The sequence below is a fragment of the Thauera aminoaromatica genome (assembly GCF_000021765.1).
GTDB classification, from domain to species: domain Bacteria; phylum Pseudomonadota; class Gammaproteobacteria; order Burkholderiales; family Rhodocyclaceae; genus Thauera; species Thauera aminoaromatica.
Map to the genome: position 1 here is coordinate 2,306,959 of NC_011662.2, position 57,671 is coordinate 2,364,629.

The following is a 57,671-nucleotide window of genomic DNA, read 5'->3' on the forward strand; positions in this document are numbered from 1 at the left end:
CGGCGATCCCGCTTTCCTGCCCGCTGCCGTCGCGCAAGGCACGGCAGTCGATCGCCACCCAGCGGATCTCGCCGGAGAGCGTGCGCAGCCGCAACTCGTCGGTCCATTCCTGGCCGTCTCCGCACAGCAGGGCGCGGATTGCGTCGCGTGCGCGCAAGCGGTCGTCTGGATGGAGGAAATCGGTCAGCGCATGCTGGCGCGTGGCGTCCAGATCGAAACCGGAGAGATCCTTCCAGGCGTCGTTGAGAAAAACCAGGCGGCCAAGCTCGTCGGTGCGGAAGAGCACCTCGCTGAGCGAATCGACCACCTCGCGATAGGATTCGGTCGCGATCACCCCGATCGCCGCGCCTGCGCCCGCGGGCGGAGCGGCGTGCGCGGCGGGGAGGAGGGCATGGGGGAGCGCGCTCGCCGGCGCGCAATCGTCGGCGTCTGCAGGCGTGCCTGCCCACTCCCGCCTCGAAACCGCGCCGCCGCTCGCCGGGGCGTCGTCGTGAAGCGGGCCGTCCGCAGCGCAGCCCTCTGCCGCACCGGCGAGGGTGCGTCGGCGCAGGCTGCGGCGGCCGAGCAGATAACCCAGCCCGCCGCCGAGCAGAACCAGACCGCCATTCCAGGCCAGCCCGCCGGCATCGATCCCCGCGGCCTGCGCCGAGCCCGCGCCGAGGGCGAGCGCCACCACGAGCACATGCCCGGCACGAGGCGGTGGGTGCGGTCTGGACGCGTCGATGGGGCTCACCTGGTCAGTGGCGGCGGTCCCGCATGCCGCATGGTTTCCGTGGCGGTCGGACTCGTCCTGTATAGCACAGAAGCTGCCCGCGGCGGGCCGTGCGCGAAGCGGGTGCGGCGACGGGCGCCGGCGCGACCTCATGCAGGCGTGAGACCACGATAAAGGGCGAGATATTCCCGCGCGGCACGCGCCCAGCCGAAGTCCTTCGCCATGCCGCGGGCGCGCACGCGTCTCCATTCGGTGGGACGGCGGTGGACGGCATTCACCCGCAGCAGCGTGCGTTCGAGCGCAGCGGCGGAGAACTCCTCGAAGACGAAGCCGGTGGCGTCGGTGTCGAGCGTCTCCAGGCGGGTGTCGGCTACCGTGTCGGCGAGGCCGCCGACGCGCCGCACCAGAGGCAGGGTGCCGTACTTGAGGCCGTAGAGCTGGGTCAGGCCACAGGGTTCGTAGTGCGAGGGCACCAGGATCACGTCGCTGCCGGCGATCAGGCGGTGGGCGAAGGCTTCGTCGTAGCCGATGCGCACCGCCACCGATTCAGGCGCGGCTGCCGCCGCGTCACGGAAGGCGGCCTCCAGCCCGGCGTCGCCGCTGCCGAGCAGGGCGAGCTGGCCGCCGCCCGCCAGCAGCGCGGGCAGGGCCTGCAGCACCAGGTGCAGGCCCTTCTGCTCGGTGAGCCGGCTCACCACGCAGTACAACGGGCCCTCGGCCTTGCCCGCCAGCCCGAGTTCGCGGCGCAGCGCGCTGCGGCAGCGCGCCTTGCCGGCCATGTAGTCCGCGGTGTAGCGCGCGGGCAGCAGGGTATCCGTGGCCGGATCCCACACCGCCGCATCGACCCCGTTGAGGATGCCCGAGAGCTCGTGCGCGCGGGCGCGCAGGAGGCCGTCCAGCCCGCAGCCCTGTTCCGGCCCCTGGATCTCGCGCGCATAGCTCGGGCTCACCGTGGTGACGCGCCCGGCGTAGTACAGCCCGGCCTTCATGAAGTTGAGGTGCCCGTGGAACTCCACGCCGTGGATCGAGAAGAAATGCGCGGGCAGCCCGAGCGCGTCGAAGCAGGCGCGCGGGAACATGCCCTGATAGGCGAGGTTATGTACCGTGAACACGCAGCCCGGCACGCTCCGCCCGCGCGCTGCCGCAACCTGCAACCATGCCGGCACGAGGCCGGCGTGCCAGTCGTGCGCGTGCACCACGCCGGGTTGCCAGGACGTGTCGAGCCCTTGGGCGAGCTCTGCTGCGGTCCACCCGAGCAGGGCGAAGCGCAGGTGGTTGTCGGCGTAGGGCTGCTGTGCGGCGTCGGCGTAGGGACCACCCGTGCGCAAGTACCAGCCCGGGGCGTCGATCACGTAGGCCTCCCCGCCGATCGCGGGCAGGTGTCCGCGCAGGAGCCGCGCCGGGTTGTTCCCCATCCCGCCCGGCGCTTGCAGGCGGGCGATCTCGACCGGCGACTCCAGCCCGGCGAGGATGGCGTCGAAGCCGGGCAGCAGCACCCGGACGTCCGCGCCGAGCGCGCCCAGGGCGGGCGGCAGCGCCCCGGCGACGTCGGCCAGCCCGCCGGTTTTCAGCAGTGGGAAGATCTCGGCACACACCTGAAGGATCCGCATCGTCTGGTCTCCGCGCTCACAGTCGGTCGAGCATTTCGCGCGTCACCAGCACCACGCCGCCCTCGGTGCGGTGGAAGCGGCGCGCATCCGCCTCGGCGTCCTCGCCGATCACCGTGCGCTCGGGGATCACGCAGTGGCGATCGATGACGACCTTCTTCAGGCGGCAGTGGCGGTTGATCTGCACGTCGGGCAGCACCACCGCCTGCTCGATCGTGCTGTAGGAGCGCACCAGCACGTTGGAGAACAGCACCGACTCGCGCACGACCGATCCGGAGACGATGCAGCCGCCCGAGACCAGCGCGTTGAGCGCCTCGCCGCGGCGACCGTCGAGATCGTGCACGAACTTGGCCGGCGGTAGTTGCTCCTGGTAGGTCCAGATCGGCCAGTCCTTGTCGTACATGTTGAGCGCCGGCGTGGTCGAGGCGAGGTCGAGGTTGGCCGCCCAGTAGGCGTCCACCGTGCCGACGTCGCGCCAGTAGGGGCCGGAGAAGGGCGGGGTGGCGATCGCCGACAGCGTGAAGGGGTGGGCGAGCGCCTGGTTTTCCGCCACCGCGCGCGGAATCAGGTCCTTGCCGAAGTCGTGGCTGGAGTCCGGATTCTTCGCGTCGTCCTCGAGCAGGCGGTAGAGGTAGTTGGCCGAGAATATGTAGATGCCCATGCTGGCGAGCGACAGCCCGGGATTGCCCGGCAGCGCTGGCGGGTCGGCGGGCTTCTCGACGAAGGCGGTGATGTGGCGCCGTGCATCGATCGCCATCACGCCGAAGGCCTTGGCCTCCTCGCGCGGTACCTCGATGCAGCCCACGGTGACACCGCGCCCGCTCGCGGCGTGGTCCTCGAGCATGATCGAGTAGTCCATCTTGTACACATGGTCGCCGGCGAGCACGACGATGTAGTCGGGCGGCGTGGAGTTGCGGATGATGTCGAGGTTCTGGAACACCGCGTCGGCGGTGCCCTGGTACCACTGTTCCTCGTCGATGCGCTGCTGCGCCGGCAGCAGGTCGACGAATTCGCCCATCTCGTTGCGCAGGAAGCTCCAGCCGCGCTGCAGGTGGCGCAGCAGCGAGTGCGACTTGTACTGTGTGATCACGCCGATGCGGCGCAGACCCGAGTTCATGCAGTTCGACAGCGCGAAGTCGATGATGCGGAACTTGCCGCCGAAGTGCACCGCCGGCTTGGCGCGCACGTTGGTGAGATCGCGCAGGCGCGAGCCGCGCCCGCCGGCGAGCACGAGGGCGAGGGTGCGGCGCGTGAGGATCCGTCGTCGGTTGGCGGCTTCGGCAGGCATGATCAGGACTCCTGGTGGTGTTGTGCGGATTCTAGGAGGACGAGCACGGTGCGCGCGGACAGCACCGGCTCGACAGGATGGCTTTCGTGGCCGGGGGCGGGCGGCGCCGGGCCCCCGTCGGCCCGGGCACTGTCGAAGACCGGCGACCATCCGCCCGCGGGCAGGCGGAAGCGGCACGCGGCCGCGGCGGGATTGACGAGCAGCAGCACGCTGCGCGCGGGTGCGGCGGCCGCGGGTTTGGCGATGTGCTCGACCGTGTGCGGCCGCAGGCCGGGCGGATGCAGCAGGATCGCCAGTGCGCGCTCGCGGGGATCGTTCCAGTCGGCGGCCTGCAGCTCGGCGCCATCGGGGCGCAGCCAGCGCACGCTCGCCGCCTCGCCGTGCTCCGGGCCGCGCAGCCAGGCGACCTGGCGCAGCGCGGGGTGGGCTGCGCGCAGGGCGAGCAGCCTTCGAGCGCAGGCGAGGAGTTCGCGGTCGGCGGCGGCCCAGTCGAGCCAGGTCGTCTCGTTGTCCTGGCAGTAGGCGTTGTTGTTGCCGCGCTGGCTGTGGCCGATCTCGTCGCCGGCGAGCAGCATCGGCGTGCCCTGGGCGAGCAGCAGGCTGGCGAGCAGGGCGCGCTGCAGGCGGGCGCGCAGGGCGAGCACGTCGGGGTCCGCGCTCGGGCCTTCCACGCCGCAGTTCCACGAGTGGTTGTGCGGATGGCCGTCGCGGTTGTGCTCGCCGTTGGCCTCGTTATGGCGGTGGTCGTGGCTCACCACGTCGCGCAGGCCGAAGCCGTCGTGCGCGCACAGGAAGTTGATGCTGGCCGTGGGGGCGCGGCGGTCGTGGTCGAACTCCGCCGCAGAACCGGCGAAGCGGTGGGCGAATGCGCCGCGGTCTCCCCCTCCGCATAGCCACCAGGCGCGCATCGTGTCGCGGAAGCGGTCGTTCCATTCCATCCAGCCGGGCGCGAACCCGCCCAGCCGGTAGCCGTCCGGGCCGAGGTCCCACGGTTCGGCGATCCACTTCAGGCGGGCGAGCAGCGGGTCGGCGGCGATCGCCGCGAACAGCGGCGCACCGGTATCGAAATGGCCGTGGCGGTCGCGCCCGGTCGTGACCGCGAGGTCGAGGCGGAAGCCGTCGATGCGGTAGCGCGCGGCCCAGTGGCGCAGCGCGCCGACGACCAGCTCGACCATGCGCGGCTCGCCGAGGTTCACCGCGTTGCCGCAGCCGCTCCAGTCGCGGTAGCACGCCGGGTCTTGCGGGTCGAGATGGTAGGCGCGCGCGTTGGCCAGCCCGCGCAGCGACAGCATCGGGCCGTCCGCGTCGAGCTCGGCCGTGTGGTTGAAGACCACGTCGAGCACCACCTCGAGCCCGGCGGCGTGCAGCGCGTCGATCGCCCCCGCGAGTTCCCCGGTCGGGGTGGTGCCCGCGCGCCCGCTCCAGTAGCGCGGCTCGGGGGCGAGCCAGGCTGCGGGCGCATAGCCCCAGTGGTTGGCGAGGCCACGGCGCTGCAGCGCCGCTTCGTCGGCGCGGAAGTGCAGGGGCAGCAGGCTCAGCGTGGTGAGGCCGAGCGCCCGGTAGTGATCGAGCATCACCGGGTGGGCGAGGGCGGCGTAGCTGCCGCGCAGCGCCGGCGGGATGTCCGGGTGGCGCATCGTCAGCGCACGCACGTGGGCCTCGTAGAGTACCGTGCGCTCGCGCGGGATGTGCGGGCGGGGAGGGCGGTCATACGCCGGAGCAGGGGCGGGGGCGGGCACCCTCGCCTTGGGGGCGAAGGCAGCGTTGTCGCGCGGGTCGGGCAGGCGCGGATCGTCGCTGCGGGCGGCGCGGAACGCGGCGAGCCTTACCGCGAGCTCCACATCGTCGGCTGCTCCGGGCTGCTGGCGGCCGTAGCTGCCGACCACCTCCTGCGCCCAGGGGTCGAGCAGCAGCTTCGCCGGGTTGAACCAGTGGCCGCGCCCTGGCGCCCACGGGCCATGAGCACGCAGGCCATACACCAGGCCGACCCCGCCGGCAGGCAAAAAGCCATGCCAGACGCCTTCGCTGCACGCCGGCAGCGCCAGGCGGCGAAGCGCCTCGCGGCCTGCGGCATCGAAAAGACAGACCTCGATCGCTTCGGCGTCCGGCGACCACACCGCGAAGTTCACCCCGGTCTCGCCGCTGTCTGCGGTGAGGGTGGCACCGAGCGGCCACGGCTGCCCCGGGCGCAAGTCCGGATCAGGCAGCGCATGCGCCATGGCGAGCGGATCCGCTGCGGCGCCGGGCCCGTCCTCGCAAGGAGCGCACCCGTGCTGCAGGATGGGAAGGGAGTCGGGGTGCGGGGCGCTCATCGCTGCGTTCTCTTGCCGGGGCATGCGTCCAGGCGTGTCAGTCCACGCGTACGAACATCGCCACGCCCAGCGGCGGCAGGCGCAGCACGATCGACTGTGCCTCGCCCTGCCAGGGCAGTGCCTCGCTTCGCAGCGCGCCATTGGTGACGCCCGAGCCCCCATACACCGGATCGTCGGTGTTGAGAAGCTCGCGCCAAGTGCCCGCCGCGGGTATGCCGGTGCGCCAGCCCTCGCGCGCCACCGGGGTGAAGTTGCACGCGACCACCACGCTGCGGCCGTCGCGCGCGCGGCGCTCGAAGACCAGCACCGAGTGCGCCGCATCGTCGTGGGAGATCCAGCGGAAGCCTTCGCTCGCCGTGTCCTGCTCGTACAGTGCCGGATGGCTGCGCAGCACGCGGTTGAGATCGCGCACCAGGCGCTGCATGCCCGCGTGCGGGGCGTGCCCGAGCAGCTCCCAGGGCAGGCTGGCGTCGGCGTTCCATTCGGACCACGGGGCGAACTCGCAACCCATGAAGAGCAGCTTCTTGCCCGGGTGCGCCCACATGTAGCCGTAGAGCAGGCGCAGGTTGGCGAACTTCTGCCAGACGTCGCCGGGCATCTTGGCGAGCAGCGAGCCCTTGCCGTGCACCACCTCGTCGTGCGACAGCGGCAGCACGAAGTTCTCGCTGAAGGCATACGCCAGCGAGAAGCGCAGCTGGTCGTGGTGGTGCTTGCGATGCACCGGGTCGCGCGCGAGGTAGGCGAGGAGGTCGTTCATCCAGCCCATGTTCCACTTGTAGTGGAAGCCCAGGCCGCCGCCCTGCAGGTCGGGTGAGGGCGGGCGGCTGACGGCGGGGAAGGCGGTGGATTCCTCGGCGAGCGTGATCGCCTCGGGGCGCTGCGTGCCGACGAGGTGGTTCATGCGACGCAGGAAGTCGATCGCCTCCAGGTTCTCGCGCCCGCCGAAGCGGTTCGGCACCCACTCGCCCTCGCGCCGGCTGTAGTCGCGATACAGCATCGAGGCCACCGCATCCACCCGCAGCCCGTCGGCGCCGAAGCGCTCGATCCAGTACAGCGCGTTGCTGGCGAGGTAGTTGCGCACCTCGGCGCGGCCGTAGTTGTAGATCAGCGTGTTCCAGTCCTGGTGGAAGCCCTCGCGCGGGTCGGCGTGCTCGTACAGATGGGTACCGTCGAACTCGGCCAGGCCATGGGCATCGCTCGGAAAGTGTGCCGGCACCCAGTCGAGGATCACCCCCAGCCCGGCGGCGCGCGCGGCATCGGTGAAGGCGCGGAAATCCTCCGGTGTGCCGAAGCGCGCGCTCGGCGCGTACAGCCCGGTGGGCTGGTAGCCCCAGGAGCCGTCGAAGGGGTGCTCGTGCACCGGCAGCAGCTCGAGGTGGGTGAAGCCGAGCCCGACCGCGTAGGGCACCAGGCGCTCGGCGAGCTCGCGGTAGGACAGCCAGCCGCCGTCTTCCTTGCGCTGCCAGGAGCCGAGGTGGACCTCGTAGATGCTGATCGGCGCGTCGAGCGCGTTGGCGCGCCGGCGCGCTTCGTCGATCGCCAGCCCGGGCAGCAGGCGCTGCACCACCGAGGCGGTGTGCGGGCGCAGCTCGGCGCGGAAGGCGAAGGGGTCGGCCTTGAGGCGCACGACGCCGTCGGCGCCGAGGATCTCGTACTTGTAGAGCTCGCCCTCGCCGATGCCGGGCAGGAAGATCTCCCACACGCCGCACTCGCGGCGATGCCGCATCATGTGGCGGCGCCCGTCCCAGGCGTTGAAGCCGCCCACCACAGAAACCCGGCGCGCGTTGGGCGCCCACACCGCGAAGCGCGTGCCGGCGACGCCGTCGACGGTCACAGGGTGCGCGCCGAGCCACTCGTAGGGGCGGTGATGGCTGCCTTCGGCGAGCAGCCAGACGTCGAGATCCTCGATCAGCGCGCCGAAGCGGTAGGCGTCGTCGAAGCGCGTCTCGCCGCCACCGGACCAGCGTACGTGCAGTCGGTAGCGCAGCGGATGCGAGCCTCCCGGGAGCGCGCCGATGAAGAGCGGCGATCCGTCCTGAGGCTGGAGCTCGAGCAGCGGACGGCCGTCGATGTCGAGCACCACGACCGCCTGCGCACCGGGCAGCAGCGTGCGCAGCACCATTCCGCCCGCGACCGGATGTGCGCCGAGCAGCGCGAAGGGATCGGCATGGCTCGCCTGCAGCAAGGACTGCAGCGACTCGGGAGCCACCCTGGCCAAGTCCGGGTCCATCGCTTGCAAGGGGGGTGCCGCAACGCTCGTTCGCGTCCTGGCCTTGCCGGCCTGCTTTTCGCCGCGCATCTGCGCCTCTCCGGTTCGAGTGCCGGGCGTTTTTTTCGTTGCGTCGCAGCGAAACGGGCCCGACAGCCCCAAGGATAAAACTTTCGCGCGTTTTGCGCTGCAACGGATCCGCATTTCCCGCCCGCCGCGCGTCGCAGCGGAAGACTCCGTTCCATAAGCCGCGGTGTCCGTAGGCGCGACGCAAGTCGCGACCGCACGATTGCGCATGCGGCGACCGCGGCGAGCGCGGCGGCGCCCCGATCGCGACTCGCGTCGCTCCCACCGCCCGACCCGGACGCCGGCAACAGAGCACGCGCGCCGGTTTTCGTGGGAGCGACGCAAGCCGCGACCGCACGATTGCGCATGCGGCGACCGCCGGTGAGCGCTGCGGCGCCCCGATCGCGACTCGCGTCGCTCCCACCGCCCGACCCGGACGCCGGCAACAGAGTGCGCGCGCCGGTTTTCGTGGGAGCGACGCAAGTCGCGATCGCACGATTGCGCATGCGAAAACCGCCGGTGAACGCGGCGGCGTCCCGATCGCGACTCGCGTCGCTCCCACCGCCCGACCCGGACGCCGGCAACAGAGCACGCGCGCCGGTTTTCGTAGGAGCGACGCGAGTCGCGACCGCACGATTGCGCATGCGAAAACCGCCGGCGAGCGCGGCGGCGCCCCGATCGCGACTCGCGTCGCTCCCACCGCCCGGCCCGGATGCCGGCAACAGAGCACGCGCGCCGGTTTTCGTGGGAGCGACGCAAGTCGCGACCGCACGATTGCGCATGCGAAAACCGTCGGTGAGCGCGGCGGCGCCCCGATCGCGACTCGCGTCGCGCCTACGGGGAGACGTGCCCGCGCGGCTCGGCGAGCGTGGTGAAGCCGAGCTCGATGGCGCTGTCGAGTGCCGCCGAGGCGCCGGTGAGGGCGGCGTGGGGGGCGACGACCACCCAGATCGGGATGCGTTCGAGCCAGGGGCGAAAGCGGCCCTTGGCGACGAAACGTTCGCGGAACGCGGAGCGCAGGAAGAAATCCCCCAGCCGCGGCACGATGCCACCGCCGATATACAGCCCGCCGCGCGCGCCCAGGGTGAGCGCGACGTCGCCCGCCACCGTGCCGAGCAGCGCGCAGAAGAGCTCGAGTGCCTCGACGCAGTGGCGGCAGCCGCCGGCCAGCGCCCGTTCGCTGATCTCCGCCGGCGTGCGCTCGACACGCGCTTCGCCGTCGAGCGCGCGCAAGGTGTCGTGGAGCACGACCAGACCGGGACCCGAGAGCACGCGCTCGGCCGAGACATGGCCATGGCGGGCGGCGAGCCAGGCGACCACCGCGGCCTCGCGTGTGCAAGAGGCCGGCAGCGTCACGTGCCCGCCCTCGCCTTGCAGCGGGACCCAGCCGCCCGGCACGGGCAGCAGGCCCGAAACGCCGAGCCCGGTGCCGGCGCCGATCAACGCCCGCGCGGCGCCCGCACGCGGCTCGCCGCCGCCGACGCGGACCAGGTCGCCGTCGCCGAGCGCGGGCAGCGCGAGCGCGAGCGCGGTGAAATCGTTCACCACGGTCAGCCGGCGCAGGCCGAGCGCGCCGCACAGCGCGCCGATCGAAAAGCGCCAGGGATGATTGGTCATCGCGACGCCGTCGCCGTCGATCGGCGTGGCGATGCCGAAGGCGGCGTAAGCGGGCAGGCGGGCGCCGGTGTCCGCCAACCAGGCGCGCAACGCGGCCTCCGGGCCGCTGTGTTCCGCGCAGCGCAGCGCTCGCAGATGCGTCGGTGCCGCTCCGGGCGCCTCGACGAGGGCGAAGCGCGCGTTGGTGCCGCCGATGTCGGCGACCAGGCGGGGATAGGGAGCAGGGGTGGCGTTCATGTCCCCCGATTCTGCCACGTGCAAAGGCGCTTGCCCGGCCCGGGTGTCCGTAGCTGCCACAAGGCACCTGCCTGTAATCGCCGTCCCCCGATTCCGTTCCCCCGCGCCGTGGTGGGGCCGAATCACCCTGATCAGGACCCCCGTCGCGCCCACGGGGGCTACCCGCCGCCAGCCGGCCTTGTCCGCAGGAGCGACGCAAGTCGCGATTCTCCGCCTGCGTCGCCCGGTGCTCCAGCCGGGGGGGCGGGGGCGCAGCAATTCAAGGTTCCGTCGCGCCTGCGATGGCAACAGGCGCACGGGTTCGTCCGGCCTGCGTTCGTCATCCCGCGGGCGCGGGCCTACAATCGAACGCGGCCTCCCGAACAACCCGCCTGCTCGGTGCAATCATGCCCCCCTCTGCAGCCCCCTCCGTCGGCCCGCAGCCGGTTTCGAGCCCCGCTGCCCCCTGGTGGAAATCCGCCGTCGCCTACCAGCTCTACCCGCGCAGCTTCATGGACAGCGACGGCGACGGCATCGGCGACCTGCGCGGGATCCTCGCGCGGCTCGACTACCTGCAATGGCTGGGCGTCGATGTGATCTGGATTTGCCCGATCTTCGACTCCCCGAACGACGACAACGGCTACGATATCCGCGACTACCGCAAGATCCTGTCGACCTTCGGCACCATGGAGGATTTCGACCGCCTGCTCGCCGAAGTCCACCGCCGCGGCATGAGGCTGATCCTCGACCTGGTGCTCAACCACACCAGCGACGAGCACCCCTGGTTCCTCGAGTCGCGCGCCTCGCCCGACAACCCCAAGCGCGACTGGTACATCTGGCGCGAGGGCCGCGACGGGCATCCGCCCAACAACTGGGAGAGCATCTTCCGCGGCCCCGCGTGGGCCCGGGACCCGGCCACCGGGCAGTACTACCTGCACCTGTTCACCCGCCGCCAGCCCGACCTCGACTGGACCAATCCGGAGATGCGCGCGGCCTTCCACGACATCGTGCGCTGGTGGCTGGACAAGGGCATCGACGGCTTCCGCCTCGATGCGGTGAGCCACATCCGCAAGATGCCGGGCCTGCCCGACCTGCCCAATCCGCGCGGCCTGCCCTGGGTGCCGTCCTTCGCCATGCACATGAACGTCGACGGCGTGCTCGACACCATCGGCGAGCTCTGCCGCGAGACCTTCCGCCGCTACGACGTGATGACCGTGGGCGAGGCCAACGGCGTCGGCCCGCGCGAGGCGGTGGAGTGGGTGGGCAGCGACCGCGGCCGGCTCGACATGATCTTCCAGTTCGAGCACCTGGCGCTGTGGTCGCGCGCGCCCGGCGCGCCGCTCGACGTGGTCGCGCTCAAGAAGGTGCTGTCGCGCTGGCAGCATGCGCTGCACGGCAAGGGCTGGAACGCGCTCTTCCTGGAGAACCACGACATCCCCCGCGTCGTCTCCAAGTGGGGCGACACCGGCGCGCTGTGGCGCGAGAGCGCGACCGCGCTGGCGACGATGTACTTCCTGATGGAGGGCACGCCCTTCATCTACCAGGGCCAGGAGATCGGCATGACCAACGGCGTCTTCGAGCGCATCGAGGACTTCGACGACGTGCTGGCGAAGAACGACTACGCGCAGCGCCGCCTGGCCGGCGAGGAGGAGGGCGCGATCGTCGCCGACCTCGTGCTCACCGGCCGCGACCCGGCGCGCACGCCGATGCAGTGGGACGACGGCCCTCAGGCGGGCTTCACGCGCGGACGGCCGTGGCTGGCGGTCAATCCCAACCATCGCCGCATCAACGTCGCCCAGCAGCGCCACGACCCGGCTTCGGTGCTCAACCACTACCGCCGCCTGATCGCGCTGCGCAAGGCCGAGCCGGCGCTGGTGCTCGGCGACTATCGCCTGCTGATGAAGGACGACGCGCAGATCTACGCCTACCAGCGCCGGCTGGACGGCGAGCGCATTGCGGTGATCGTCAACCTGAGCCCTCGCCCGGCGCGCTTCGATCATCCCGGCGTGGTGCTCCGCCACGAACGCCTGCTGCTCGCCAACCGCGCCGTCGAAGCGCACCCTGCCGCCCACGCGCTCGAGCTCGCACCCTACGAGGCCCGCGTATACCGCGTGGGAAAAATGTAGGCGCGCCGCAAGGCGCGAAACGGGCGCTCCGGAGATCGACGCACGTCGACAGCTGATCGCCGGTTACGCCCGCAGCCGTGCCGGTTAATGTAGAAGGAGCGCCGCAAGGCGCGAATCGGGCGTCGGGTCAGCGGTGCCGGACCAGGGCCGCATGGACGGTGGCAATGCCTTCGAGTGCACCGCAGCGCAGGTGGATCGCGCCCGCCGGGAGCATCGGCTCCGCCTGCGGGTTGATGCGCACCAGCCGTCCGCCGATCGACTCGGCGAAGCGGCGCACCGTGGGCACGTTCTCGCCCGCGCCGAGCTCGATCACCACGGGCCTGCGCACGTGCTCCAGCCAGGCGACCAGCCCCGCCTCCTGCGCCTCGGTGCGGCGTGGAATCCAGGCCCAGTCGCCGAACATCAGGATGTTGGGCCGCGCGACGCCGCCGCAATGCGGGCAGCGCGGCGGCTCGCCGAGCAGTCTGCAGGCTTCCTCGTCCACCTGCGGCTCGAAGCCCTCCGCGCACCACACCGCGCCCCGGCAGCCGCGCTGGCACTGCAGGTGATGAATCGAGCCGTGCACCTCCATGATCCGCGCATCGGCAAAGCCGGCCTTCTGAAACTGCCCATCCACATTCGAGGTAAAGACGAAGGCGCCGCCGCGCAATCCCGCGGCGATCTCCTGCAGCAGCGCGAAGCCCCGGTGCGGCACGGTGCGCCGGTAGAGCGCCAGGCGGTGCCCGTAGAACCCCCAGGCGAGCGCCGGATCGCGCTCGAACGCGGCCGGATTGGCGATCTCCTCGAAGCGCACGTGGGCGCGGCCGAGCGCCGGATAGGCCCGCCAGAAGCCCTCGGGGCCGCGGAAATCCGGCAGCCCGGAATCCACCCCCATGCCCGCGCCCGCGGCGACGATCAGCCCGTCGGTCTCGCGCAGCCATCGGGCGATGCGGGCAAGGGGATCGGCAGGTGGATTCATCGGCTTTCGGAGGCGGAGAAGGGATTTCTCAGGGCAGTGCCGGTGCGATCTGATACACCGGTACGAAACCCGCCGGCGGCAACATCCACTGCACCGGGAAACGTCCCAGCGAGCTCTTGTCCACGAGTTCGACCGCCGGGCCGAGGTAGGGCTCGATCGGCCGCCCCTCCAGCGCCCGCAAGGCCTGACGCACCGCCAGCCGCCCCTGCAGCACCGGGAAATCCGTCACCGCCGCGAGGATGCGGCCGCGCAGGATGCCACCATGGACGGCCGGAGTCAGGTAGGACGACACGATCGCCGTCGCCCCCTCGCGTCCGCGCCGGCGCAGCGCGGCGATCGCGGCCTCGGCCATGGGCGCGTTGCCGACCAGGTAATCGAGCTGCGGCTGCTCGTCGAGCACAGCCTCCACCAGCCGGCGCTGGATCGCGCGCCCCGTGTCACCGTGGCGCTCGGCGACGACGTTCACCGCGCTGCCTGCGATGCCCGTGCGGAAACCGCGGTCGATGAAGCCCACCCAGTCCGCGTCCGCCGGTCCGGGAATCCACGCGATCCGCGCGGGGGGACCGCCCGCGGGATGGCGTGCGGCCAGCCAGCGGCCGATCGTCCAGCCGAGCTGGTACCAGGGCACGGCGATGCGCGCGCGCACCACCTGCGGGTCGATGTCGTTCACCACCCCGAGCACGAGCCGATGGTCGAGTTGCGGCGCGAGCAGGTCGTTGAGCCCGCCGCGGCTGACGGTGCCGATCAGCAGCGCATCGACCGCCTCATCCTCCAGGCACTCCGCCACGCGTTCACGCTGGCGGGCGAGCTGCCCGTAGCCGCCGGCCTCGCGTACGCCCAGGCCGAGGCCGAGCGCGCGCGCCTCCTCGGTCATGCCGAAATTCACCGCCAGCCAGTAGCTGTCCTTCAGGTGCGGGTAGATCGCGCACAGGCGCCAGCCACGCGTGGGGGAGGGCGGAACGATGTCCGGCCCGGTCTCGGCCGCGCCGTTTGCCGCGCGATGATCGCCTGCCCAGCGTTGCAGCGGCCACTCGGCTGCCGGCTGCGCACCGGCCAGCGCCGCGGCGCAGCTCGGCAGCGCGCCCAGCGCAAGCCCGAGCAACCCGTGGCGGACGCTGCGCCGGTAAGATGAAACCCATCGACTCGTCGCCTTCGACCACTGCGCAAGCACACCCGCTCCCCACCGACCGTGACCGCCCCATCTTACGTGAAACCCCGCCACGAACGCCGCTTCGGCCTGCGCGAACGCCTGCTGCTGGGGCTGCTCGTCGCCGCGCTCGGCACCGTACTGGTGGCGGTGGTGGGCTGGGTCAGCTTCCAGCGCGTGGTGAGCAGCCAGCAGGCGATCGTGCGCGACACCCTGCCGGCCGCCGACGCGCTGCACGAGGCGGTGCGCGCCAACGCCCGCCTCGCGGCGCTTGCGCCGCGGCTGCTGCGGGCGGATTCGGCGGCCGAGCTCGATCAGTTGCGCGCCGCGCTCGGTGTCGACGTGCCGTTGGTGCGCGACCGCCTGGCGGCGCTGCGCTCGCCGCACGTCGAGACGGAGCTGCGCGAGCGCCTGCTGGCGACCGGCGACCGCCTCGCCGCCGGCCTCGAAGGCATGAGCGCGGCGATCGACCAACGCCTGCGCCTGCGTGCAGCCCGCCTCGAGCGCATCGACACGCTGCGCGCGGCGATCGACGGACTCGACGAGCTTGCCCGCATCCACGCGGATAACGCCACCGCTCAGCTCGTGTCCACCCTCACGACCCTGCTGCAGCCCGACCCCGGGCAGGGCGCGCCGAGCTTGGCCGAGCGCGAGGCTGCGCGCGAGCGTGTGCTCGATCTCGACATCGATAGCCTCGAACGCATGCACGAACTCAACCTCACCGTGCATGCGCTCGGCTTTCTCATCGGCCGCCTCGACGAGCTCGACTCGGGCGCACGGCTGCAGGCGGCACGCGTCGAGTTCGCCGCGCACCTCGCACTGCTGGCGCGCCGGCTCGCGGATATCGCCGACCCGGGTGGGCGGGAGCAGGGCGAGCGGGTGCTCCGATTGCTCGCCTCGGCGCTGGACGAGGAGGGTACCTTCGCACTGCGCGCACGCGAGATCGCCCTGCGCGCGCAGGTGGAGACCTTGCAGGGCGTGGTCGGCGAACTCACCACCGAGCTCGACGCCCTCGCCGGCGAGCTGATCCACCGCGGCGGCCGCATCCTCGCCGCCGCCGGATCGGCCGCCGAACGCAGCGCGACCTCGGGTCTGATCGCCTTCGGCGTGATCGCCGCGGCGCTGCTGCTGGTGACCCTGGGCGTCACCGTCCATGCGCTGCGGCGTCACACGCTCGGGCGCCTGCGCGCGCTGGAAGAGGCCACCCTCGCACTCGCGTCCGGCCGACGCGAGGTGGCGATCGACACCGCGGGCGACGACGAGCTGGCCTCGCTCGCGGTCGCGCTCGAACGCTTCCGCGCCAACGCGATCGAGCGCGACCGCTTCGCAGAAGAGCTTCGGCAGCAGCAGCAGGAGCTCGAGAATCAGGTGCTGGCGCGCACCGCGCAGCTGCGCGAGGCCAACGCCGCGCTCGCGCGCGAGACCGCCGACCACGCTCGCGCCCGTCACGCCGCCGAGCAGGCCGACCGCGCCAAGACCGCCTTCCTCGGCACCGTCAGCCACGAGCTGCGCACCCCGCTCGCGGGTATCCTCGGTCTGCTCGAACTCGTCGAGGACGCCAGCTCGACCACCGAGCGCAAGCAGTACCAGGCGCAGATGCGCGCCGCGGCCGTGCTGCTGCTCGAGTTGCTCGAGGACATGCTCGACTTCGCCCGCATCGAAGCGGGCGGCGTGCAGGTCGACAAGGCGAGCTTCAGCCTGCGCGACACGGTGAACGATGTCTTCGCGGTGCAGGGCACGCGCGCCGCGGTACGCGGGCTCGCGCTGATCGCCGAGGTCGATCCCGCGCTGCCCGACGCGGTGCAGGGCGACCGCCGCAAGCTCAGCCAGATCCTGCTCAACCTGGTCGGCAACGCGATCAAATTCAGCGACACGGGCGCGGTGACGGTGCGCGTGCGCGCCGGTACGCAACCCGACCACCTGCACTTCGCCGTCGAGGACCACGGCATCGGCATCGAGCCCGCGCGCCAGCAGGAGGTCTTCGAGCCCTTCGTGCAGGTGCGCGACAGCGGCCGCCACCACGCCGGCACCGGCCTCGGGCTGGCGGTGTGCCGCCGCCTGGTCGAGGCCATGGGCGGCGCGATCGAGCTGAAGAGCGCGCCGGGGCAGGGCACCACGGTGAGTTTCGAGATCCCCCTCCCGGCGACCGCAGCGGCGGCCGTCGAGGCCTTGCCTGCCGCGACGGAGCCGAAGCGGACCGCGCTGCCCCCCGGCCACCGCGTGCTGGTGGTCGAGGACGACGAGGTCAATCGCATGGTGGTCGAGCGCTTCCTCGACGCCCTCGGTCAGCAGGCGGTGTGTGCGCCCGACATCCAGAACGCACTGCGCCTGCTGCAGGCGCGCCCGATCGACCTCGCCCTGATCGACATGAACCTGCCCGACGGCGACGGCCGCGAGCTGCTCGCCCGCCTGCGCGCGCTGCCGGCGCACGCGCACACTCCGGCCGTGCTGATGTCGGCCCACATCCCGCGCCGAGAGGTCGATGCGCTGCTCGAAGCGGGCTTCGCCGCCTTCCTGTCCAAGCCCTTCGCGCGCGAGCGCCTGCGCGCGCTGCTCGCCGATCTCCTTGCCGAGCCAGCGGCCGCAGTGCCCACGCGAGGCACGGCGGGTGTCGCGGAGGTACTGCAGGCGACAGACTGGATCGACGCCGATTTCCTGCGTGCGGAGCGGGAGGCGCTGGGCGAGGAGACCGTGGCCGACATCGTCGGCGTCTTTCGCACGCAGGGCCAGCCGCTGATCGACGCGCTGCTCGCCGCCGCCCGCGCCGGCGAGCACGAAGCCTGCGCACGCCTCGCGCACAAGCTGCGCGGCGCCGCGGGCAACGTGGGGGCAGGGCGGCTGGCGGAATGCGCGGGCGCGCTGGAGGAGGCGCTGAAACCGGACCCGACGGGGGACGCGCCGCGCGTGGGCGCGATCGGCGACCTGGCCGTGCGCGCGGGCGAGCTGGGCGAGGCCTGGTCGTACACGCTGCAGGCGCTCGACGCCTTGCGTTCTGCGGCGGACGACGCCGAAGCGCAAAGGCCGGATCAGACCCCGCCAGGCTCGACGTCGGCAGCCAGCCGATAGCCCTCGCCGCGGATCGTTGCGATCAGCGAGTCCGTACGTGCCGGATCGTCGAGCTTCGCGCGCAGGCGGCGCACCAGCACATCCACCGAACGGTCCTGCGGCGACCAGTCGTGCCCGCTCACCGCGCGGCTGAGGCGATCGCGGTCGAGGATCTCGCCGGGGTGGCGCACCAGCAGCGCGAGCACTTCGAATTCGCCGCGCGTCAGCGCCACGTCCTGCCCCGCGCGGTCGCGCAGCCTGCGCCGCGAAAGTTCCAGCACCCAGCCCGCGAAGCGCAGGCTGTCCGCCGTCTCCGCCGGACGCGTCGCGCTGCGCCGCAGCAGGCTCTTGACGCGGGCGAGCAGCTCGCGCGGGTTGAAGGGCTTGGTCACGTAGTCGTCGGCGCCCACCTCGAGCCCGACGATCTTGTCGACGTCGTCGTTGCGGCTGGTGACGAGGATGATGCCGATCGAGGCGTCGCGCGCGCGCAGCTCGCGCGCCAACGACAAGCCGTCCTGACCGGGCAGGTTGATGTCGAGGAGCACGAGGTCGACCTCTCCCTGGGCGAGCTGTCGCCAGAAGGACTCGCCGTCGCCGGCCAGCAGCACGCGGTAGCCTTCCTTTGAAAAGTAGGCATTCATGCGCGCCTGCGCGACGAGATCGTCGTCGACGACCAAGAGGGTGACGTGGGATTCGAGGGGCGCTTGCATGGGATCGCGAGGAACGCGAGGGGTGGGAGGCAGGAAGGAGCAAGGAGGACAGGCGGGATTCTAAGGCTGGAAGGCGAACGTTCATTCCACTAATGCTGTAACTGGACGCATCTTTTCTAGTCAAGCCCTTAGCGACAGTTGGTAACAGCTTTAGTGGAGGCCATTTATCGTAATCATGTAACTCTCGCGACGTTTCACGTAAAAATGTAGATCTGATCCCCAGAACGGTTTTAAGTGGGTGTTGGCTCCGACCTCCAGCTTGGCCGTCGCTGACGATCAGCACCTCGGACTGAGCCCCCACCTTTGTGCCCACAATGAATTACATGGGCACAAAGGTGGACCAGCGCCCGCGTCGCGGTACCCGTGGGCCGTGCCGTCGCCACACCACAGAGTTCAAGCGCGCCGTCGTCAAGCAGTCGCGGCAGCCAGGTGCCTCAGTGTCGCGGCTTGCGCACCCCCACGACATCAACGCCAAGCAGATATTCGCGTGGCGCAAGGGCCAGCACGAAGGTCGCTTGGGCGTCGCTGCGTTCGTGCCGATCATCCGCACCGACACCGACGCGTTGGACGCGCCCGAGATGCTCGATGCCCCAGCAGTCGCGCTCGGTCGGCTGACGATCGAGGCAAGGGCGCACGGCTGACCGTCGAAGGAGGTCTCGACGGCACTTTCCCGCGCGGCTTCATGCTCTGCTACTGCTGCGACGAGCGTCCCGCGTTACGGCAAGCGAATCTGTACCGCGGCCGGCATTATCGACATGCGGCGCGGCTTCGATGGGCTCGCTGCGCTCGCTCAGACACCATTCGAGACCGATCCCTTTAGCGGCCAGATCGTCGCGTTCAATCGTGTTTCGGGGCCTAGCGCGGAAACCGGATCAGGGCGCTACGGTGGAATGGCGACGGATTCACGCAGGAAGCGAGCGTCCACCGGCGATCTGTAACTTGATCGGCGGGGCCAACCTCAACGAGGCTGACTCCGAGGCCTGCCTCCGGCATGTGATCGGCTACAAGCCGATCGGGCTCCAGGGCGCAAACCTGATATTCCAGGTGATATCAGCCGCCGGTATGAGCGCGGACCGATCGAGGACATCTTGTGGTTGAAGCGCTTTTTCGCCTCGGTCAGCGGATGCTGCTTGCTGGCCTTGAGCGAGACGTCCCAGAACAAGCCTGCCTTGCGGACCAGACCCTTGAGCTTTTTGTTCACGTAGCCCTTGTCGCCGAACACCGCCCGGTCATCTTCACGCACCCGGTGCGGCAACTGGTTGATGTCCGAGCCGTTGGCTGGCGTCACGGATACGGTATGCATGAGCCCGGAATTGACGTCGGCACCCACGTGAACCTTCATGCCAAGTTACAACTCGTTGCCCTTCTTGTCTCTAGGTCGCGCTGCTTGTCCCAATTCTTCGTCGAGGGCGGCGCATGGATGATCGTGGCGTCAACCATCGTGCCGCCCCTTGAGCCGTAGTCCGCGCTACTCGAGCGTGTCGTTGATGATGTTCACCATCTGCGAGGTCAGTGCGTGCTTCTCGAGCAGGTGGAAGACCTTGAGGATCGTCGTCTCGTCGGGCATCGCTTCGTCGGTCAAGCCCAGCCCCGCAAAGCGGCGCATCGACTCGACCTCGTAAAGCGCATCCTCCATCGCCGTATCGGACAGCGCGTACCAATGCCGCATGAACTAGATCCGCAGCATCGCCGCAAGCGGCATCGGCGGACGCCCGCGTCGGCCCGTCGTCGGGTAGTGCGGCTCGATTTCTGCCAGCAGCGCAGCCCAAGGCACGACCTTCTCCATCCCGGCCGGGAGGCGCTCCCTGCGCGTCTGCTTCTTTTTCCGTTCGAAAGCCAGCGAGGCGAAAGTCGTTTGCTTCATGGTGGCAGTGCTGCTCATGACCTCAGTATTTTGCCGGCTCCGAGTAGATCAGAGCCTCCCTAGACGCACCCCTCCCTCGAAAGACAAGGGTGAATCCCCCACCGCAGGCCATAAATGGGCTCAGGAGGTTCAGGTTGTCGAGTTGCCCCAGTGCCACAGCGGCTTCGTCCTACCGAACCATGAGTAGATGTGCGCGCCTGAGTAGATCCAGTTGTGTCACAGCAGAACTACCACGATAGCGAGACTACACGTGCCCACAGCGCGAGCATTGCCGTAGCCGTCTTATCTCGCAACCAAGTGCAAAAAGCTTTTTAAAACAGAACGTTAGTAATTAAGACCTTAGCAAGATTGCCGCAAGGTGAAAAAAAACTCCTTGTGTGTATCACCTTCAGCCGAGAGCAGCAAAGTGAAAAATAATCCGGAAGATTTTCACTTTGCAATCAATCTTTTGAACGCGCGAGATTTTGTAGTAAGTTCCTTCGTATCGAAGATACGAAAACTGTAGCTACAAAAGTGAGTCGTCAGCGTCTCCGGAAGTCACCTTTGCGAAAAAGTGAAGAGGGGCATGAAAGCGCCTTAATTTACACGCGCCAATTAAAGTGCATTGAAAACTTTTTAAAACAATGTCTTAATTCTTGAGTTCGCTTTTATCTTTCTATGTAAATAATAAAACTATTTAAAAAAATGCATGAAATAAATTAAACCGCTCTGGCAGGCGTGCAAACATGAAGACGCGTGAAAATCCACTAGGCAGACAATTGCCCTGTCTGCTGAGAACTGGGAATGAAGATCTAGATGTTTGGCCCACTCCAGATGATGGAGTCCTCACAGAGTCCGATCGAAAAAAATATCTGATGAGAAAAGAAGCCGTAAGACTATACCTCGCAGGCTACGGCGATAGCTTAATTCGAGAAAAATGCGAGATCGGACTTAAACAGACTTACCGATTGATCACTGAGCGATGCCTTAAGACCCATCCCGATGGTCGCATATATGGATTCCGTGGGTTAATACCGAAACTAAGAATCAAACCTTACAAGCGAAAGCGAAAAGTAAAAGTCAACGAATTTGGTGGAGGTGCTGTCGGTGCGATGGGCCTGGTTCTTGATTTGAATCCAGATCTACGTAGATCCTTCGATAAGAAAATATTGGAGTCCGCCAGTTCAAGCACCCTATCTCTGATAAGAAAGCCGCGCCAAGCTCTATGGAAGTGGTTCTTAGATCGCCTGCGAGACTTAGGCTATGAGGTTAGGGGCGAGTGGCCGTTCAATACAATCACTAATGGATATAATTCCGTATGCCGATACATCGATCTTGTTTACAAATTAAATCCAAAAATGGCCGCGCGAGCCATTGGTGGCAAAACCCTTGAAAGAAAGTTGATTACCGGGGATGGCGTGGACCGTCCCGTAAAGAGGGTGCTGCAGCGGGTTGAGATGGACGCCCATAAACTAGATGGGCGATTCTGTGTATTGATGCCCAATGGTGATGGCGATCATGTGCCGCGAATCGTCCACAGGTTATGGGTGATCGTAATTTTGGATGTTGAATCACGAGCCGTTCTGGGATACCACTTTGCATTAGGAAAAGAGGTTTCTAAGACTGACGTCCTTCGAGCGATTAAATCTGCTCTGACTCGATGGCGACGACGAATATTATCTCCCGGCCTCCAACATATCTATTGGGATAATGCTAATTTTCCTTCAGGGATGTCGGACAGATATGTTGGCATGTGCTGGGACGAAACGAGCGTTGACGGCGCTCTCGCCGAGACGTGCAAAAGGGTAGAACAGTTTCTAAGGGACGTCGTAAGTTCGAGATTAATTTCGCCAAAGGAGGGATTTGCATCCCGGCGAGGCCTTGATGAGCGCCCATTTATTGAAACATTCTTTCGAGTTCTTGCAGGCGGGGGGTTGCACAAAATGTCAAATACCACAGGCTCAAAACCCAAGGATCGTAAGGGGCGGGAGCCGGAGGAGGTTGCATTGAATAGTCAGTTTCAACTTGAATATGCGGAGGACTTAATTGATGTCTTGATTGCGAATTATAATGCAACGCCCCATACCAGTCTTGGGTATCGCACTCCATTGCAGTTTCTCGAGTATGCAACTAATCGCCCTGACTTCTCTTTTCGATACGCAGACCCCGAGCAGGTTAGCCTCCTGCTAAGCTTAAGAAAAAAATGCAAAGTGCATGGCGGCGTCCAAGAAGGAAGAGCGCCTTATGTGAATTTCGAGAACGCCAGGTATACAAACGAGATACTTTCGCAGCGTTTTGACCTAGCGGGGAAATATATAGACGTGATCAATCATGAAGAGAATGACGCAAGAATCGCACTAGCCTCCACGTCGGACGGACAAAGCCTCGGCGTTCTTCGTGCTGGTCCGCCATGGCATAGATTCCCCCATAGCTTGCGAATTAGGGCCGCCATTAAAGGCATGATAAGGAAGAAAATGTTCTACGTGGCATCAGGCACCGATGCGACCGAGGCGTTTGTGGAATATTGCGAGTCTCAGTCCAATAAAAAACTTCCGCCACATCCATCTTACCTCGAATTTCGCAGAATAATCGCGAACTCGGAGCGGAACGAATCCGAAGAACTCCTCAGGGTTGCGCTAGATACCATTAGCTCGAGCGATGAGGCGGAAATTGCTCGAAGAGATCAAGCCATCGGTGGAAAGGATTCTGATAGTGAGGTGAATGAGTGCTCTCAAGGAAGTTCCCCTCGACGCCGAAAAGCAGCATCGAGTTAAGGAACCTCTGATCAATCCATGTTCTGAGCGCACTCACCCAGGCCAGCCGTTTCCACTGATCCCGATGATCGATATCTCCGCTTCCACTGCTTCTTTTCGAGGCCTTAATGGCTCCGAGCGTCCGTTTTCGGGCGCAGCGGGCAGATTTCGGCTATCAACTCGCTAAGGCGCGCCTCGCAAGATAGAGATCGGTCAAACCGAACGGCGAGAACCCACGCGCGACGTTTTCGCGATCTCCTTGTAGCCCCCCTTCGTGTAGGCGAACTGGCGCTTGATGACGCGAAACATGTGCTCGACGTGTGCGCGGATCGGAGACATGTTGTGGTTGAAGCGCTTGTTCGCCTCGGTCAGAGGGCGCTGCTTGCTGGCCGTGAACGACGCGGCCCAGAACAGGCCCGCGTCGCGCACCAAGTGCGACAACTGGTTGATGTCCGAGACGTTGGCGGGCATCACCGAAACGGTATGCACGCGTCCGGAATCAGGTCGGCGCCTACGCGGACCTTCATGCTGAAGTACCACTGGTTGCCCTTCTTGGTTTGATGCATCTCGGGGTCGGCGTGAGATCACGGCGGAGTGACACCCCGTGGCTCAAATACGCTCATAAGGGCATTGCACGCATACGTGAGAGGTCCTCTCCCCGTATGTGGTAGCCAGAACCAGATCTGTTCGTCGTTGAACAGACAGCACGAGAAGCGGTAGTTGTCTGTCTCGCAGAATAATTTTCGTCGGCACCTATTGGGTATTGCTGCCTTCGAATTGACAAGGAGCTTTATCGATGGATAGCCAAGAAGGAATCGACGTCGACGATCGCCATCCTGTCCTACGTGGCGAGTACGCTATATTCACAGCTCCGATAGACGAAATGATTCAAACGATTGGAAATTGGATCGACCTTAGAGTAACCGGTGGATATATTTATGGCCCATCCCGTTACGGAAAATCTAAAACCATAAAGTGGTTCCTTTTCTCTCTCCTAGAAGAAAGATTTGGAACAAGAGTACCTCTCGTTGTTTGGATTCGCCGGGATTCGTCGATCACTGAAAGAGAGTTTTGGAATGATCTTCTTCAGGCTGCTAATTATGAATTCTATGATCCGCTAAAACCGAAGAGTCGAACAGTTGGCCGCTATCTCTTTACAGAAAGACTTTATACTATGGCTTTGTCATCTAGGAGGAGTTTCGTTACTGTTCTAATAGACGAAGCGCATGAGGTGACGCTAAAGGAATGGAAGTGGCTTCTCGGACTACAGAATGCGCTTGATGCCAGAGGCGTTCGCCTTTGCGTTATATCAATAGGCTCACATGGCATTTTATTTCAACCTAACTACCTAGCCAGAACGGGCAATGCACACATTACTGCTAGATTTTTCTCTCAAGACATGCGTTTTAGAGGATTGAGATCGAGTAAAGAACTCGAGTTCGTTCTCAATGGCTATGACCTTGATTCTGAGTGGCCTGCAGAGAGTGGAATAACTTACCTCCAATATTTCGCGCCTGATTATTTTAAAAAAGGGAAAAGGCTTGCCGCTTATTCGACTGATATCTGGGACGCGTTTGTTAAACTAACCCCCGACGACGTAAAGAAACAGAAGAACTACAAGCCAGAAATAGGCATGAAACATGTAGCCGAAACGGTCGAGACTATCCTTAGACGCCTAAAAAATGGGGAAGATTGGGATGCATTAACGGATAAGGGTGAGTTATTGAGAGTGGTTGCCAGTACTAAATTCACAGACTACATGCGAACCGTTATGGCAAAACAGTAGTTGTCATGTCCATAATGAAAACTATATCAAAGGACAATAAAATAAATAACAAAAAAACCCCGCTATGCTTAAATTGGGGGAGGGGAAGGCTTATATATTATCAATCATTTACTAGTTTCGCGGCAATCTTCTGCAATTTGAATTGCATCGGACCGAGAGAGTTTAGAGAGTATTGGTTCGAAACCATCGGCGTAAATATTTTAGAATGGAACAAAGCCGGATATAGCAAGGAGCAAATCGAACTCATAGCAAATACCATCGATGAACCTATTTCGATTGTTAAAACTGTTTTCTATGAGACACTCTCGAACAGAAAATTTAGGCTTATAGAAGAAAAATTAAGAATAATTGATTCTGTTCGATACTGTGAAAAGTGCTTGCAATTAGGTTATCACGGCCGGATTCATGAAGATGCACTTATGGCGAAGTGTCCGGTGCATGGCGAAGACTTGAAAGTTACGTATAGTCGAAAGATCACTGGGGCGAAGTGGGACTGTGCGGTGCGAGCTTTAAGTGATGTATTCATGGAGTACTACGTTGATTGGCCTGGTTGCGTCTCAGGTGATTCTCTTCGAATTCAAAGAATGTTTTTTGCATCTCAGAGAAGATATTTCGAGTGGAAGCATTCAGTTGCATCTGAGATCGGGAGTTGGACTCCTTTGGACACAGAGGACTCTTATGAAAGCAGGGATTGCGTCGTTAACGAAATTGATTCACTCCTCGGTAGGCTGCAATGGATCAAGAGGCTTGATGCAAAATTTATAAAATTCATGATCGCCGCACCACGTTCATTAAAACCTAAGAGCTACAATTTAAGCAAATCTTTATCACGAGAGCTAACGAGCCTGCTTCAGAGAATTGATTTAAACATCTTGCTGGGCATTCTCAATACCTCATACCTTATCGAAGAAATGAAATTCCTTGGCGTCAAGAACGACAATCCCGATGGGTATGAGGACATAATCACTCATAGATCGGTTAGGTGTGAGTGCGTTTGGAGAAGAGGGCGATATTCGCGCTGGACCAAGGTCCCAAAAGAGGAGGTCCGGTATAGTATTAACTATATTTGTCCGTATGTAGATGCTCGGGGCGAACTAGAATTGCGGTGGGGAAATCCGTTGATGTGCAGTATGTTCCGAGCGGGCATGGAAGCGTTTTCTTACTCTGCGAGCGTCCGTTGTTACGCAGAGATAGGTGTTTTCGACGTTGAATGGGTCAGTAGGGGTGCGATACGCAAGGTTGCCTTGGTTCGCCCTAGATTTACGCTTGAGCTTTCTGATTTTCTAACCTCAATACAGGTTGCTATATTTGAATCGTATTTATCTGATTTGAGGAGCTGGCTGAATCAGGCGGATGACGGAAAGGATATTGATTTTGAAATCGGCGTTTTGCCAAGAGCCTTTCTGATAGAGAAGGATGGTTTGGTGGATGCGGTGCTGGTTTGGTGAGACCTGCTTGCTCTACTTGCATTCACTCAGTAGGCGTGGAGTTGACTGAACATTACTTATGGAAATCCGATCTATTCCGGGATGAGACGATACCAATCTCGTAAAGCGCAACGCCTTCATGGAGCAAAGCACGTTCGCCCTCTGGCATTCGAACGGAAAGGCAAGCAGACGCTTCGGGAGCGCTTCTTCGGTCATGCGGTGGGCGGCCCTGCTGGGGGTGCTCGAGCCGCACTCTTCGATGACTGGCTGAAAGGGGATGCCCGGCGGTGGGAGCAGATCGAGAGTGGTGGTTGGTTGCGTGCCTTATACCTTCCGAAGTCGCCCATCAGGGCCATGAGGGGGGCGGTTCTTCCCGCAGCAGATGCGTGTTGTGTTGAAATCGCTGTACCGTACGGTCGGTGGGAGGTTCTGAATCAAACGGCAGGCAGATTGAAAAGCGGCCGGCACACTCAATCAAGAGTGACCGACCGTCTTTCACACAAACGCACTCAGCCTGAGCGCTGCATTTCTATCGTCAGACCGCAAAGTCCTCCCGGTTCTTACCATCGAGCCAGCGCGGAGCGCGCCCACGGCCGGTCCAAGTTTCGCCGGTTTCCGGGTTGCGGTACTTGACTGCCACTGCTTTTCCAATGGACTTCTGCTTGCCGAAAAGCTCGTCAACCGTGAGGTCGAACGTGCCGATCAGGCTACGGGCATTCTGCAGTGCGTCCGCGCGCTCAGCCTTCTTGATCTGAGCGATCTGTTGTTCGAGGGCTTCTTTTTGAGCAAGGAGTTCTTGAAGGGACGTCATTATTCTCTCGTGGCGAGTCTGGAAAGGGTTACTCCGTTTCTGGAGTCGAGCGAGAGAATAACACGGCTTTTATCAAGCGGGGATGCGTTTGAACTTCCCGATAACGACTACCCAGACTTCCAGATCGTTTCTCTCCTTCAACGTTAAAGGCGGGTATTTTGGATGTCCCGCCAGAAGCATCACACTGCCAACCCTGATTGAAAGCCTCTTTACGAGCCGCTCGCCGTTCACAAAAGCCACGACGAGGTGACCGTGTACCGGTTTAATGCTTCGATCAACGACCAGAACATCGCCCTCGAAAATGTCCGCTTCTTGCATCGAATCGCCTTTGACGGTGAAGAAAAAGGTCGAGATCGGATTGCGGACGAGGTACTCCTTGATGTCCAGACGCTTCTGCGCGTAGTCCTCTGCGGGTGATGGAAAACCTGCGGAAACAGGCGTCGGCCCGGTCGGGATGAATATCGCCGGAGAGTCGAGCGCTGCCAAGAGGAACTCTTCGTTGATAGGGGAGGGACTCACGAACATCATTCTTTCTTGTTCTCGGGTGCCAGTGTAGGCACGTCTTCCGGGCCAGCAGCTTCAGATGGCCAGGGCGATCGGTAGGTCGCTCCAGGAGGTGGTGTAAGCGGGAGCTGTACTGCAATCGGTCAAAGGTGCGTGACGGACGCCCCGTGTCGGTCATCTATCGATGCCTCATCGGCGCGCGTGTTTCGTAAGCGTCCGCCCACTGCCGTCTTCCCCCCGGGATAGCTGTCGCTGACGATCGCCCCAAGGAGGGGGCACCCAAATTTGTGCCCACAATTGCATTCATGGACACAAATTTGGACCAACGCCGGCATCGCGGCCTGCGCGGGCCATACCGCCGCCATTCGATCGATTTCAAGCGCGCAGTCGTCGAACTTCGCTGACCGCGTGGTAGAAGCGCGCGTTGGCGCCGCTGTCCGAGTACCGCGCCCGCGGAGATTCACACCTTCGCCCTGCTCGGTGAGCTAGCCCGACCATTGGTTTGCCTGGCGGATCAGCTCATCGAGACGCGCATTGCGCTGATCCGCCTTGGTGGCCGAAGCCATTGGATCGTGCGCGACCACCAACCGCGGCGCGCTCCAGGGGTGCTCCGCGATCACTTCCTGCGTGGGCGGTGGTGTCGTTGGTCGTGGAAGGGTTAGAGCAACTCGACGAACTCGCTGTAGCCCCCGGCCCGGCGCCGCGTCGATGAATTCGAGCGGCTTGTCGCTGGCTAGGCGCACGGCCTTCAACGCCTCGAGGTGTGTCCAGGCTGAGCAGCCAGCGGTCGGCGTCCAGCATCAGGCGCTGCGCCGATAGGAAGCGCTCGAGCACCTCTTGTTGAGCGTGGGCAACAGGGGGGTTCTCATCCATCAGGTGCTGACGCACTCGGGGCTGCTACCGACTGGGTGTCACTGACCGCCACACGTGCTGGACCGTGTTGAAGACGTGGGGCGGGAGTCGTTTGAGCTCACGCCGGAGGACGGCTCCGAGGCACGCTAAGGTTTCACGCTTTTCGACTCGAGCGCCACAAAAGCTGCAAGTTTTGAGGAAAACTCAAGTGCTTTGACGATTTCTCGAGTTCAGCGGGCGAGGCGAGGGTGGTGCGAACTTCTGGTTGTCGGCCAGAGCCGACCTTGGACCCCTCGCCCAACTCGGTCGGCAATGCGCCGTTAACCGGCCGTTAAGCCCCTGACTGCGGGCAGTGGCCGCTTCTCTAGCCGATGAACCCGAACTTCCGACTCTTGATCAGACCTTAACCATCTCCGCCGTGCGCTTATCTGAATGATTGGCGGGATGCCAACGATCAGAACTTGGGCTGGTTCTCCGGCGGTGTGTAGGGCACTTTGCCGTCACCATAGAACCGCTTGCGCGTGGCCTCGGCAACTCGGTTGCATAGCTCGTCGCCCAATCGAGCGCGTTCCAGCTTGCATTGCTGGCGCAGCTCTTTCAGGCGCTCGGGGTTGGATGCCAATGCCTCCACAGTTGGCAGGTCTGCCTTTTGCGGCACTTCGGACTGGCCGCAGCCGGTCAATACCACGGCCAGCAAGAACGGAATGGCTTTCTTCATGGCTCGGGCTTCTCTAAAGAGTCAGGATGGACGGCCCGATATGGGCCGGTTGGCTTCGGGTGATTCGATGGCTTGGACCCGTTCAATGAAATGAGCCAACGTCTCCGAGGGGACACCATCAAGACGCAGTAGGTAGGTCGTGAGTACCGGCGAGCGTCCTGCCAGGGGTCGCGCTACGACACCCGGCTCCCGACTTGTCGCGATATGCGCGGCACCTGTCAGCCCCAGCGCAAAACCTGCAGATACCAGCGCCATCATCAGATCGGAGGAAGCGACCCGCTCGGCAATCAGCGGCTCCATATCCACCCGCCGCAGCACGCGCTCAACTTGTCGCGCATCGCCTTCGCATACCGTTGGATCGCACAGCACCAACGGATAACGCAGCAACTCTTCCAGCGGAATGCGCTTGTGCGCCAGTAGAGGATGGCGTGCCGGAACAGCCACCATAAGCGGGTCGCTCCATACCGGTTCGGCAATGAGTCCATCACCGACCTCATCGGATCGGGCGAAGCCCACGTCGTACAGGTCGTCATGCAGCCCCTTTATCTGCTGCGATAGCGGAACCTCGAACAGCCGGATTTCGACCTCGGGCTCTTCCTGCCGGCACAGCGCCAGCAGAGCAGGCAACCTAGATGGTGTGATGCCGTCCGACAAGGCAATGCGCAATTGGCCATGAAATCCATTAGCGGCCGCCTTTACACTGTCGCGCGCCTGCTGCAAGGCGGCGAAGACACGCCGGACATGTTCCAAGAATAGTTTGCCCGCGAGGGTCAGTCGTGTGCTGCGTGTGGTGCGGGCGAACAGCGTCACGCCCAGCTCCTCTTCTAACTCCTTGATCGCTCGCGATAGCGGAGACTGTTCGATATGCAGCCGCTCAGCAGCTCGGGCGAAGTGGAGTTCTTCGGCCACGGCCAGAAAGCAGCGCAAGTGACGAAGTTCCATGCGTCCCCTTCCTCACTGGGTGGCTGGCAAATCCTTGCCGTGATAACTGAGTTCCGCGTTGGCACAGATCGACGTCTCGCGGTGCATTCTTCTTGTGAGCACTCACCGGCACAGCCGGTCGGTTGCGCCCCATTCTTTAAGGCTTTCGAGAAGCCAGGAGCTTGCGAAGTGCGCCCAGAATGCCAACGCCAAGAGTCAAGCTGCTGCCAAGATTCTCGATGCGGTGGCCGGCTGCGGTGGCCAGTTGCACGATGCCTTGCGTATCGGCCGTGACTATTTCAAGCGCGGCGGCCTCCATCTCGGCAAGTGCCTCCAGTTCAGGGGAATGTGGCTCATGCAAGGTGTAACCCAGCAAAATGAGCGCCGCCACCAAGTAAAGGGTAGCGATTGCCAGTGTTGCCCCGAGATCGCCGAGAGGAGCTTTGATGGCCAGGAACAGTGCATAAGTCGCCAGCCCGGAGGTAACGATGAACGCCGCGACAGCCAGAGCGGCGGTGACGCTGCGCCGCATGAGTTGTCGAAGCAGGACTTGGCGGCGCAGAAATGCGATGCGGCCATAAAGTTTTGCAGAGTTGAGAGTCGACATAGGAGACCTTTCAAGGAAAGCACAAATCGGTTATCGAGCCTGGTAACCGATGACGATGCCCGCAGCCAGGCCGATGCTAAGCGCGGCCAGCGCCGTCAAGCGCGGGTGCCTATTCAGATCGTCCGCAAACTCATCAAGGGTTTCGTTTACAGCTTTCAAGAAAGCGTCAGCATCGTGCAATTGAGAACGTGCTTCGCCGACGCCGGTCGCTTCTTCGATGGGCGGCGGGGCTTCATCATCCGGCTTCGGCCGTTGGCGAGCTTGCTCGGCGATCTGTACGCCAAGGGCTTTGATTTCATTTGCCAGATTCATCGCCTTTCCTCTTCAATAGAATTTTCCGGCTGTCACCTTCCCATGCATCTGCACATGCGCCAGAGACGAGAATGCGCAGGACATGTCTGCGTCTCCGGCATTAGGGAGATTACTTTTTAGCCTCGTCGATGGACTGGCGGATAGACGCATAGGTCTCAGAGAAAAGCCGCTGGGCTTCCCCATAGCTCTTTTTCGTGGTCTCCCATACCTCGGCCGAGGCTTTTGAGACCCGGGCCTTGGTCTCCTCCACGTCTGCATTCAGTGCAGCAATACGCCCTTCAATGGCTGCGCGCTGATCTGCCGCGAGCTTGGCCGCGTCGGCACGCAATCCAGCAAGCGCTTTCTGCTGCGCATTCAGTTCCGCCTCCAGTACGGCACGCTGTGTAGCGATGCTGGCCTTGCTTTCTTCAAGATACTTGTCTCGGGCGGCCTGGAAGGTGGCCCAATCGTTGTCGAGTGCCTGACGTGCTTCGGCGATCTGGGCATCGCTCCAGTCCTTTGCGTTGACTGCGGCATCTTGAGCCCGGCGGCGATAGGCATCCCGCTGCTTGCGCAGGTCCGCCAACGCCGCATCGGCCTTGGTACGCGCCTCGTCCCGGAGCCTGCTGGCGTCTTTTTCCAGGGCAGTAATGTTGGCATCAAGCTGGGCCAGCCGATCCTGCGACCACGCCAGTGCTTGATGAACCTTTGAGGGCTCCTTCTGCGTGGCGGCTGAAGCGGCCTGTGCTTCTGCATTTTGTGCCAGTGCGGGAGGGGCCGACAGCAGCGCTGCCTGAGTAAGCAGCGCCAAGGCGACCGTGGAAAAGCGAAGTTTCATGGTGATTTCTCCTGATGAGCCAAAACAAAAGCAATGCGGCGCCTAGGTTCAGAGAACCTTGGAAAAGGCATCCTTGATCTTCTGGACCGTGACGTCGTGAGCTGCCTTGGCATTGGTGAACCCCTGCTTGACGGCACGCCAGGATTCATCGCCGGCGTCCTTGACCTCGCCGATGCGCGCCTGGAACTTCTCGGCCTCAGTGGAAAGGTGATCGAACGCGGCATCGAGTTCGCCGCGGGCCTTCTCGACGGCATCGGCCGCTTGGTCACGCAACTCCTTCAGGGAGTTTTGCCACGCTTGCCGCTGTGCGCGCGCACGGACGACGACGATGCTGCGCACGGTTTTCACTTGGTCGCCGGTCGTGGCGACAAATTGCTGGAGGGCGGACTCGACCTCGACCCATTCGGCTTCGAGCTTGTCCTGAATCTCGCCCGCTTCCTGCTTCGCGGTATCCGCCTGGGCGCGCAGATCATCGTAGTACTGCTGCAGCTTCGCGCGGGATGCCGCGAGGCGTGCGCGAGCTGTATCGGCTTGCTTGCGGGCATCCTCCTTGATACTGGCGGCCGATTTCTCGACCTCGGAGAGAATGGCATCGGTCTCATCGAGACGCTGCTTCGCCCATGCGATGGTCTGGTGTACGTAGGATTGGAGAGTCATAGTGCATTTCCTTTCAGTTGAGAGGGATTGATGGAGTCAAGTGGGGCCTGTTTTTCGGTTCGCGCTGTCATCAGCCGGCCGAACAGCAAGAAAGCCGCTTCGGCAGAGATCGCGGACCATGTCCGTGATCTGCCTGACGGCTTCGTTCTGAATGCTTTGCCAGTCCATGCCACGGAGCATCACGCCGCGCAGAAACCTGAAACTGAAAATTGCCGTCAGAATTGCGATGACGCGCAGCCGCAGTGCCTCGTCATCGGAAGATCTGCCGCTAAACTGGCTGGCGGCATGCACTAGACGCTCCTGCAGCGGAGCGATTGCGCGTCCGTAAATCAGGGCGAAGGCGTCGTCGTTGTCGTAAGCGCAGCGGGCCACGAATGCCGTCCAGGCATGCGGCTCGGCTTCCTCCAGCATGGTGTGGAGCAGTTGGATCAGTGCGAGTTCGAAGCGAGCGGAAAGCCCGACGTCCGACGTATCGTCAAGCAAGGCTGCGGCTTCCGCGAAGCGAATGGCCGCATATTCGGCGATCATGTCCGCTGCGGCCAGATAGAGTTCCTTCTTGCTGCCGAAATGGTAGGGAATGGCCGACAGCGTGGTTTTAGCCGCTTGGGACAAGGCACGTGTGGTTGCCCCCTCGTAGCCAACGGCAGCGACAACGTCAATCGTCGCTTCGATCAACTGCGATCGGGTCTTGGCACTGCGGGCCTCGTGGCCGCTGGTTGTTTCGGCATGATTTGGCATACATCCTCCGACTGTTCCGATGAAAATATAGTTCATACGAACGATCTTTTCAATGGTAATGGAATTGCGAAAAATCGGGTGCCTCATGGTCAGTGGCAACGGTCATAGGGGTCTCAAGCCGATGAGGGACGTCGCCTGGCTGATCCGAAGCTCCTTTGAGGGCTTCGCCGCCTGGACCCAGACCTACCAGGCTGACAGCCTCCTGGAAGCCCTGAATGGGTTTTTCCAGGCCACCAAGCGTCAAGCGCGTGGCCGGATCGGCTTCAAGAGGATGTGCACCGTGCTCTTTCGCATCGCCGTTGGGCTCGACTTCGCCCGAATCAATCCGCATGCCGCTGAACCCCTTCACCCCCCTGCTGCGAGGGTGCGACCGCGCACCGGTGCGAGCGAGTGCCGCCATCCTGTGCCACCAGGCGGGCAGGAGCGCCCACGAAGGACCGGCGGGCACGAGTTCACGTCCGAGCGCCGACTCGAACGCCCGAAGCCGCGCAAGGTATGACCGCACACGGCGCGACTCCAAACGCTGCGGGTCAATCCGCCCGTAGTCCTCCACGAGCCGGGTGAACAGCGCGCGCAGGCGATCGGTGCGGGGACGCACATCATCTTCCACATGTTCGGTGGCGAGCCGGGCGAGCTGGAGCCCGCGGCCGACGAGACGGTGGAACTCGTGCGCGGCGGGAAAGCTGCCCAGGCGTTCGATCCGCCTGAGCGGCAGTTTCACGCATACCGCGAGCAGGCGCCGCAGATCGGCGAGGATGGCCTGCTCCAGCGCCAAATGAGGACGGCCGGTCAAGGAGGAGTCCGCAGATTCCGAAGCTGGCCAGCATGCCCGCAGGTCCTCCACGTAGAGCCGCCGGTCGCCGAAATAACCAGTGACCTGCCGGGTCGCTGCCTGCTCAAGCGCATCCCGCGGTGCATCGCTCAGGACGCGCGCCATCGAGCGCAATGGCTGCCCGACCGACAGCGGAAAACGGGAGAAGCGGTAGCTTGCCTGCGTTCCAGGCAGCAATCGGTAGGCCACCAGTTCTTCCCGCAAGGAAGTATCGGCCTCGAAGTGCGCCCGCATCCGCTCGAACAAATCCAGCGGCATGCTCGGCAGACCCGCCCGGTCGTACAAGGAGCGGTCGTCGTAGCCACCGGCGGCGAGAATTCGCGCAACCACGTCGGCGCAATTGAGATCGCTCCTGCTCCAGCGCAGGCTTGCGTCCCGGAATCCGTTTTCGATGCGGTGGGCCTCGACCACCATCGCCGCACGGCGCTCGGCGGGAATGCCTTGGACCCGCAGCCCGAGCGTCTCACGGCCATAGGCCATGCCGTAGGTGTTGGTGTGAACTTGCGAACGGGACGGACGATGGATGCCGTACAGGTAGTCCGCCAGGCTCACGTGCTGCAGGAAGTTCGGGTCGACGGACGGGTCCGCGATGTAGTTCGCGCTGTAGACGGTGTCGCCGATGCGCACGGCAAGATGCCCGAACGGGTTTTCGAGAACGACCCGTTGCGGCGTTTTGGACGTGGCGTAGGACAACAGCAGCTCGACCTCTGCCGGTGCTTCGGAATCCAGTTGCGCCAGCGCCTGATCGATGCCCTGGACGGGCGCGCCGTTCTCGACGCCATAGCCGGGCAGCGGGCGGCCTGGCCGGAAGCCATCGTCCAGCGCAAACCGCACGATGCTCGCGATGTCGATGCCCTGCCGGAACTCCTGCTGGGCTCGCAGCATGGCCTCGCGCTCGGCAGGGTCGCCCAGCAGTTCCATCACGGATCTGCCCGCATCGTCGGCGCTGGCCGCGAACCGGGCCAGGCCCTGGCGCTGGAACAGCGCGGCGTTTTCGCGTTCATGGCCGCTGATCACGTCGAGCAGCACGGTCGGCACCCCGAGGGCAAAAGCCTCTGCGGGCGTCATCCCGCCGGCCTTGGTGACCAGGATGTCGGTGGCTGCCATGCACGACGCCATCTCGCTGCGCGGCAGCAGCCCCAGCGGCTTCAACGTCACCGTGTCCGGCAGCCTTTCGCGCAGATCGGCAAGCGCCTCGTATTGCCGCGTATTCGTGCCGCACACCGCGATGATCTGCAGGCGGCCCGGGCAGCGGCGAACGATGCTTTCGACGACCCCCAGATAGTCGCCCGCCCCTTCCTTGCCGCCGGTCAGCAGCAGGGTCGGCACGTCCACCGACAGCCCTAGGCCCTGGAGCGTGGCACGGCGGGCGTCGGCGGATGCCGCGGAAATAGGCACCGGCATGCCACTGGTAACGACTTTGTCGGCCGGAACGCCCGCGGCCAGCCAGCGCGTTTCCAGTTCCGGGTGGGCAAGAAAGGTACGGTCGATCCGCTTGGAGATGCGTGGGAAATAGCCCTCGAAGAAGTCCGTGTGCAGCCAGCCGATTCTCGTGTCGGACAGCAGTCCTTTTTCCCGCAATGTTCCCAGCACCTGGGCTGCCCCGTAGTGGGTGGCGAGAACGGCATCCGGCCGCTGCGCGGTCAAGTAGGCCGATACGCTCTCTTCCGGATAGTCATTGGGCAGCATCGACAGCGAGGCCACACGACTACCGCGCGCCTGCATCGCACGGAACAGACTATCGAAGCACGCTGGCAGATTGTTGGCTACGAACCAGTACAGGCGCTCGTCAACCCGTCGCCACACCGGATGCATGAACGTACGGATGTCCTGCAGCAGCACCCGGGTCGCCGGAGATCGCCGCCGTATCTCGTCCTGAATGGATTGCGCGGCACTGATGTGTCCGTATCCGATGGAGGAATAGAAGATGACGACCTTCCCGATGCTGCTCATCGTCCTCTCCCGCTGCGCAGAATGGAAAGCAGAAGCCATAGGCTGCCGGCCACCGCGCCCAGGAATCCGAGAAGGCCGAAAACCGGTAACCCCAGAAGCGTCGGTCCTCCCGACACGGTCATGACGATGGACGAGCCGACGATGAGCGCGGCGACGACGATCCCGATCACCAGGCGGTTGGCGGCATTGTCGAGTTGATCGCCGACCCGTCTCAGATGGGTGACGTCGATGTGTACTTCGAGACGGCCTCGGCGGACGGCTCGCAACAGCCGGGAGATGTCCTGGGGCAAGCCAGCCAGCAACGAGAAGATGTCACCGGCCGCCCGCCGCCCCCGTCTGAGCAGCGTTGCCGGGGAGTAGCGCGCGTGCATGGCACGCTCCAGCAGCGGCAGTACCTGGTTGGCCATGTCGAAGCCGGGATCGAGTTCGCGGCCCAAGCCTTCCAGTGTGACGAAGGCTTTTATCAGCAAGGACAGATCGTTAGGCAGGACAAGGTGGTGTTGGCGCGGGATCGCTACGAGGTCGGACAACATTGCGCTCAACCGCAGTTGCTTCAGCGGCACGCCGTGGTAGCGATCGATGAAAGACTGGACTTCCAACAACAGATCCTGCTCATTTGCCACACCGTCGCTCGTCCATTCGAGCATGACGTCGACGACGCTGCGGGCGTCGTTCCTCACCAGCCCCAGCAGCAGGCGGATCAACTGGTCGCGGCGTTCCTCCTCCAGCCTGCCAACCATGCCAAAGTCGATGAAGGCGATTCGATTGCCCGGCAAATAGAACACGTTGCCCGGATGGGGGTCAGCGTGAAACACCCCGTCCTCGACGATCATCTTCAGTACGGCATTGGCGCCACGCCGTGCGAGCATCTTGCGGTCCAGGCCAGCCTGATCTACGGCCTGAAGCCTGCGCCCGGAAATACCACCAATGAATTCCTGTACGCAGACCCGCTCGCCGGTCCACTGCCAATACACGCGGGGAATGACGATGATGGGATGTGCGCCATCCGCGTCCGGCTTCTCCTCGCCCGGGACGACAGGAGGCGAGTCCTGATCGGTATAACCGGTGAAGTTCTCGGCGATGCGTTCGGCATTGCGGCATTCGCCGGCGAAATCGAGTTCATTGCGCAGCGACTGGCCGAACTGGCGCACCATCTCGCGCGGATGCAGGACGCGCCATTCCGCGCGCTCCGTCTCGGCGAGTTCGGCCAAGCGCGCAAGCCAGCGCAGATCGGCTTCCAGAATGGGCCGAATGCCGGGCCTGCGCACCTTGACCACGACTTCGCCGCCATCTTCGAGACGCGCCCGATGCACCTGCGCAATGGAAGCGGCCGCCAAGGGCTCGGGATCGAAGGCCGCGAAGATTTCCTCGGGTGGCGCGCCGAGGTCTTCGGTGAGCTGCTGATGTACGGCTGCCCAGGGAGCGGGCGGTGCGCTGTCCTGCAACTTCCCGAATTCGGCGGTCCACTCGGGTTCGAGTAGATCGACCCGGGTAGCGAGCACCTGGCCGAGTTTGACGAAAGTCGGCCCCATTTCCTCCAGCGCCCGCCGCACTCGTTCAGGGGGCGTCATGTGGGCGAAGTCTGTCGCTTCGTTCCAGTGCAGTGCCGTCCCCGCCCGCTCCAAGACGTTGGACAGCCCCATCCGGCGCACCATGTCGCCAAACCCGTAGCGGACTAGGATCGAGGCGATTTCGTGCAAGCGCCGTAGATCACGCATCGCGGTCAGTGCCTGCCAGAACATTGCGTTTCCTCATCTTTTCGGGGGCTGGTTCGTGTCACCGCCCAGCGCCGCGTACAGCCCGATTTGGCTTGACAAGGCCGCCCTGCGTACCTGCACCAGTTGCTGCTCGACGGCAAGCAGGTCGCGCTCGGCGTCCAGTACCTCCAGGTGCGCCGCCGAGCCAGCATCGAACAGCATCCGCGCCAGTTTCAAACGCTCGCTCTGCTCGGCGTGCGCCTGGCGCGCCACGACGAGCTGCTCGGTGAGCTTCTGCCTTGCGGCCAGGGCATCGGAAACGTCGCGAAATGCTGCCTGGATCGCGCGTTCGTATTCGGCAATGGCAATGTCACGCCGCACGACGCTAACGTCGAGATTGGCCTGTCGCATACCGGCATCGAAGATCGGTAGTTCGATCGTCGGCTGGAACAACCATGCCCGGGTGCCCGACGAAAACAGGTCGCTCAGGCTGGTGCTGACCGAGCCGGCGCCGCCAGTCAGTGCGATGCGTGGGAAGAACGCGGCGCGCGCCGCACCGATGTTGGCCTGGCGCGCCCGCAGCGCATGCTCGGCGGCCAGGATGTCCGGGCGGTTCGCCAGCAGGTCCGATGGCAGCCCGGGCCTCAGTTCGGGCATGACCAGGGCTTCATCCATCGGGGCCGATGGCGGCGGCAATTGGGGGTCGCTGCCGAGCAGTAGCGCCAGGGAATTGCGCTGCTGTTCGCGCTGTAATTCGAGCTGCACCTGTAGGGCTTTGCCCTGGCTGAGCAGGGTACGCACCTGGGTCAGTTCGAGCCGGGAGCCATGGCCCAGCTCCAAGCGCTTCTGGAAGATTCGTTCCAGTTCTTGCTGGTTTTCAACGGTGCGCCTTGCCAGCGCGATGCGCTCGTCGAGTTCGCGCAGGCCCAGGTAGGCATCGGCGACCTGGGCGACCAGCGCCAACTCCACGGCGCGGTGGCCCTGCTCGGTGGCCAGCCATTGCTCCAATGCGGCGGTCTTCATGCTGCGTACGCGGCCCCACAGGTCCAACTCCCAACTGCTGATGCCCACGGAGGCTACGTTGACCTCCAGGACCGAGCGGCCCGCCAGCGGCTGTAGCCCATCGGGCAGGCCAGTGCGGATTTGCTGCGCCCCCACGCCGACCATTGGCGCCTGCTGCGCACGCTGGATGCGGAAGGCGGCGCGCGCCTCCTCGGTGCGCAGCACCGCCACGCGCAGATCGCGGTTGTTTTCCAGCGCGGTCTCGATCAGCGCCTGCAAGGCCGGGTCGGTGAAGTACTCGCGCCACGCCAGGTCAGCCGCGGCCGCAACGCCCGGCGTGTCGGGCTGCGTCCGCCAGTTCGATGCGACGGGGAGCGCTATGGGATCGAGCGCGGGTGCCAGTGAGGCGCAACCGCTCAGCATCGCCAGCACCGCCACCGCCAGCGTGCCGACGAGCCGATGGCGGGCCGATGGGCCGGTCTCATGGCCTGGGCGGGCCTGGCGACTGCGAGGGGATGTACCGCGGTCATTCTCATGCATGGTCTGCTCCTGTGGCCGCCGGGGTTGCATGGCGCTTCGCATGCAGCTCGTAGAGCAGCGGTACGACGAACACGGTCAGCGCAGTCGAGACCAGCGTGCCGAAGATCAGCGAGACGGCTAGGCCCCCGAAGACCGGGTCGGTCACCATGACGGCCGAGCCGAAGATGATCGCCAGCATCGTCAGCAGGATGGGCCGCAGACGCACCGCGCCGGCCTGGCGCACGGCCTCCCTCAGCGGCATGCCGTGGCGGATGTTGTCCTGGATGAAGTCGATGATCAGCAGCGAGTTGCGGATCACCACCCCCGCCAGCGCGATGATGCCGACCATGGATGTCGCGGAGAAATCCATGCCGACTAGCCAGTGCCCAGGAAAGATGCCGATGATGCCGAGCGGCACGGCCGACATGGCCACCAGCGGAACGATGAACGAGCGGTAGTAGGCGACCAGCGCGAAATAGATGATGAGCAGGGCGCCGCTGAGGGAGAGGGAGAGATCCCGGTACACGTCCAGCGTCATGCGTATCTCGCCGCCCCACAGCAACTGGTAGCCGTCGATGGTGTCGGGCACGTCCTCCTTGAAGCGCAGGTTGCCGGTGCGCAGCGGACGTCCGTCCGGCGCGGTGATGCCGTGCAAGCGCCGCTGCAGGTCGAGCACGGCGTACAGCGGCACCGAGTCCGACATTTCCGCGCCGACGAAGGTGACCTTCTCGTTGTCGCGGTGCAGGATGGGGCGATCGACCGATGCGGGGACCACTTTGACCAACTCCACCAGCGGCACGGGCTGGCCGGCGGCGTTGTCCACGAATACCCGGTCGAGCCGGGCGGGATCGACCTCGAAGCGGCGCGGCACGAAGGCCCTGACTGGCACCGGCAGTTTCTCGTCCGGCAGGTGGGCGCGGCCGAGGATGGTGCCGCCGTAGACCAGCGTCAGCGCCTCGGCAATCTGCGCAGTCGAGACGCCGGAGAGCGCGGCCTTGTCCTTGTCCGGCACGATGCGGTGCTCCCGCACATCTTCTGGTTCGGTGTCGGTGATGTCGACGATGTCGTAGGTCTGTGCGAAGGCCCCGCGTACCTGGGCCGACAGCGCGCGCAGGCCCTCGGCGTCGGGGCCGTAGATTTCCGCCAAAACGGTCGAGCGCAGCGGCGGACCCGGCGGCTGCTCCACCAGTGCCACCTCGGCACCGGGCCAGGCTGTGCGAATGGACTCCACCAGGGGACGCAGTTTGCGCACGATGTCGATGGAGCTTTCCTTGCGGTGACGCTTGTCGATGAGGTTGACGCGGATTTCCGCGACGTGGTTGCCAGCACGCACGGAGGTGCCCTTGAATAGACCGTTGAAGTCGGCCACACCTGCCTGGCCGACCCAAGTCTGGTAGTTGAGCACGTGCGGTTCCTGTGCCAGCACCGTGGTGATCTGGCGTACCAGGCGATCGGTGTCTTCCACCGGCGTGGTTTCCGGCATCGAAACCACCACGTTGAAAGTATTCTGGTCATCCTTGGGCAGAAAGCCGATCGGCACGCCCAGCGCGGACACAGCCCCGCCCACGCCCGCCGGACGGACGAACTGCCAGGCGCCTTGCATCAGCGAGACCGTCATCAGCAACAGCACCGCCAGACCGAAGCCGATGCGCACGTTTCTGCGCTGCTGTAGAGGGCCGAACAGGCGCAGGTAGAGGCGTTCGATCCGCCCCGGTGCGCCATGACCATGGGACTGTTGCCCGTGCTCTGATTCTTCCTGCTGGATGTCGTGGCGATGAAGCCAGCGATTGGATGCCCACGGCACGACGATGTAGGCCACCACGATGGAAGCGGCCATGGCGACCGGCACAGTGACCGCCACCGGGAAAAAATACTGGCGCGGCATGCCGGTCAGGGCCAGTAGCAGGGTGATGAAGACCAGCATCACCGCGAAGGTGGCCAAGTTGGTGGCGTTGCCGATCTCGTTGGTCGCCAGCACGGTTTCCGCCTCCTTGTCCGCCTTCGGTTTGCGGCTGGCGTAGTGGCGGTGGATGTTTTCGATGACCACGATGGCGGCATCCACCAGCAGCCCCAGCGCCAGGATCAGCGCGAACAGCGTGACGCGGTTGATGGTGACGCCGCCCAGCAGGTTGGCCGCCAGCGTGATGCCCATGATCAACGGCACCGTGATCATCACGATCAACGCCTCGCGCCAGCCCAGGAAGAGGATCAGCACCAGGCCCACGGTGACTAGGGCGATCGCCAAGTGTTCCAGCAGCAGGTTGACCGCGTCGTCGGCTTTCTGGCCGTCGTTGCGCGTCACCACGACCTGGATGTCCTGGGGCACGAAGGTGGCCTGCATGCGCTGCATGCGGTCGATCACTGCATTGGCGACCACCACGGCATTGGTGCCCTTCTTTTTGGCCACAGCGATGGTGACGGCGGGCAGGTCTGTGGCATCGGCCGTGCCAAAGCGTGGATAGCCGGGACCGAAGGAGAGGCGGCTGGCCGTGGCCGGCTCCGACGGCGGGCCGTCGGTGACGGTGGCCACGTCGCGCACGTAAACCGGCCGCTTGTCGCGCACGGCGATGAGCTGGTTACGCACATCCTCGGCCGAGGTATAGGCCGCATCCAGCTTGATGGCTTGTATCTGACCGTCACGTACGGTGGGCTGCAGTGGCAACGTCAGGTTGCTGGTTGGGAAGGCCGCTCGGGCTTGGCCGAGGGTCACGCCGTAAGCCTGTAGGCGATCGGGGTCCAGTTCGATGGTGATTTCGCGGTGCTGCCCGCCGCGCAAGGAAACCACCGAGACGTTTTCGGTACTGCGCAGGCGCTCGGCCATGCGTTCGGCCATGCGGTTGAGCGCGTAGTCATCGTATTTCGACGAAGCCAGCGTGAAGGTGACGATCGGCACGTCGTCCGCGTCGACGCTTTGCACCAATGGCGTCGTGGCATCGGCAGGCAGCCAGGCACGGCTGGCCATCACGCGGTCATAGAGCTTGACCAGCGACTGCTCCTTGGATTCACCGACCTTGAATTGCACCTGAACGATTCCCTGTGAGTTGCGGGAAGTGCTCTCAATGTGATCAACGCCGGGCAGTTCGCTCAGGATGCCTTCGAGCGGAGTAACCACCAGCGATTCGACCTCCGCGGCCGAGGCACCGGGCAGGCCGACCACCACGGCGGCGGCGGGCACGATGATCTGCGGGTTCTCCTCGCGCGGGGTCTGCAGCACCGCCACGACACCCATCAACGCCACGGCGATGATGAAGACCAGCGTGAGCTTGGAGGTGATGAAGTGCTTCGCGAGAAAACCCGCGAAGTTCAGGCGCCGCGACGTCATCGCGCGCCCCCGACGACCTGGATCGGCATGCCGTCATGGACGGTGTCGGCGACGCTGGCGAGGATGGTTTCTCCGTCCGACAGGCCGGCGGTCACCTCCACCACATCGCCCAGGCGCTGACCGGTGCGCAGCCATCGAAAACGCGCCACGCCGTCCTGGAGCACGAACACGCCGTCCAAGCCACCGCGTCGCACAAGGGCCGCACGCGGCACCGTGACGGCCTGTTTCTCGTCCAGCAGGATTTCGAGGCGGCCGAACATTCCCGGTAGCAGGCGCGCGTCCCGCGGCAGCACGATGTCCACCTCGTAGCGACGGGTCACGCCATCGCCCGATGGCACCACGCCCCGAACCCGTCCCTTGAAGCGCTCATCGCCCAGCGCGTCGATGCGCACGGGAATCGAGTCGCCGGACTTGATTGCCGCCAGGCTGCGCTCGGGCACGAACGCTTTGAACAGCAAGACCTCGCGCGACTCCACCGTCATCAGCGACGCGCCGGGAGTTGCCATTTCGCCGCTGCGCCGGGCCACTGAGACGACTACGCCGTCCACCGGACTGGTGATGGCCACGTAGTTGCGCTGCGCCTGTGCCGCCGCCAACGCCGACTGCGCTTGTTCCAGCGTCGCGCGGGTGGTTTCCTCCCGCACCTTGGACTTGCGCAGCGCATCGGCCGAGATCGCGCCAGCCGGCACCAGTTGCGCGTTCTGATTCACGTCGTGCTGCGCATCCCGCCAAGCCTCCTGGGCGGCCTGCACGCCGGCGCGTGCCTGTGCGATGGCCGCGTCGATGTCGGAGGCGTCGATGCGCAACAGCAGGTCGCCGCGCCTGACCGCCTGGCCCTCGCGAACATCGAGTTGGCGAATGAATCCGGTCACGCGCGAAGCCACGTCGATGCGTCCATCAGAGACGACGTTGCCAGTCACATCGTTGGTAACAGGCAATCGTGCCTGCCGTACCACGGCAACTTCTGCAGCGACTGGCGTGGATGCGGATCGAGGCGAGCTTGAGCCATCCGTGCAGGCAGCGAGCAGAAATACGCATATGGACAGCACAGCCGCCATGCACGCCTGCGTGCCCCCACCTGTGATCTGCGTGTCAGCCTCCCAGACCGACGGTACGGGTCTATGGAGACCGAGCGCATAGGTAGTCAAGCGGTTCATGAGCATCTCGGAGTCTTGGTCATGTCAGATTCTAAACAAGTTCGTACGATCGAACTATATTTTATCGAATAATTTAGTCAAGTGCAGAACGAGCGGATGACCTCCGTGCGCGCTCGATGCTTTCTTGATCGGAACGTGTGCAAGCCTTCCGTATCGTGTTGCGAAAAACGTTTTGTTCACCGCCTCAACTGATAGCAGGCCCGCGTGTACGCCCAATCTCCCAAGACACCCCGCCACCGCGCACTGTGGCCGCGAGCTGCTGACCCAGCCGCTGTTCTATCACTGGCTTCCACGGCACCAGGCTGAACCCCATGCCGTCATCGAGCATCGCGTAGCGCCCGCTGGCGAGCATGACGGAGCGCCTGTAGATGCCTGCCGCGCGCTGGCCGTCGGCCACCGGGCGATGCTCCAGGCCGGTTTCGGCCGCAATGTCCTTGGCGGCCTGCGCCAGTTCCCGGTTGCGCAGCGTGCCCAGCAGGTTGCGCGCCAGGATCACGCGCTGGCCACGCCGCTCGGCCAGCCCCTGTTCGGCCAGGAAGTCGGCGCGCTGCTGCATGGCCTGCTTGGCGTCGCCACCAAAGCCCAGGTCGCCCAGGCCCGAGCCGCCACCGATCAACTGCTGGTCGAGCCAGGTGGAACCGATCACGCGGGCCTGCCGCTCGATGGGCAAGTGCGATTTCAGTTCCACAGCCACGCCGCCCAGGCGCTGCGCGTCGTACTGGCGGCCACGCTCGGCCAGGTCGTCCGGCACCTTCCATAGCCCTTCCGCCACGCGCTCCACAATGCCGGCCCGGCGCAGGGCTTCCAGCCGGCTCTACAACAAGCTCGAGTATTACCTGGAGAAGGGACTGGCCCTCAAGGAAGCCTATCTGGAGACGCTGAAGACAACCGGCGCGGCGGTGGCGTTGACCGGAGTCATGCTTGCCCTGGGTGTGGCGACATGGATTTTCTCAGAGATCAAGTTCCAGGCGGATATGGGCCTGTTACTGACCTTCATGTTCTTGTGGAACATGTTTGGGGCGGTCGTGATGATTCCCGCGCTTGCGTCCTTGCTGATTGGGGACCGAGGCAATTGCTCCTCCAAGGTTCATCTCAAGCAGGGTAGTGCCCAAGTAAGCGGGGCGTGATGAGTTCGCATCGAAAAATCCCGAAACTGCAATGTAGGTAATGAAAACATGATGAATAACTCCTTGGTCAATGACGCCGCCGAGTTGCTTTACGCAGCGCTACGCAAGGGCGAAGTGGTCGATCCCTTGACCTCCCATCATCCAGACGTGACGGTCGACGATGCCTACGCCATCCAGCAGCAGCTGATGGCCCGCCGTCTGCGGGACGGCGAGCGCATCATCGGCAAGAAGATCGGCGTGACCTCGCAGGCAGTCATGAACATGCTCGGCGTGAATCAGCCCGATTTCGGCATACTGACCGATGCAATGGTGTTCAACTCGGGCGACCCGATTCCGGCGTCCTCGCTGATCCAACCCAAGGCCGAAGGCGAGATCGCTTTCGTGCTCAAGCACGATCTGATGGGGCCAGGCGTGACAGCGGCGGATGTCCTGCGCGCCACCGAAGGCGTGATGGCCTGCTTCGAGATCGTCGATTCGCGCATCCGCGACTGGAAGATCAAGATCCAGGACACCGTCGCGGACAACGCCTCCTGCGGCGTATTCGTACTGAGTTCCGCGCTCATCGACCCGCGCGACGTGGACCTGATCACCTGCGGCATGGTGCTCGAGAAGAACGGCGAGGTCGTAGTGACGGGCGCAGGTGCGGCGACGATGAACTCGCCGGTCAATGCTGTGGTGTGGTTGGCGAACACGCTCGGCCGACTGGGCATTGGCCTGAAGGCGGGCGAGATCATCCTGTCGGGGGCGCTTGGCGCCATGGTGCCCGTGAAGGCTGGCGACAACTTGCGCGTCACGATTGGCGGTATCGGAAGCTGCGCCGTGCGTTTCGTCTGAGCGCACGACAGCCTCCGACCCGTTTCTGCTTCCCGATTGCAGTCGCACGGCTCCTCTCTCTCCCTCTCCTCGTGGGGGGCCGTGCGGCCTGCATCCTCAAGTCATGCGTTTTCAGGAAGTCCTCATGAACAAGATCAAATGCGCCCTGATCGGTCCGGGCAACATCGGCACCGACCTGCTGTACAAGTTGAAGCGTAGCCCGGTGCTGGAGCCGGTGTGGATGGTGGGCATCGACGCCACCTCCGAAGGCCTGGCGCGTGCGCGCGAGATGGGCCTCAAGACTACCGCCGAGGGCGTCGACGGCCTGCTGCCGCATGTGGTCGCTGACGGCGTGCAGATCGCCTTCGACGCCACCTCGGCCTATGTCCATGCCGAGAACAGCCGCAAGCTGAACGAGCTGGGCGTGCTGATGATCGACCTCACCCCCGCGGCGATCGGCCCGTTCTGCGTGCCGCCGGTCAATCTCGCCGAGCACGTCGGCAAGGGCGAGATGAACGTGAACATGGTCACCTGCGGCGGCCAGGCCACGATCCCGATGGTCGCAGCGGTGTCGCGCGTGCAGCCGGTGGCCTATGGCGAGATCGTCGCCACCGTGTCGAGCAAATCGGCCGGTCCGGGCACGCGCAAGAACATCGACGAATTCACCCGTACCACTGCCGGTGCGGTCGAGAAGGTGGGCGGCGCCAAGAAGGGCAAGGCCATCATCATCCTGAACCCGGCCGAGCCGCCGCTGATCATGCGCGACACGGTGCACTGCCTGACCGAGACCGAGCCCGACCAGGCCGCGATCACCGAATCCATCCACGCCATGATCCGCGAAGTGCAGAAGTACGTCCCCGGCTACCGCCTCGTGAACGGCCCGGTGTTCGACGGCAACCGCGTCTCGGTCTTCCTGGAAGTCGAAGGCCTGGGCGACTACCTGCCCAAGTACGCCGGCAACCTCGACATCATGACCGCGGCCGGTGCGCGCACCGCCGAGATGTTCGCCGAGGAGATCCTCGCCGGGCGCCTGAAACTCGAATCCAACCGCGCCACGATGGTGGCCTGAGCGGCGACCAGACGAAGGAGATGAACATGGAACTTCGCGGCAAGAAGATCACCGTCCACGACATGACCCTGCGTGACGGCATGCACCCCAAGCGCCACCTGATGACGCTCGAGCAGATGAAGACCATCGCCGTCGGCCTGGACGAAGCGGGCATCCCGCTGATCGAGGTCACCCACGGCGATGGTCTGGGCGGCAGCTCGGTGAACTACGGCTTCCCCGCCCACAGCGACGAGGAATACCTCGGCGCGGTGATCCCGCTGATGAAGCAGGCCAAGGTCTCGGCGCTGCTGCTGCCGGGCATCGGCACCGTCGATCACCTGAAGATGGCGCACGAGATCGGGGTCTCCACCATCCGGGTGGCCACCCACTGCACCGAGGCCGACGTCTCCGAGCAGCACATCGGCATGGCCCGCAAGCTCGGCATGGACACCGTCGGCTTCCTGATGATGGCGCACATGAACAGCCCCGAAGGGCTCGTGAAGCAGGCCAAGCTCATGGAGAGCTACGGCGCCAACTGCATCTACGTCACCGACTCGGCCGGGCACCTGCTGCCCGACACGGTCAAGTCGCGCCTCAGTGCCGTGCGGGACGCGCTGAAACCGGAAACGGAACTGGGCTTTCACGGCCACCACAACCTCGCCATGGGCGTGGCCAACAGCCTCGCGGCGCTCGAAGTCGGCGCCACCCGTATCGACGCCGCCGCCGCCGGGCTGGGTGCCGGTGCGGGCAACACCCCGATGGAGGTCTTCATCGCGGTGTGCGACCTGATGGGAATCGAGACCGGCGTGGACGTGTTCAAGATCCAGGACGTGGCCGAGGACCTGGTGGTGCCGATCATGGACTTCCCGATCCGCATCGACCGCGACGCGCTCACGCTGGGCTATGCCGGGGTGTATGGCTCCTTCCTGCTGTTCGCCAAGCGGGCCGAGAAGAAGTACGGCGTGCCCGCGCGCGAGATCCTGGTCGAGATGGGCCGGCGCGGCATGGTCGGCGGGCAGGAGGACATGATCGAGGATACGGCGCTGAATCTGGCGCGGGCGAAGGGGATTGCTCCATCTGCATAACTAGGATTTGTGCGGATGATCGCGCTCAAGGTCGGATGCGACTTTCAGTGGAAATACCAGACCACTGGAGTGCATCTGGCCGAGAAGCGCTTGGCCGCGCCGAGATTGACTTCGCCTTGGCATACGATAATTTGTGACAGGGCACCGCAAGTGAGCATGTAGCGTTGTTCACCTGCATCGCAAATAGGACACCTAGCCCGGTAGGGTTGGGTGGCTGACGGCCGGGCAAGGAGCCTCGGCAATCATCGGAGACAGAAATGACGGAGGCGCATCCGGGATTCGACTGGACGGACCGGTACTCACTCGGTTACACGTCGATGGACGACACCCACCGCGAGTTCGTGACCCTGGTCGATGCGCTGCTGACGGCGCCGGACGCCGGACTGGCGCAAGCCCTGGACGCGTTTGCCGCGCATGCCGTGGCCCATTTCGAGCAGGAAGACGGCTGGATGAGAGGCACGGATTTTCCGGCCGCCGACTGCCACATCGACGAGCACGCCAAGGTGCTGGCCTCGGTGCGCGAAGTGCAGCAGGAGCTTGCCGCGGGCAATGCCGTCCTGGTGCGCGAGCTGGCACAGGCGCTGATGGACTGGTTCCCCGGCCATGCCGACTACATGGATTCGGCGCTCGCGCAGTGGATGGTCAAGCGCTCGCACGGCGGCGCGCCGCTGGTGTTCCGCCGCGATTCTGCCAAGGCCTGAGCCGGTGCGGCGTCGCGCTTTAGACGATCTCCCTCCCCGAAATCAGGATGTGCGTCGTGGTTGCCTCTCGCGCCGCAAGGCGCGGGGGTGATTTCGGGATTAGCCCGCCTCGGCGGGCTTCTTTTTGGACGGTGCTCAAAGGCGGATTGACCTTGAGGGGAAGAGCGAAATCAAAGTCGATGTAAGCACTGACTCGCGCCTGACGCGGCTTCACCTCTCGCTGAAGGGGGCCAGTTCGTCTTCCACGTCGGCCAGCATCGCGACCGCCAGGCTGGCCGCTTCGATAGCGCCCGCAACATAGCCCGGGAACTGCGGCGACCACTCGCTGGCGACCCCCATCAGCCGGCCGCACCAGGGACCACTCGCCGCCGCCGGAGGCGGCGCTTCCGCGTGATGGCCGACCGAATCCAGATCCGCCAGGGTCGCGGTGTATGACTCCAGCGCCCAGTCCTGGATGAACTCCCCGCGCGGCGCGGCTGCCTGTGGGCCGAAGAGACGCGCCAACTGGGTACGGCAAGCCTCTCGCAGCGCCGCCTCTGATACTTCCTTGCGCACCGCGGCCGGCACACCAAAGAACCCGAACAGGGCAGCGCTGCCCCCGGGGATCGACGCATCATGGATCTCGCCAAGCGGTCCGCAGGCACTCCGGGCTTCACCGGAGAGTCCTCGCTCGCGCCAGAACGGCGTGTCGTAGACCGCAAGATATTTGGCGTGCGGCGCCATCCAGGTCGGCGTTGCGCGCCATCGACGCGAAAGCACCTCCGGCAGGGCCGGCGAGAAGGCGATGCGCGTCTCGGCCAGCCGTGGCGGCAGCGCGAGCAGCACCTGCGCCGCGCGCCAGGTCGTCACGCGACCCCAGACCTCGACGCACTCCAACTCGACCCCCGCATCGGCGGCACGCAGCGCGCGCACCGAGTGACCGGTGAAGATCCGCGCCGGGTCCAACTGGTGGCGCAAGGCATCGGTCAGCGCCGCCATGCCGCCCATTAGCCTCATCGACGGCGGCGCACTCGCGTACCCTCGCATCCGTTCCGGCGCAGCATACAGCGAACGCTCCACCACCATGTCGCCGTCCTCGAACTGCGCGAAGCGCGCGAGGCCCAGCGCATCCACCAGTCGATCCAGCTGGCGCTGGTAGCCGGGCCAGAACCAGGACGGCCCGAGATCGAAGCGATTGACGGGTTCTCCTCCGCGATCAAGGGCGCCGCCCGGAGCCAGCACGGACCGGATGCGACCACCGAGCACCTCGCGCGCCTCAAGCAGCACGTAGTCCCGGAGGCCCCGCTGCTGCAACAGGTAGGCGGCGTACAGACCGCTCAAGCCACCGCCGACGATAGCGACATGCGTTGTCTGCAGCATCAGGCCACGCCCGTCACGTCGCGCAGATGGCCCGTCTTGAGGTAGAAGCTCGCGCCCTCGGCCGCGGCAACAAACTCGGGATAGGCCCCTGCGGGCAAGCGCACCCAGCTGCCACGCTCGTACGACTGGCCGCCCGCACGCAGCGCTCCCGCCAGCACCAACAGTTCTGCGCCATCCACCGGGTCGGGCAACACCGCCTGCCCGCCAGTCAAGCGTTGCAGGCACACCTGCTCCGCATCCGCCGAAAAGAGCTGGCAGATCTCGCGCTCGCCGTCGCGCCGCCACGACGCGGGATCGTTCGTGTCGATGCGCACGCAACGCGTCTCATGCCCGGGCATCTGCCACAGCTTGACGAAGATGACGGCGCCCTCGTCGCTGAACGGCCGGTGACCCGAGCCGGGGGGATTGCGCAGGTACCAGCCTGCAGGGTAGTGCCCGTCTTCATCGGAAAACGTGCCGGAAAGCACCAATATCTCCTCGCCGCCGGGATGCTGATGATGCGGGAATCGGGCCCCCGCGGCGTAGCGCACGATGCTGGTCGCCCGCGCGCGCTCCTCGCCCACGCGGTCCAGCATCACGCGCTCGACGCCGGCCTGCGGCGATGCAATCCACTTGTAATCCTTGAACGTAAGCGCAGCAGGGCGCGAGAAGTCTGCATTGATGAGCATGGGCAATCTTTAGTTTTGCTTTCGGACGGTCCTTGGAGGGGCCTAAGTCGTAGAGGTTTCCGGCCCGGGCCCCACATGCCATGCTGCCCCTCGAGGCGGATCATCAACGTCTCGATTGGGGGGCCACCTGCACGGGTACAAAGCCCCGCTCAGCCAATGCCGTGCGTTCAGCGCAGGTCGGTTTGTGCCGGCTCGGTGGCGCGATGCCGCGCTCGCGCATCCAGCGCGAATCTGGTTGGCGTTCAGGCCGTTGGCCAGCGCCAAACCAGCCATCTAGACGTGTTCGCGACACGCCGCGATCACCGACTGCTTGAAGGTTTCCGTATGCATGCGCCGACGCCGGCGCGGGATAGACACATCCATCGTCTCCACCATCAAAATTGATGGACACGATCTTCAATGGGCTAAGCGGCTGGGGGAAGGTGGGTTCGCCGGGTGCTTACGGAGCGAGGGGAACGAGGGCACAAATAGACCCATACGCATGCATGTCGCTTCATCATGTCGTGGCTCTGGAAGCGGGAGGCGACAGCTTGTCGGCCTAAGCGTTCATTGAGGTCCTGCGCCGCCAACGACAGGAACCTGTCGGTCAGCAATCGTAGCTGAGAAACGATGGTCGAGCGACCACTTTTCATTTCAGGATACCTCGAAAAAATCTCAGTTTCCGAAAATCAAGACACGGAAAATCAATGTTTGCGTGGGCGCTTTCGGCAAGAGCGGGAGTCTCTGAGGTTCCCTTGAATTAGTGAGGAATTAGCGGACGGCAAGCGCGTGCTCTCGGAGAATTATGCAGTTAGGCGCCAGCAACATTTTCACTATGTAATCTCAATAGGAACCTCAATGAGGTCTCGCGCGACGCAAATTCCGTCCTTTATCACATAGCACTCCACGAAGTGTTCGCCTCCAAAGCTTGTGGTTTCGACTGCCTGACGACGCCCGGTGTCGCGAGTAATGTGGCCCCGAATCATGTTTCGCCGCTCCGCGACGACGCCTACGTTCCGCACCTTCCAAAATATCTCATACGGCTCGGGCACATTACAGTTCACGATTATGAAAGTGAGGCTGCGGCCAAGCTTCAACCATGGAAATACACTTTCCATGAATCGATAACGCGTTTCCTCGTTGCCGGCATAAGCAACGATGCACTCGATGTCGAGGCTGTACTGAATATCGACGGGGTATAGGTCCTCAATAAACTGCTCCGTCTTGGTATCTTGACGCGCCTCGACGAAAGCTTTGGTAGCAGAATCGGTCTGCAGACTGGGGAAGCGGCGACCGAACACCTCCTTCCAGAGTTTGACCTTCTTTGTGTCTTTTCCCGCGTCCAACGCGTCCTGACACTTTGCAGCAGCCTTTTTGGCTTTGCGTTGAAATTTTCCTTTCGTCTGTACTCGTGAGCGACTGCCTGGAGCTAACCAATAGTCTTGCTCGTCCAAGTTCCCGAGAAAGGCGAAAACGTCACGCGTCAGTGCTGGATATGAAGAGTAAGATTTATCATTGTACGAAGTGTTTTCCTGAAAGAATCTGCTTACAAGCGTATCAATCAGCATCCCGCTCATCGGGGCGCCGTGCTTGTTCTTCCAAGCGCGGAGCATCTTGCAGACACGCTTCAGATTTCTATTTGAGGTTTTATTCTGAGTGTTGAGGGCATTGATTTCTGCCCGCGGGTTGCAGTAGTTGTCCCAAGACCCTCCGTCGTTGGCGTCGCCGTAGCGGTATCGACCGTCCGCTTGCTTGAAAGCGGGCAAAACCTCTATACGGTACTTTTCGAAGTGGACTTGGACAACTTGTTGCGCTGCTCGAATGTCGCTTGCCGGGTAACGTTCCTTCAGTGATTTTCTTACCTCCTGAAGAAGTTGTGACGGGCCGTTAGCATTGACTTTCGAGACACGTTCATAGACCGATTGAGGGAGCTCGAAGACCATGTCGAGGTCGCTCACGTCCCTGATGGCCGTATGTCGGCCGTAGGAGCCCACCTGCAAGCAGTGCTGTTCTTCCGAGTCGATATCCCAGAAATCCTTGTTCAGGCGCTTCGTAATCGCCCGATAGGAATTTGAAATAGCGTCGCTGTTGGCGACCTGAAGATTTGTGCGGAATTGCTCAAACAAATTTGCGGACAACCGTTTTCCTCGTTCGTGTCGTTATTGGAAGATAGCGCAAGGCGTAGGAAGGCCGTTGCAGTAGCCCCACCCTCCCGCCCCAGCGAGAGCGAGCAGGACGGTAAGAGAGAAGGAAAGGGGCAGCTTATCCCTGAGCAACTTGAAATGCTTCTGCTCGTCGAGCCAGTCAGTCTGCTGCTGCCAGAAGAACTTGAAGTGGGCATACCAGTCGCTAAGGAATATTTGCTTGGAGACCGTGCTGTTCAGCGAGGCCCGTACGATTGCGTCGTGCTCGGCGACTTGCTTCGTGAAGTCGGCGCCGTCAGGGAGTGACCTGACTTCGTAGTAGAGGGCGCGGAGCCGATGAAAGCCTCCTGTCAGCTCAATGCCTGCCTTCTCGTACCGCTCTTTGTCCGGCAAGTAGAAGCTGATGTAGAGGGTGGTGATTCCAAAGACCACCATCGCTGCGCTGATGTGGTTGGTTGCCAGCTCGGGCACGAATAGCGCGTAGATGCCTACTATGAGGGACAGAAATCCAAGCCAACCTGGCGCCTTCTCGACGATGTCGAATGTTGCGAAGTTCTTCTTGGCCCCGAAACCGATGTTGTAGCCACTGTCTGCGATGACTTTAAGTAAGTTTTCTTTATTCATCATTCTTGTTCTTGCTCAATAGCGCGTGGCAAACGCTTGAAAAACCATCCCTGCTAACACTCTCTTCAACCAGCCCGCATTTTCGCATGGTCGATGACATCAATGTCCGGTAACCAGCGCACTTCTTTCCGATGTCTGCTCCTTGTCCTCAGCGCCGTGCGAATCGCGCAAAGTAAGGAAGGAAAGAATATGGCGGGAAAGGAGTGTAGGTTGATGCCGCTGCCACGATCTCTGCCGGGGCGTCGGCTCAGTCGTCTCGGGGCCGGGCTCCTTTTCGGACAGTATGCACAGGGGAACCTAGAGAATGAAGTTCTACGTGAATTTCGGCAGCTTTTCTCCGACGGCCTCCGGTATCTGATCGAGACCGGCCGCCGACAAGATCTGACCTCAATGGCCGCTCCGGCCGACGACATGCCCGATACCGTTGGCAACAGTCAACATGTCGGCCGGAGCTACCGTCCGTCTGAATTAAGTAAGTGATCCGGTCCAATTCAGTGATCGGACGTTGGATCCGATTCTTAGACTCAAAACGGAATCTCGTAAATCTCTCCCGTTTCGTTTTTCTCGTCGCCTTCCTCTTGGCCCTCCGAGAAAAGTAAGCCATGCTCGTAGGTGCCTTCGCCAGGGTCGTGAATGAGTAACTCTTCGAGGTCGTCGTCGAAGTCGAGATTAAAGAAGTCATTTTCGTTTTCGAGGTTTTTAGCTTTCAAAGCAGCTGGCTTGACCTGGAAAAGCGGAGATAGCGTTACGGTGTCATCGTAGAACCGGACTCCCGCATTCATCAGGACGGAGAAATGCGGGTCGGCCGCTACGTGCGCGGAGTTGAAGCCAGCCCAACCGCGCACCCCTGCCTCGTAGGACAGTAGCCACAACTCCCCCCAAAGAGCATCGGTTGTCTGATGACTACGCCAAAAGACCGTAGGCGGAGCTTTTGGCAGTAGTCCCGAAGCATCCATATCCATCAAGAGCAATGCGCACACTGAACTGTTCATTTCAGCGACGGAGTCGATATTCTTCGCGGTAACTTTGAGGTCGAGTTCTTTAGCCATCCATAAGCTCCATGCAACCTCGCTATGGTGCCCGACGGGGGCATGATCTTCGATTATTGAGTTGATCGTGCGGGAAAGCCTCTCCTTAGTCAGTGGGTACCCGACACGCGCATAAGACGCAAGGATTCTGGCAACGGTCTGCAAAGTGTTTGGATATGCCATCGCAACATGGCACAAGTGAGCCTCAAAGGCGTCCCAACATTCCTTTCTGACGATAGTGGCAGACACGCGCTTGAGGGCGTAAAGCATTACGCTCTCATCGGAGTTTTCCTTGGCCAAGTCCTTGGCAAGTTCAAAGAAGTGATTCAAATCGGATGCGTGCCGTCGCCCCTTCGGGGCTATATCAAAGGCGCGTAGCTTATGCGTCCAGAAGTCCTCTGTGATTTCTATTACGGGGCACGTCTTGGTCTTCTCAAAATTGATTTGAAGCTCGAACTCCCGAAGGGAGCGAATGAGCGCAGCCAATGCCCGCTCTGCTTCCTTGGCTGTCTCGAAAAACAGAAAATAATCATCCACGTAGCGGAATCCGGCAGGCCAGCCTTTGAAGTGCTTGTGGAATTCGACGTCTACGGCTGTGGCTACCGCTTCTGCGATGATATGAGAAGTGTCGGGACCAATCGGAATCCCGATGGTTTGCCCGTCTTGGCACTGTCTCAGATCCAAATCCAAAAAGTTTCCGTACCATTTCGCAGTGAGCCCGCGATTCTTCTTTGCTTTGGACTTCGTGTGCACGGCCCAAGGTACCGAGTGGGTGTAGATCGTCGGAAAGAAGCGGGACAGATCTGTTTTCAGCATGAACCTGTAGCCGGCCGATTTGGCAATTTTTCGGTCATACAAGAGTTGCATCGAGGTGATGCTTGTTGCCCGTCCTCCGTTCGGAAGGAACCGGGGTCTGCTGGCACTGATTTTCGATTTTCTGTAGTGAGAGACAATTTCCCCCCAGTGCTCGACAACTCGTAGTGAAATATAGGTCTGGGCTACGGGGTTGGGGAGACTGGTGGTTCTCCGCTGATGACCGACACGCGCAACGCTGAAAATCTCGGCTTTTGTGTTGTTGCCGGCTCCCTGATTCCGCACAAATCTGGCGTCGTTAAACGGCGTCGTCGAGTGGGCGCCGGCGGCGCCGTAAACGGCACGAGGGCCGCGCGCGTCGGCCCTCGTTGTGCTGGGGGGCGGGGCTCGATCAGAACGACGGATCGTCGAACGGCAGCTCGGCCTGCGTGAGGCGGTCCTGGCGGTAGTGCTCGAACAGGGCGAGCTCGTAGTGCGCCCAGATGCGCTCGCGCAGATCGTCGAGCAGCTCGATCACGGCCCGGGCCTGCTCGGGCGTCCAGTCGGCGTCGATGAGCAGGTCCAGACCGCGCAGCAGCCCGGACGGCGGGTGGTCGGTCTTCATGCGGGACTCCGTGCGGATTTGCGTTTGCGGGCGTTGGTGGCGGCGCGCTCCTGGGCTTCCTTGTGGCGCCAGGACGGGCCCTTGAGGGCGATGATCTCGGCGTGATGGACCAGGCGGTCGATGAGCGCGACCACGCAGGCGGCGTTGGGGAACACCTCGGACCATTCGGCAAAGGACTTGTTGGTGGTGATGAGGGTGCTCTTTTTCTCGTGGCGACGGCTGATGAGCTCGAAGAGCAGATCGGCGTGGCGGTTCGAGTAGGAGAGGTAGCCGACCTCGTCGATCACCAGAAGCGTGGGGCTGGCGTAGTGGCGCAGGCGGCGGCGCAGCGCCGAGTCGGAGTCGAGCGCGGCGAGCTCGCCCAGGAGTTGGCCGGCGGTGGTGAAGAGCACGGTGTGCCCGCGCAGCACCGCCTGGTGGGCGATGTTCTGCGCGATGGTGGTCTTGCCGAGCCCGGAGGGGCCGACCAGCAAGGCGTTGGTGGCGGTCTCGAGGAAGCCGAGCGTCATCAGCTCTGCGATGGCGGCCTGGTCGCACTGCTCGGGCCAGCGCCAGTCGAAGTCGGCCAGCGGCTTGAAGCGGCCGATGTGCGCGCAGCGCAGCCGGCGCTCGAGTGAGCGTCGGGCGCGCTCGGTCTCCTCCCACTCGATGAGCGGGGCGATCCACGGGGCCTGGGCGCACTCGGCCCAGTGGCTCACCACGCCGTGCAGTTGCAGCGCGCGGGCGCGCGCGAGCAGCGGTTCAGGCGTCGTCATGGTCGTCCTCCAGCAGGCGGTCGTAGCCGGCCAAGGGGTGGGCGCGCACGGTGACGTCGCGCGTCTTCAGATGCGCGGGTAGCGGCACGCCCAGCGGCGGGGGCGCCTCGCGCCGGCGCTCGAGCGCCAGGCGTACCGCGTTGGGATGCGGCACGCCGCGCGCGAGTGCTTCGTCGACGGCGACGGCCAGTTCGCCCGCCCCGTAGCGATCGAGCAGGTCGGTGAGCGCACGCGTGGTGCGCCCGAGCGGCTCACCGCGCTCGGCGGCCTGGGCGAGCAGCGCCTGGCAGGCCGGCACGGCCGCCGTCAGGCGGTCGGTGGCGCGGTGGGCGCGGGCCGCGTGCTTGTGCGCGACGAGCGCCTCGAGGTGCGCGGCACACTCGATCTGCTGGCGGCGGTCGTAGCTGCGCGCGTGGGTGGCGATGACGTCCTCGCCGTCGAGGATGCGCACCCGCAGCGGGTCGGCGCACACGGTGAGGGGGCGCTGCACATGGGTGTGGGGGATCGAGTAGTCGTTCAGATCGAAGCGCACGTACGGAGTCTTGCCCGCCGACACCGCGCGCAGCTCATCGGTCGGGAACGGCGCCTCGGGCAGCGCGAGCAAGCGCTCGCGCTCGGCCGCGAAGGCCTCGGTCACCGTCATCGAGGCGTCCTCGGGGCAGCGCCGCGCGCCGGCGGCGCCCTCGCACCAGGCCTGGGCCTGCGCGTTGAGGTCGTCCAGATCGGCGAAGGCGCATCCGGCGAAGAAGGCCTCGCGCACGTAGCGGATCGCGCGCTCGACGCGCCCCTTCTCGTTGCCACGCGCCACCGCCACCGGGCGCGGCTCGAAGCGGTAGTGGCCGGCGAGCGCGAGCAGGGTCGGGTGGAAGCGGATCGCGTTGCCGCAACGCTCGAGCACCGCGCTCTTCAGATTGTCGTAGAGGGCGATGCGCGGCACCGCGCCCCAGCACTCGAAGGCGCCGACATGGCCGCGCAGGAAGTTCTCCATGCGCGCATCGAGGAAGAAGCGCAGATAGATCTGGCGCGACCACGACAGCACCATGACGAAGGCCATCAGCGGACGGCGTGCGCGCCCGATCGTCAGGTGCCCGAAGTGCCCCCAGTCGACCTGGGCCTGCTCGCCGGGCAGGGTGCGTAGCCGCAGGTAGGCCTCGGCGCTCGGGCGCGGGCGGTGGCGGGCGATGAGGTGGCGGAAGTGATCGGGGCGCCCGGGGTAACCGCGTGCGCGCACCATGTCGTAGAGCCGCGCGGCCGTAAGGCGCGGAAACTGCGCGAGCGTCTCGTGGAGGAAGGGCAGATAGGGGTCGATCGCCGAGGCGCGCTGCACGGGGCCGTGCCGGGGCAGGCCGGCCTGGGCGAGCACGCGCGCGACGGTGTCGCGGTGCAGCCCGAGCTGCACGGCGATGGTGCCGATGCGCCAGCGCTCGGCGTGGTAGTAGCGCAGGATCTGCGCTTCGTGTTCAGGGGACAGGGCCATGGCGGGGCGGACTCCGTTCGGATCGCGGACAGGGGCGCCGAACCGGGGAGTGCAGGAAGTCCTGACGCACGAACGGGGACAGCACACGGTGGCACAGGTGGCACTGCCCGCTCGCGGACGGTACGGACTCGGGCACGGTCGGCGCGGTCCTTACTTCAACAGGCGGGGCCGGCGGCGGGGAACCCTGATGCGTCACTTCCTGGCG

The 57,671-nt window shown here is 64.0% G+C and carries 44 protein-coding genes and 3 pseudogenes (1 of these 47 running past the window's edge); 12 read left to right on the forward strand and 35 right to left on the reverse strand.

Annotated features, from left to right (window positions below):
• From TMZ1T_RS10150 to TMZ1T_RS10175, 6 genes are all read right to left on the reverse strand, one after another.
• Window positions 1-733, reverse strand: the 5' end (the start) of a protein-coding gene (locus tag TMZ1T_RS10150; protein ID WP_261788880.1) for a sensor histidine kinase. Its footprint begins 779 nt before the window's first position; the window shows 733 of its 1,512 coding nt (coding positions 1-733); it begins with the start codon at window positions 731-733; its stop codon lies beyond the left edge, outside the window.
• A gap of 128 nt (window positions 734-861) precedes the next feature.
• Window positions 862-2,322 (reverse strand): glycogen synthase GlgA, encoded by a 1,461-nt coding sequence (gene glgA / locus TMZ1T_RS10155; protein ID WP_012585323.1) that lies wholly within the window; start codon window positions 2,320-2,322, stop codon window positions 862-864.
• 16 nt (window positions 2,323-2,338) lie between these two features.
• Window positions 2,339-3,607, reverse strand: a complete 1,269-nt coding sequence (gene glgC, locus TMZ1T_RS10160; protein ID WP_004318234.1) for a glucose-1-phosphate adenylyltransferase — start codon at window positions 3,605-3,607, stop codon at window positions 2,339-2,341.
• Between the two features lie 2 nt (window positions 3,608-3,609).
• Window positions 3,610-5,919 (reverse strand): glycogen debranching protein GlgX, encoded by a 2,310-nt coding sequence (gene glgX, locus TMZ1T_RS10165; RefSeq protein ID WP_261788881.1) that lies wholly within the window; start codon window positions 5,917-5,919, stop codon window positions 3,610-3,612.
• Between the two features lie 37 nt (window positions 5,920-5,956).
• A complete protein-coding gene (glgB, locus tag TMZ1T_RS10170) occupies window positions 5,957-8,149 on the reverse strand; it encodes a 1,4-alpha-glucan branching protein GlgB (RefSeq protein ID WP_012585325.1) in 2,193 nt (730 codons plus the stop codon).
• Window positions 8,150-9,028: 879 nt separating this feature from the next.
• Window positions 9,029-10,048, reverse strand: coding sequence for a glucokinase (locus TMZ1T_RS10175; RefSeq protein WP_012585326.1), 1,020 nt, complete (start codon window positions 10,046-10,048; stop codon window positions 9,029-9,031).
• Between the two features lie 386 nt (window positions 10,049-10,434).
• Between TMZ1T_RS10175 and TMZ1T_RS10180 the strand changes: the two genes are divergently transcribed.
• A complete protein-coding gene (locus tag TMZ1T_RS10180) occupies window positions 10,435-12,153 on the forward strand; it encodes a glycoside hydrolase family 13 protein (RefSeq protein WP_012585327.1) in 1,719 nt (572 codons plus the stop codon).
• A 127-nt stretch (window positions 12,154-12,280) separates the two neighbouring features.
• Here TMZ1T_RS10180 and TMZ1T_RS10185 read toward each other — a convergent pair whose 3' ends face one another.
• Window positions 12,281-13,111 (reverse strand): SIR2 family NAD-dependent protein deacylase, encoded by an 831-nt coding sequence (locus TMZ1T_RS10185; RefSeq protein ID WP_004310855.1) that lies wholly within the window; start codon window positions 13,109-13,111, stop codon window positions 12,281-12,283.
• Between the two features lie 28 nt (window positions 13,112-13,139).
• Entirely contained in the window at window positions 13,140-14,213 is a 1,074-nt protein-coding gene (gene torT / locus TMZ1T_RS10190) for a TMAO reductase system periplasmic protein TorT (protein WP_012585328.1), read from the reverse strand.
• Between the two features lie 105 nt (window positions 14,214-14,318).
• Between torT and TMZ1T_RS10195 the strand changes: the two genes are divergently transcribed.
• On the forward strand, window positions 14,319-17,324 hold the full coding sequence (locus TMZ1T_RS10195) for an ATP-binding protein (protein WP_261788882.1): 3,006 nt from the start codon (window positions 14,319-14,321) through the stop codon (window positions 17,322-17,324).
• On the opposite strand, the gene TMZ1T_RS10200 is transcribed toward TMZ1T_RS10195, so the two are convergent.
• Window positions 17,285-18,013 carry a response regulator gene (locus TMZ1T_RS10200; protein WP_004310857.1) on the reverse strand — a complete coding sequence of 243 codons (729 nt, stop codon included), beginning with the start codon at window positions 18,011-18,013 and terminating at the stop codon, window positions 17,285-17,287. The genes TMZ1T_RS10195 and TMZ1T_RS10200 overlap by 40 nt on opposite strands.
• A 323-nt stretch (window positions 18,014-18,336) precedes the next feature.
• On the opposite strand from TMZ1T_RS10200, the gene TMZ1T_RS20250 reads away from it, so the two are divergent.
• Together TMZ1T_RS20250 and tnpB are read left to right on the forward strand one after the other, a co-directional pair.
• Window positions 18,337-18,654: a transposase gene (locus TMZ1T_RS20250; RefSeq protein ID WP_020691084.1), complete on the forward strand. Its 318-nt coding sequence runs from the start codon at window positions 18,337-18,339 to the stop codon at window positions 18,652-18,654.
• Between the two features lie 87 nt (window positions 18,655-18,741).
• A complete protein-coding gene (tnpB, locus tag TMZ1T_RS21785) occupies window positions 18,742-18,951 on the forward strand; it encodes an IS66 family insertion sequence element accessory protein TnpB (protein ID WP_407083905.1) in 210 nt (69 codons plus the stop codon).
• 128 nt (window positions 18,952-19,079) lie between these two features.
• On the opposite strand, the pseudogene TMZ1T_RS20540 reads toward tnpB, so the two are convergent.
• Window positions 19,080-19,877, reverse strand: a pseudogene (locus TMZ1T_RS20540) (IS5 family transposase); the annotation flags it as partial.
• Window positions 19,878-20,602: 725 nt separating this feature from the next.
• Here TMZ1T_RS20540 and TMZ1T_RS20545 point away from each other — a divergent pair.
• Complete coding sequence (locus tag TMZ1T_RS20545; RefSeq protein ID WP_012585330.1) at window positions 20,603-22,630, forward strand: hypothetical protein; 2,028 nt, start codon at window positions 20,603-20,605, stop codon at window positions 22,628-22,630.
• Between the two features lie 154 nt (window positions 22,631-22,784).
• Here the strand turns inward: TMZ1T_RS20545 and TMZ1T_RS10215 are convergent.
• Window positions 22,785-23,184: pseudogene (locus tag TMZ1T_RS10215) on the reverse strand (transposase family protein); the annotation flags it as partial.
• Between the two features lie 221 nt (window positions 23,185-23,405).
• Here TMZ1T_RS10215 and TMZ1T_RS21085 point away from each other — a divergent pair.
• Together TMZ1T_RS21085 and TMZ1T_RS21090 are read left to right on the forward strand one after the other, a co-directional pair.
• Entirely contained in the window at window positions 23,406-24,395 is a 990-nt protein-coding gene (locus TMZ1T_RS21085; protein ID WP_012585331.1) for an AAA family ATPase, read from the forward strand.
• A gap of 5 nt (window positions 24,396-24,400) precedes the next feature.
• Window positions 24,401-25,843, forward strand: a complete 1,443-nt coding sequence (locus TMZ1T_RS21090) for a hypothetical protein (RefSeq protein ID WP_012585332.1) — start codon at window positions 24,401-24,403, stop codon at window positions 25,841-25,843.
• A gap of 514 nt (window positions 25,844-26,357) precedes the next feature.
• Here TMZ1T_RS21090 and TMZ1T_RS10220 read toward each other — a convergent pair.
• The 16 genes and pseudogenes from TMZ1T_RS10220 to TMZ1T_RS10290 all read right to left on the reverse strand — a co-directional run bounded on the left by TMZ1T_RS10220 (window position 26,358) and on the right by TMZ1T_RS10290 (window position 43,992).
• Window positions 26,358-26,633: an H-NS histone family protein gene (locus TMZ1T_RS10220; protein WP_012585333.1), complete on the reverse strand. Its 276-nt coding sequence runs from the start codon at window positions 26,631-26,633 to the stop codon at window positions 26,358-26,360.
• 72 nt (window positions 26,634-26,705) lie between these two features.
• Entirely contained in the window at window positions 26,706-27,161 is a 456-nt protein-coding gene (locus TMZ1T_RS10225; RefSeq protein WP_012585334.1) for a LexA family protein, read from the reverse strand.
• A 357-nt stretch (window positions 27,162-27,518) separates the two neighbouring features.
• Window positions 27,519-27,994: pseudogene (locus TMZ1T_RS21095) on the reverse strand (IS1634 family transposase); the annotation flags it as partial.
• A gap of 449 nt (window positions 27,995-28,443) precedes the next feature.
• Window positions 28,444-28,707: an EexN family lipoprotein gene (locus tag TMZ1T_RS10230; protein WP_012585335.1), complete on the reverse strand. Its 264-nt coding sequence runs from the start codon at window positions 28,705-28,707 to the stop codon at window positions 28,444-28,446.
• 21 nt (window positions 28,708-28,728) lie between these two features.
• Window positions 28,729-29,649: a LysR family transcriptional regulator gene (locus tag TMZ1T_RS10235; RefSeq protein WP_012584383.1), complete on the reverse strand. Its 921-nt coding sequence runs from the start codon at window positions 29,647-29,649 to the stop codon at window positions 28,729-28,731.
• Window positions 29,650-29,785: 136 nt separating this feature from the next.
• On the reverse strand, window positions 29,786-30,235 hold the full coding sequence (locus TMZ1T_RS10240) for a hypothetical protein (protein ID WP_012585336.1): 450 nt from the start codon (window positions 30,233-30,235) through the stop codon (window positions 29,786-29,788).
• Window positions 30,236-30,265: 30 nt separating this feature from the next.
• Window positions 30,266-30,547, reverse strand: coding sequence for a hypothetical protein (locus TMZ1T_RS10245; RefSeq protein ID WP_012584381.1), 282 nt, complete (start codon window positions 30,545-30,547; stop codon window positions 30,266-30,268).
• Between the two features lie 109 nt (window positions 30,548-30,656).
• Window positions 30,657-31,364 carry a coiled-coil domain-containing protein gene (locus TMZ1T_RS10250; protein WP_012584380.1) on the reverse strand — a complete coding sequence of 236 codons (708 nt, stop codon included), beginning with the start codon at window positions 31,362-31,364 and terminating at the stop codon, window positions 30,657-30,659.
• Window positions 31,365-31,412: 48 nt separating this feature from the next.
• Window positions 31,413-32,021, reverse strand: coding sequence for a sll1863 family stress response protein (locus TMZ1T_RS10255; RefSeq protein ID WP_012584379.1), 609 nt, complete (start codon window positions 32,019-32,021; stop codon window positions 31,413-31,415).
• A 36-nt stretch (window positions 32,022-32,057) separates the two neighbouring features.
• A complete protein-coding gene (locus TMZ1T_RS10260; RefSeq protein WP_222702374.1) occupies window positions 32,058-32,795 on the reverse strand; it encodes a CerR family C-terminal domain-containing protein in 738 nt (245 codons plus the stop codon).
• 13 nt (window positions 32,796-32,808) lie between these two features.
• A complete protein-coding gene (locus TMZ1T_RS21790) occupies window positions 32,809-35,544 on the reverse strand; it encodes a UDP-N-acetylglucosamine--LPS N-acetylglucosamine transferase (RefSeq protein ID WP_012585337.1) in 2,736 nt (911 codons plus the stop codon).
• Window positions 35,541-37,286 (reverse strand): ABC1 kinase family protein, encoded by a 1,746-nt coding sequence (locus tag TMZ1T_RS10270; RefSeq protein ID WP_012585338.1) that lies wholly within the window; start codon window positions 37,284-37,286, stop codon window positions 35,541-35,543. Before TMZ1T_RS10270 ends, TMZ1T_RS21790 begins: the two co-directional genes overlap by 4 nt.
• A 9-nt stretch (window positions 37,287-37,295) precedes the next feature.
• Entirely contained in the window at window positions 37,296-38,783 is a 1,488-nt protein-coding gene (locus tag TMZ1T_RS10275; protein WP_012585339.1) for an efflux transporter outer membrane subunit, read from the reverse strand.
• Window positions 38,776-42,084 carry an efflux RND transporter permease subunit gene (locus TMZ1T_RS10280; RefSeq protein WP_012585340.1) on the reverse strand — a complete coding sequence of 1,103 codons (3,309 nt, stop codon included), beginning with the start codon at window positions 42,082-42,084 and terminating at the stop codon, window positions 38,776-38,778. Before TMZ1T_RS10280 ends, TMZ1T_RS10275 begins: the two co-directional genes overlap by 8 nt.
• Complete coding sequence (locus TMZ1T_RS10285; RefSeq protein WP_012585341.1) at window positions 42,081-43,142, reverse strand: efflux RND transporter periplasmic adaptor subunit; 1,062 nt, start codon at window positions 43,140-43,142, stop codon at window positions 42,081-42,083. Before TMZ1T_RS10285 ends, TMZ1T_RS10280 begins: the two co-directional genes overlap by 4 nt.
• Window positions 43,143-43,425: 283 nt before the next feature.
• Window positions 43,426-43,992, reverse strand: a complete 567-nt coding sequence (locus TMZ1T_RS10290) for a DUF3363 domain-containing protein (protein WP_455431903.1) — start codon at window positions 43,990-43,992, stop codon at window positions 43,426-43,428.
• Between the two features lie 31 nt (window positions 43,993-44,023).
• Here TMZ1T_RS10290 and TMZ1T_RS10295 point away from each other — a divergent pair, with 31 nt between their 5' ends.
• From TMZ1T_RS10295 to TMZ1T_RS10315, 5 genes are all read left to right on the forward strand, one after another.
• A complete protein-coding gene (locus tag TMZ1T_RS10295; RefSeq protein WP_041589647.1) occupies window positions 44,024-44,368 on the forward strand; it encodes an MMPL family transporter in 345 nt (114 codons plus the stop codon).
• Between the two features lie 51 nt (window positions 44,369-44,419).
• A complete protein-coding gene (dmpE, locus tag TMZ1T_RS10300) occupies window positions 44,420-45,202 on the forward strand; it encodes a 2-oxopent-4-enoate hydratase (protein WP_041589648.1) in 783 nt (260 codons plus the stop codon).
• Between the two features lie 124 nt (window positions 45,203-45,326).
• Window positions 45,327-46,250 carry an acetaldehyde dehydrogenase (acetylating) gene (locus TMZ1T_RS10305; protein WP_012585343.1) on the forward strand — a complete coding sequence of 308 codons (924 nt, stop codon included), beginning with the start codon at window positions 45,327-45,329 and terminating at the stop codon, window positions 46,248-46,250.
• A gap of 26 nt (window positions 46,251-46,276) precedes the next feature.
• On the forward strand, window positions 46,277-47,314 hold the full coding sequence (gene dmpG / locus TMZ1T_RS10310) for a 4-hydroxy-2-oxovalerate aldolase (protein ID WP_012585344.1): 1,038 nt from the start codon (window positions 46,277-46,279) through the stop codon (window positions 47,312-47,314).
• 257 nt (window positions 47,315-47,571) lie between these two features.
• Window positions 47,572-48,015 carry a bacteriohemerythrin gene (locus TMZ1T_RS10315; RefSeq protein WP_004254645.1) on the forward strand — a complete coding sequence of 148 codons (444 nt, stop codon included), beginning with the start codon at window positions 47,572-47,574 and terminating at the stop codon, window positions 48,013-48,015.
• Between the two features lie 210 nt (window positions 48,016-48,225).
• Here the strand turns inward: TMZ1T_RS10315 and TMZ1T_RS10320 are convergent, their stop codons facing one another.
• From TMZ1T_RS10320 to istA, 8 genes are all read right to left on the reverse strand, one after another.
• A complete protein-coding gene (locus TMZ1T_RS10320; RefSeq protein ID WP_012585345.1) occupies window positions 48,226-49,374 on the reverse strand; it encodes a flavin monoamine oxidase family protein in 1,149 nt (382 codons plus the stop codon).
• Entirely contained in the window at window positions 49,374-50,042 is a 669-nt protein-coding gene (locus TMZ1T_RS10325; protein WP_012585346.1) for a cupin domain-containing protein, read from the reverse strand. Before TMZ1T_RS10325 ends, TMZ1T_RS10320 begins: the two co-directional genes overlap by 1 nt.
• Before the next feature lie 812 nt (window positions 50,043-50,854).
• Entirely contained in the window at window positions 50,855-52,159 is a 1,305-nt protein-coding gene (locus TMZ1T_RS10330; RefSeq protein ID WP_012585347.1) for an SMODS domain-containing nucleotidyltransferase, read from the reverse strand.
• Between the two features lie 21 nt (window positions 52,160-52,180).
• Window positions 52,181-52,792, reverse strand: coding sequence for an SLATT domain-containing protein (locus TMZ1T_RS10335; protein WP_012585348.1), 612 nt, complete (start codon window positions 52,790-52,792; stop codon window positions 52,181-52,183).
• A gap of 521 nt (window positions 52,793-53,313) precedes the next feature.
• Window positions 53,314-54,915, reverse strand: coding sequence for an RNA-directed DNA polymerase (locus tag TMZ1T_RS10340; RefSeq protein WP_012585350.1), 1,602 nt, complete (start codon window positions 54,913-54,915; stop codon window positions 53,314-53,316).
• Between the two features lie 106 nt (window positions 54,916-55,021).
• Complete coding sequence (locus tag TMZ1T_RS10345) at window positions 55,022-55,234, reverse strand: hypothetical protein (RefSeq protein WP_004359146.1); 213 nt, start codon at window positions 55,232-55,234, stop codon at window positions 55,022-55,024.
• Window positions 55,231-55,989: an IS21-like element helper ATPase IstB gene (gene istB, locus TMZ1T_RS10350; protein ID WP_011254920.1), complete on the reverse strand. Its 759-nt coding sequence runs from the start codon at window positions 55,987-55,989 to the stop codon at window positions 55,231-55,233. Before istB ends, TMZ1T_RS10345 begins: the two co-directional genes overlap by 4 nt.
• Window positions 55,976-57,466, reverse strand: coding sequence for an IS21 family transposase (istA, locus tag TMZ1T_RS10355; RefSeq protein WP_012585351.1), 1,491 nt, complete (start codon window positions 57,464-57,466; stop codon window positions 55,976-55,978). The genes istB and istA overlap by 14 nt, the downstream gene beginning before the upstream one ends.
• Between the last annotated feature and the right edge of the window lie 205 nt (window positions 57,467-57,671).

Bases quoted from the DNA above. Each gene is read 5' to 3' on its own strand.
- glgA (WP_012585323.1), bottom strand. From the start codon at position 2,322: ATGCGGATCCTTCAGGTGTGTGCCGAGATCTTCCCACTGCTGAAAACC.
- glgC (WP_004318234.1), bottom strand. From the start codon at position 3,607: ATGCCTGCCGAAGCCGCCAACCGACGACGGATCCTCACGCGCCGCACC.
- glgX (WP_261788881.1), bottom strand. From the start codon at position 5,919: ATGAGCGCCCCGCACCCCGACTCCCTTCCCATCCTGCAGCACGGGTGC.
- glgB (WP_012585325.1), bottom strand. From the start codon at position 8,149: ATGGACCCGGACTTGGCCAGGGTGGCTCCCGAGTCGCTGCAGTCCTTG.
- TMZ1T_RS10175 (WP_012585326.1), bottom strand. From the start codon at position 10,048: ATGAACGCCACCCCTGCTCCCTATCCCCGCCTGGTCGCCGACATCGGC.
- TMZ1T_RS10180 (WP_012585327.1), top strand. From the start codon at position 10,435: ATGCCCCCCTCTGCAGCCCCCTCCGTCGGCCCGCAGCCGGTTTCGAGC.
- TMZ1T_RS10185 (WP_004310855.1), bottom strand. From the start codon at position 13,111: ATGAATCCACCTGCCGATCCCCTTGCCCGCATCGCCCGATGGCTGCGC.
- TMZ1T_RS10200 (WP_004310857.1), bottom strand. From the start codon at position 18,013: ATGCAAGCGCCCCTCGAATCCCACGTCACCCTCTTGGTCGTCGACGAC.
- TMZ1T_RS20250 (WP_020691084.1), top strand. From the start codon at position 18,337: ATGGGCACAAAGGTGGACCAGCGCCCGCGTCGCGGTACCCGTGGGCCG.
- TMZ1T_RS20545 (WP_012585330.1), top strand. From the start codon at position 20,603: ATGAAGACGCGTGAAAATCCACTAGGCAGACAATTGCCCTGTCTGCTG.
- TMZ1T_RS21085 (WP_012585331.1), top strand. From the start codon at position 23,406: ATGGATAGCCAAGAAGGAATCGACGTCGACGATCGCCATCCTGTCCTA.
- TMZ1T_RS21090 (WP_012585332.1), top strand. From the start codon at position 24,401: ATGTCCATAATGAAAACTATATCAAAGGACAATAAAATAAATAACAAA.
- TMZ1T_RS10220 (WP_012585333.1), bottom strand. From the start codon at position 26,633: ATGACGTCCCTTCAAGAACTCCTTGCTCAAAAAGAAGCCCTCGAACAA.
- TMZ1T_RS10225 (WP_012585334.1), bottom strand. From the start codon at position 27,161: ATGATGTTCGTGAGTCCCTCCCCTATCAACGAAGAGTTCCTCTTGGCA.
- TMZ1T_RS10230 (WP_012585335.1), bottom strand. From the start codon at position 28,707: ATGAAGAAAGCCATTCCGTTCTTGCTGGCCGTGGTATTGACCGGCTGC.
- TMZ1T_RS10235 (WP_012584383.1), bottom strand. From the start codon at position 29,649: ATGGAACTTCGTCACTTGCGCTGCTTTCTGGCCGTGGCCGAAGAACTC.
- TMZ1T_RS10240 (WP_012585336.1), bottom strand. From the start codon at position 30,235: ATGTCGACTCTCAACTCTGCAAAACTTTATGGCCGCATCGCATTTCTG.
- TMZ1T_RS10245 (WP_012584381.1), bottom strand. From the start codon at position 30,547: ATGAATCTGGCAAATGAAATCAAAGCCCTTGGCGTACAGATCGCCGAG.
- TMZ1T_RS10250 (WP_012584380.1), bottom strand. From the start codon at position 31,364: ATGAAACTTCGCTTTTCCACGGTCGCCTTGGCGCTGCTTACTCAGGCA.
- TMZ1T_RS10255 (WP_012584379.1), bottom strand. From the start codon at position 32,021: ATGACTCTCCAATCCTACGTACACCAGACCATCGCATGGGCGAAGCAG.
- TMZ1T_RS10260 (WP_222702374.1), bottom strand. From the start codon at position 32,795: ATGAACTATATTTTCATCGGAACAGTCGGAGGATGTATGCCAAATCAT.
- TMZ1T_RS21790 (WP_012585337.1), bottom strand. From the start codon at position 35,544: ATGAGCAGCATCGGGAAGGTCGTCATCTTCTATTCCTCCATCGGATAC.
- TMZ1T_RS10270 (WP_012585338.1), bottom strand. From the start codon at position 37,286: ATGTTCTGGCAGGCACTGACCGCGATGCGTGATCTACGGCGCTTGCAC.
- TMZ1T_RS10275 (WP_012585339.1), bottom strand. From the start codon at position 38,783: ATGCATGAGAATGACCGCGGTACATCCCCTCGCAGTCGCCAGGCCCGC.
- TMZ1T_RS10280 (WP_012585340.1), bottom strand. From the start codon at position 42,084: ATGACGTCGCGGCGCCTGAACTTCGCGGGTTTTCTCGCGAAGCACTTC.
- TMZ1T_RS10285 (WP_012585341.1), bottom strand. From the start codon at position 43,142: ATGGCGGCTGTGCTGTCCATATGCGTATTTCTGCTCGCTGCCTGCACG.
- TMZ1T_RS10295 (WP_041589647.1), top strand. From the start codon at position 44,024: ATGCCGGCCCGGCGCAGGGCTTCCAGCCGGCTCTACAACAAGCTCGAG.
- dmpE (WP_041589648.1), top strand. From the start codon at position 44,420: ATGAATAACTCCTTGGTCAATGACGCCGCCGAGTTGCTTTACGCAGCG.
- TMZ1T_RS10305 (WP_012585343.1), top strand. From the start codon at position 45,327: ATGAACAAGATCAAATGCGCCCTGATCGGTCCGGGCAACATCGGCACC.
- dmpG (WP_012585344.1), top strand. From the start codon at position 46,277: ATGGAACTTCGCGGCAAGAAGATCACCGTCCACGACATGACCCTGCGT.
- TMZ1T_RS10315 (WP_004254645.1), top strand. From the start codon at position 47,572: ATGACGGAGGCGCATCCGGGATTCGACTGGACGGACCGGTACTCACTC.
- TMZ1T_RS10320 (WP_012585345.1), bottom strand. From the start codon at position 49,374: ATGCTGCAGACAACGCATGTCGCTATCGTCGGCGGTGGCTTGAGCGGT.
- TMZ1T_RS10325 (WP_012585346.1), bottom strand. From the start codon at position 50,042: ATGCTCATCAATGCAGACTTCTCGCGCCCTGCTGCGCTTACGTTCAAG.
- TMZ1T_RS10335 (WP_012585348.1), bottom strand. From the start codon at position 52,792: ATGATGAATAAAGAAAACTTACTTAAAGTCATCGCAGACAGTGGCTAC.
- TMZ1T_RS10345 (WP_004359146.1), bottom strand. From the start codon at position 55,234: ATGAAGACCGACCACCCGCCGTCCGGGCTGCTGCGCGGTCTGGACCTG.
- istB (WP_011254920.1), bottom strand. From the start codon at position 55,989: ATGACGACGCCTGAACCGCTGCTCGCGCGCGCCCGCGCGCTGCAACTG.
- istA (WP_012585351.1), bottom strand. From the start codon at position 57,466: ATGGCCCTGTCCCCTGAACACGAAGCGCAGATCCTGCGCTACTACCAC.